48 protein-coding genes and 1 pseudogene (1 of these 49 only partly in view) are annotated in these 57,392 nt (G+C 71.3%); 22 read left to right on the forward strand and 27 right to left on the reverse strand.

Features of this window, described 5'->3' with window-relative positions; all coding sequences use genetic code 11:
• The 4 genes from pta to ACJMNC_RS05945 form a co-directional block, all read right to left on the reverse strand.
• Positions 1-1,929 (reverse strand): phosphate acetyltransferase (pta, locus tag ACJMNC_RS05930; protein WP_408947024.1); only part of this gene is annotated, 1,929 nt, incomplete at its 3' end.
• A complete protein-coding gene (locus ACJMNC_RS05935) occupies positions 1,926-2,507 on the reverse strand; it encodes a TetR/AcrR family transcriptional regulator (protein WP_408947025.1) in 582 nt (193 codons plus the stop codon). The genes ACJMNC_RS05935 and pta, both read right to left, overlap by 4 nt.
• Positions 2,508-2,513: 6 nt before the next feature.
• Positions 2,514-2,891 (reverse strand): DUF5709 domain-containing protein, encoded by a 378-nt coding sequence (locus tag ACJMNC_RS05940; protein ID WP_408947202.1) that lies wholly within the window; start codon positions 2,889-2,891, stop codon positions 2,514-2,516.
• A gap of 9 nt (positions 2,892-2,900) precedes the next feature.
• A complete protein-coding gene (locus ACJMNC_RS05945) occupies positions 2,901-3,809 on the reverse strand; it encodes a cation diffusion facilitator family transporter (protein WP_408947026.1) in 909 nt (302 codons plus the stop codon).
• 125 nt (positions 3,810-3,934) lie between these two features.
• On the opposite strand from ACJMNC_RS05945, the gene ACJMNC_RS05950 reads away from it, so the two are divergent.
• Positions 3,935-4,492, forward strand: coding sequence for a hypothetical protein (locus ACJMNC_RS05950; protein ID WP_408947027.1), 558 nt, complete (start codon positions 3,935-3,937; stop codon positions 4,490-4,492).
• 47 nt (positions 4,493-4,539) lie between these two features.
• Here the strand turns inward: ACJMNC_RS05950 and ACJMNC_RS05955 are convergent, their stop codons facing one another.
• Entirely contained in the window at positions 4,540-5,103 is a 564-nt protein-coding gene (locus tag ACJMNC_RS05955) for an HdeD family acid-resistance protein (RefSeq protein WP_408947028.1), read from the reverse strand.
• A 23-nt stretch (positions 5,104-5,126) separates the two neighbouring features.
• Between ACJMNC_RS05955 and ACJMNC_RS05960 the strand changes: the two genes are divergently transcribed.
• Positions 5,127-5,702, forward strand: coding sequence for an acyl-CoA thioesterase domain-containing protein (locus tag ACJMNC_RS05960; protein WP_408947029.1), 576 nt, complete (start codon positions 5,127-5,129; stop codon positions 5,700-5,702).
• Entirely contained in the window at positions 5,702-5,956 is a 255-nt protein-coding gene (locus ACJMNC_RS05965; protein ID WP_408947030.1) for a hypothetical protein, read from the forward strand. Before ACJMNC_RS05960 ends, ACJMNC_RS05965 begins: the two co-directional genes overlap by 1 nt.
• Before the next feature lie 3 nt (positions 5,957-5,959).
• Here ACJMNC_RS05965 and ACJMNC_RS05970 read toward each other — a convergent pair whose 3' ends face one another.
• Together ACJMNC_RS05970 and ACJMNC_RS05975 are read right to left on the reverse strand one after the other, a co-directional pair.
• Positions 5,960-6,580, reverse strand: a complete 621-nt coding sequence (locus tag ACJMNC_RS05970; protein ID WP_408947031.1) for a DUF305 domain-containing protein — start codon at positions 6,578-6,580, stop codon at positions 5,960-5,962.
• Positions 6,577-7,839: a phosphatase PAP2 family protein gene (locus tag ACJMNC_RS05975; protein WP_408947032.1), complete on the reverse strand. Its 1,263-nt coding sequence runs from the start codon at positions 7,837-7,839 to the stop codon at positions 6,577-6,579. The genes ACJMNC_RS05970 and ACJMNC_RS05975 overlap by 4 nt, the downstream gene beginning before the upstream one ends.
• Before the next feature lie 155 nt (positions 7,840-7,994).
• Here ACJMNC_RS05975 and ACJMNC_RS05980 point away from each other — a divergent pair, with 155 nt between their 5' ends.
• Both ACJMNC_RS05980 and ACJMNC_RS05985 read left to right on the forward strand, forming a co-directional pair.
• A complete protein-coding gene (locus ACJMNC_RS05980) occupies positions 7,995-8,762 on the forward strand; it encodes a deoxyribonuclease IV (protein ID WP_408947033.1) in 768 nt (255 codons plus the stop codon).
• 183 nt (positions 8,763-8,945) lie between these two features.
• Complete coding sequence (locus ACJMNC_RS05985; RefSeq protein WP_408947034.1) at positions 8,946-10,775, forward strand: acyl-CoA dehydrogenase; 1,830 nt, start codon at positions 8,946-8,948, stop codon at positions 10,773-10,775.
• A 280-nt stretch (positions 10,776-11,055) separates the two neighbouring features.
• Here the strand turns inward: ACJMNC_RS05985 and ACJMNC_RS05990 are convergent, their stop codons facing one another.
• Together ACJMNC_RS05990 and ACJMNC_RS05995 are read right to left on the reverse strand one after the other, a co-directional pair.
• Positions 11,056-12,015 (reverse strand): hypothetical protein, encoded by a 960-nt coding sequence (locus tag ACJMNC_RS05990; RefSeq protein ID WP_408947035.1) that lies wholly within the window; start codon positions 12,013-12,015, stop codon positions 11,056-11,058.
• Positions 12,016-12,167: 152 nt separating this feature from the next.
• Positions 12,168-12,683, reverse strand: a complete 516-nt coding sequence (locus ACJMNC_RS05995; protein ID WP_408947036.1) for a glycine cleavage system protein R — start codon at positions 12,681-12,683, stop codon at positions 12,168-12,170.
• 121 nt (positions 12,684-12,804) lie between these two features.
• On the opposite strand from ACJMNC_RS05995, the gene ACJMNC_RS06000 reads away from it, so the two are divergent.
• Positions 12,805-14,049 carry an MFS transporter gene (locus ACJMNC_RS06000; RefSeq protein WP_408947037.1) on the forward strand — a complete coding sequence of 415 codons (1,245 nt, stop codon included), beginning with the start codon at positions 12,805-12,807 and terminating at the stop codon, positions 14,047-14,049.
• 61 nt (positions 14,050-14,110) lie between these two features.
• Here the strand turns inward: ACJMNC_RS06000 and ACJMNC_RS06005 are convergent, their stop codons facing one another.
• The 4 genes from ACJMNC_RS06005 to ACJMNC_RS06020 form a co-directional block, all read right to left on the reverse strand.
• A complete protein-coding gene (locus ACJMNC_RS06005) occupies positions 14,111-15,319 on the reverse strand; it encodes a serine hydrolase domain-containing protein (protein ID WP_408947038.1) in 1,209 nt (402 codons plus the stop codon).
• Between the two features lie 229 nt (positions 15,320-15,548).
• Positions 15,549-16,325, reverse strand: a complete 777-nt coding sequence (locus ACJMNC_RS06010) for an SDR family NAD(P)-dependent oxidoreductase (protein ID WP_408947039.1) — start codon at positions 16,323-16,325, stop codon at positions 15,549-15,551.
• A gap of 80 nt (positions 16,326-16,405) precedes the next feature.
• Positions 16,406-18,136 carry a VanW family protein gene (locus ACJMNC_RS06015; RefSeq protein ID WP_408947040.1) on the reverse strand — a complete coding sequence of 577 codons (1,731 nt, stop codon included), beginning with the start codon at positions 18,134-18,136 and terminating at the stop codon, positions 16,406-16,408.
• Positions 18,137-18,443: 307 nt separating this feature from the next.
• Entirely contained in the window at positions 18,444-19,751 is a 1,308-nt protein-coding gene (locus tag ACJMNC_RS06020; protein ID WP_408947041.1) for an acetyl-CoA C-acetyltransferase, read from the reverse strand.
• A gap of 186 nt (positions 19,752-19,937) precedes the next feature.
• Here ACJMNC_RS06020 and ACJMNC_RS06025 point away from each other — a divergent pair, with 186 nt between their 5' ends.
• Positions 19,938-21,299, forward strand: a complete 1,362-nt coding sequence (locus ACJMNC_RS06025) for a 3-oxoacyl-ACP reductase (protein WP_408947042.1) — start codon at positions 19,938-19,940, stop codon at positions 21,297-21,299.
• Positions 21,299-22,183: a MaoC/PaaZ C-terminal domain-containing protein gene (locus ACJMNC_RS06030; RefSeq protein ID WP_408947043.1), complete on the forward strand. Its 885-nt coding sequence runs from the start codon at positions 21,299-21,301 to the stop codon at positions 22,181-22,183. Before ACJMNC_RS06025 ends, ACJMNC_RS06030 begins: the two co-directional genes overlap by 1 nt.
• Positions 22,184-22,419: 236 nt before the next feature.
• Here ACJMNC_RS06030 and ACJMNC_RS06035 read toward each other — a convergent pair.
• The 3 genes and pseudogenes from ACJMNC_RS06035 to ACJMNC_RS06045 form a co-directional block, all read right to left on the reverse strand.
• Positions 22,420-22,551 (reverse strand): annotated as a pseudogene (locus tag ACJMNC_RS06035) (ADP-ribosylglycohydrolase family protein); the annotation flags it as partial.
• A gap of 86 nt (positions 22,552-22,637) precedes the next feature.
• Positions 22,638-23,240 (reverse strand): TetR/AcrR family transcriptional regulator, encoded by a 603-nt coding sequence (locus ACJMNC_RS06040; RefSeq protein ID WP_408947044.1) that lies wholly within the window; start codon positions 23,238-23,240, stop codon positions 22,638-22,640.
• Positions 23,241-23,289: 49 nt separating this feature from the next.
• Complete coding sequence (locus ACJMNC_RS06045) at positions 23,290-24,501, reverse strand: glycoside hydrolase family 3 N-terminal domain-containing protein (protein ID WP_408947203.1); 1,212 nt, start codon at positions 24,499-24,501, stop codon at positions 23,290-23,292.
• A 63-nt stretch (positions 24,502-24,564) separates the two neighbouring features.
• Between ACJMNC_RS06045 and ACJMNC_RS06050 the strand changes: the two genes are divergently transcribed.
• From ACJMNC_RS06050 to ACJMNC_RS06060, 3 genes are read left to right on the forward strand one after another with little or no spacing between them, the layout of a single operon-like run.
• Positions 24,565-24,762 carry a DUF2613 domain-containing protein gene (locus tag ACJMNC_RS06050; protein WP_408947045.1) on the forward strand — a complete coding sequence of 66 codons (198 nt, stop codon included), beginning with the start codon at positions 24,565-24,567 and terminating at the stop codon, positions 24,760-24,762.
• A complete protein-coding gene (locus ACJMNC_RS06055; RefSeq protein WP_408947046.1) occupies positions 24,704-29,041 on the forward strand; it encodes an alpha-(1->3)-arabinofuranosyltransferase family protein in 4,338 nt (1,445 codons plus the stop codon). Before ACJMNC_RS06050 ends, ACJMNC_RS06055 begins: the two co-directional genes overlap by 59 nt.
• Before the next feature lie 14 nt (positions 29,042-29,055).
• Entirely contained in the window at positions 29,056-29,463 is a 408-nt protein-coding gene (locus tag ACJMNC_RS06060; protein ID WP_408947047.1) for a hypothetical protein, read from the forward strand.
• On the opposite strand, the gene ACJMNC_RS06065 is transcribed toward ACJMNC_RS06060, so the two are convergent.
• Positions 29,427-30,746, reverse strand: a complete 1,320-nt coding sequence (locus ACJMNC_RS06065; RefSeq protein WP_408947048.1) for an acyltransferase family protein — start codon at positions 30,744-30,746, stop codon at positions 29,427-29,429. The genes ACJMNC_RS06060 and ACJMNC_RS06065 overlap by 37 nt on opposite strands.
• 74 nt (positions 30,747-30,820) lie before the next feature.
• On the opposite strand from ACJMNC_RS06065, the gene ACJMNC_RS06070 reads away from it, so the two are divergent.
• A complete protein-coding gene (locus ACJMNC_RS06070; RefSeq protein ID WP_408947049.1) occupies positions 30,821-31,930 on the forward strand; it encodes a DUF3068 domain-containing protein in 1,110 nt (369 codons plus the stop codon).
• A 59-nt stretch (positions 31,931-31,989) separates the two neighbouring features.
• Here ACJMNC_RS06070 and ACJMNC_RS06075 read toward each other — a convergent pair whose 3' ends face one another.
• On the reverse strand, positions 31,990-33,240 hold the full coding sequence (locus ACJMNC_RS06075; RefSeq protein ID WP_408947050.1) for a polysaccharide biosynthesis protein: 1,251 nt from the start codon (positions 33,238-33,240) through the stop codon (positions 31,990-31,992).
• Positions 33,241-33,405: 165 nt separating this feature from the next.
• Between ACJMNC_RS06075 and ACJMNC_RS06080 the strand changes: the two genes are divergently transcribed.
• Together ACJMNC_RS06080 and ACJMNC_RS06085 are read left to right on the forward strand one after the other, a co-directional pair.
• A complete protein-coding gene (locus ACJMNC_RS06080; RefSeq protein ID WP_408947051.1) occupies positions 33,406-34,320 on the forward strand; it encodes an HpcH/HpaI aldolase/citrate lyase family protein in 915 nt (304 codons plus the stop codon).
• 47 nt (positions 34,321-34,367) lie between these two features.
• Positions 34,368-36,059, forward strand: coding sequence for a hypothetical protein (locus ACJMNC_RS06085; RefSeq protein WP_408947052.1), 1,692 nt, complete (start codon positions 34,368-34,370; stop codon positions 36,057-36,059).
• Here ACJMNC_RS06085 and ACJMNC_RS06090 read toward each other — a convergent pair.
• Positions 36,002-37,138: a glycosyltransferase family 4 protein gene (locus tag ACJMNC_RS06090; protein ID WP_408947053.1), complete on the reverse strand. Its 1,137-nt coding sequence runs from the start codon at positions 37,136-37,138 to the stop codon at positions 36,002-36,004. The genes ACJMNC_RS06085 and ACJMNC_RS06090 overlap by 58 nt on opposite strands.
• A 29-nt stretch (positions 37,139-37,167) precedes the next feature.
• Here ACJMNC_RS06090 and ACJMNC_RS06095 point away from each other — a divergent pair, with 29 nt between their 5' ends.
• Positions 37,168-37,929 carry a class I SAM-dependent methyltransferase gene (locus ACJMNC_RS06095; protein WP_408947054.1) on the forward strand — a complete coding sequence of 254 codons (762 nt, stop codon included), beginning with the start codon at positions 37,168-37,170 and terminating at the stop codon, positions 37,927-37,929.
• A gap of 52 nt (positions 37,930-37,981) precedes the next feature.
• Here ACJMNC_RS06095 and ACJMNC_RS06100 read toward each other — a convergent pair whose 3' ends face one another.
• The 7 genes from ACJMNC_RS06100 to ACJMNC_RS06130 form a co-directional block, all read right to left on the reverse strand.
• Positions 37,982-38,773 (reverse strand): hypothetical protein, encoded by a 792-nt coding sequence (locus ACJMNC_RS06100; protein WP_408947055.1) that lies wholly within the window; start codon positions 38,771-38,773, stop codon positions 37,982-37,984.
• 16 nt (positions 38,774-38,789) lie between these two features.
• Entirely contained in the window at positions 38,790-41,336 is a 2,547-nt protein-coding gene (locus ACJMNC_RS06105; RefSeq protein ID WP_408947056.1) for an ABC transporter permease, read from the reverse strand.
• A 24-nt stretch (positions 41,337-41,360) separates the two neighbouring features.
• On the reverse strand, positions 41,361-42,134 hold the full coding sequence (locus ACJMNC_RS06110) for an ABC transporter ATP-binding protein (RefSeq protein WP_408947057.1): 774 nt from the start codon (positions 42,132-42,134) through the stop codon (positions 41,361-41,363).
• A gap of 164 nt (positions 42,135-42,298) precedes the next feature.
• Positions 42,299-44,125 (reverse strand): phosphoenolpyruvate carboxykinase (GTP), encoded by a 1,827-nt coding sequence (locus tag ACJMNC_RS06115; protein ID WP_408947058.1) that lies wholly within the window; start codon positions 44,123-44,125, stop codon positions 42,299-42,301.
• Positions 44,126-44,240: 115 nt separating this feature from the next.
• Complete coding sequence (locus ACJMNC_RS06120; RefSeq protein WP_408947059.1) at positions 44,241-44,600, reverse strand: DUF6802 family protein; 360 nt, start codon at positions 44,598-44,600, stop codon at positions 44,241-44,243.
• Positions 44,600-45,943 carry a hypothetical protein gene (locus ACJMNC_RS06125; protein ID WP_408947060.1) on the reverse strand — a complete coding sequence of 448 codons (1,344 nt, stop codon included), beginning with the start codon at positions 45,941-45,943 and terminating at the stop codon, positions 44,600-44,602. Before ACJMNC_RS06125 ends, ACJMNC_RS06120 begins: the two co-directional genes overlap by 1 nt.
• On the reverse strand, positions 45,936-46,724 hold the full coding sequence (locus ACJMNC_RS06130; RefSeq protein ID WP_408947061.1) for a hypothetical protein: 789 nt from the start codon (positions 46,722-46,724) through the stop codon (positions 45,936-45,938). The genes ACJMNC_RS06125 and ACJMNC_RS06130 overlap by 8 nt, the downstream gene beginning before the upstream one ends.
• Before the next feature lie 155 nt (positions 46,725-46,879).
• On the opposite strand from ACJMNC_RS06130, the gene trmB reads away from it, so the two are divergent.
• From trmB to ACJMNC_RS06155, 5 genes are all read left to right on the forward strand, one after another.
• Positions 46,880-47,767: a tRNA (guanosine(46)-N7)-methyltransferase TrmB gene (trmB, locus tag ACJMNC_RS06135; RefSeq protein WP_408947062.1), complete on the forward strand. Its 888-nt coding sequence runs from the start codon at positions 46,880-46,882 to the stop codon at positions 47,765-47,767.
• Positions 47,764-48,420 carry an NYN domain-containing protein gene (locus tag ACJMNC_RS06140; RefSeq protein ID WP_408947063.1) on the forward strand — a complete coding sequence of 219 codons (657 nt, stop codon included), beginning with the start codon at positions 47,764-47,766 and terminating at the stop codon, positions 48,418-48,420. Before trmB ends, ACJMNC_RS06140 begins: the two co-directional genes overlap by 4 nt.
• Positions 48,421-48,595: 175 nt before the next feature.
• Positions 48,596-51,736: an MMPL family transporter gene (locus ACJMNC_RS06145; RefSeq protein WP_408947064.1), complete on the forward strand. Its 3,141-nt coding sequence runs from the start codon at positions 48,596-48,598 to the stop codon at positions 51,734-51,736.
• A 35-nt stretch (positions 51,737-51,771) separates the two neighbouring features.
• Entirely contained in the window at positions 51,772-52,956 is a 1,185-nt protein-coding gene (locus ACJMNC_RS06150; protein ID WP_408947065.1) for a YbhN family protein, read from the forward strand.
• A 29-nt stretch (positions 52,957-52,985) separates the two neighbouring features.
• Positions 52,986-53,420, forward strand: a complete 435-nt coding sequence (locus ACJMNC_RS06155; protein WP_408947066.1) for a DUF3054 domain-containing protein — start codon at positions 52,986-52,988, stop codon at positions 53,418-53,420.
• Positions 53,421-53,430: 10 nt separating this feature from the next.
• On the opposite strand, the gene ACJMNC_RS06160 is transcribed toward ACJMNC_RS06155, so the two are convergent.
• Positions 53,431-55,074, reverse strand: a complete 1,644-nt coding sequence (locus ACJMNC_RS06160) for an NTF2-like N-terminal transpeptidase domain-containing protein (RefSeq protein ID WP_408947067.1) — start codon at positions 55,072-55,074, stop codon at positions 53,431-53,433.
• A gap of 131 nt (positions 55,075-55,205) precedes the next feature.
• On the opposite strand from ACJMNC_RS06160, the gene ACJMNC_RS06165 reads away from it, so the two are divergent.
• Positions 55,206-55,937 carry a pirin family protein gene (locus ACJMNC_RS06165; RefSeq protein WP_408947068.1) on the forward strand — a complete coding sequence of 244 codons (732 nt, stop codon included), beginning with the start codon at positions 55,206-55,208 and terminating at the stop codon, positions 55,935-55,937.
• Between the two features lie 38 nt (positions 55,938-55,975).
• Positions 55,976-57,392 carry the 5' portion of a M13 family metallopeptidase gene (locus tag ACJMNC_RS06170; RefSeq protein WP_408947069.1) on the forward strand. Its footprint extends 566 nt past the window's final position, so 1,417 of the gene's 1,983 nt are visible here — the first part of the coding sequence; the start codon lies at positions 55,976-55,978; its stop codon lies beyond the right edge, outside the window.

Raw genomic sequence — 57,392 nt, forward strand, 5'->3', positions numbered from 1 at the left:
GTTGTTGCCGGTGTTCAGGTCCGGGAAGATCAGCACGGTGGCCTGTCCGGCCACCGGCGAGTCCGGCATCTTGGTCGCAGCCACCGACGGGTCGATCGCGGCGTCGTACTGGATCGGACCCTCCACCAGCAGTTCCGGGGCCCGGGTACGGACCAGTTCGGTTGCACTGCGGACCTTTTCGACGTCTGCGCCGCTGCCGGAGCCGCCGGTGGAGTAGCTGAGCATGGCCACCCGCGGCTCGATGCCGAAGGTCCCGGCGGTGGCCGCCGAGGAGATCGCGATGTCGGCCAGCTCCTCGGCCGTCGGATCGGGCACCACGGCGCAGTCGCCGTAGGTGAGCACCTTGTCGGCCAGACACATGAAGAAGACGCTCGAGACGGTGTCCACACCGGGCTGGGTCTTGATGATCTCGAAGGCCGGTCGGATGGTCTGCGCAGTGGTGTGCACCGCGCCGGAGACCATGCCGTCGACCATGCCGGTGTAGAGCATCATGGTGCCGAAGTACGACTCGTCACGGACCACCTCGAGCGCCCGCTCGACGGTCATGCCCTTGTGCTTGCGCAGCTCGGTGTAGATGCCGGCGAACTCGTCGACCAGTTCGCTGGTGCGCGGATCGATCACGTCCACTGCGGCCAGATCGATGCCGAGTTCCTCGGCGCGGCGGCGGATCGCATCCTCGTTGCCCAGCAGGGTCAGCCGTGCCCCGCCGCGCCGCCGCAACCGGCCGGCGGCCCGCAGGATGCGGTCCTCCTCCCCTTCCGGAAGGACGATGTGCTGCGGGTCGGCCTTGGCCTGGGCCAGCAGCTGGTACTCGAACATCTGCGGGGTGACCGCCTGCGGCACCTGCAGATTCAGCTGCGCGAACAGCTCGTCGGAGGCCATGTGGCGTTCCATCAGCGAGAGCGCCGCCTCGATCTTGCGGACCGATCCGGCGGCCATCGCACCCCGAGTGTGCGAGGCGATCCGGGCGGTCTCGTAGGTGCCGTGTTCGCACTGCAGGATCGGCAGGGTGGGCCGGAGCCCCTTGACCAGTGCGTCGATCATCGGGTGCGGATGGATGCCGCCGTTGAGGATGATGCCGGCCAGTCGCGGGAAACCCTGCGCCGCATTGGCGTTCACCAGTGCCAGCAGAACGTCGGAGCGGTCCGCCGGGGCGATCACCACCATCGACTCGCTGAGCCGCTCGAGGATGTGCTCGACGGTCATGCCGCCGACCATCACCTCGAGGGTCTCCCGGTCGAGCAGGTCCACATCGCCGCTGTAGAGCGTCGCGTTCAGCGCCGTCGCCAGTTCGCCCATCGTCGGCGCCACCAGCAGCGGGTCCTCGGGCAGCGCCCAGCCGTGCACACCCGTCGAGCCGATGGCCGCGGCGATCGCACCGAGCCGGTGCTCGTCGCAGCGGTTGGCCACCACCCCGGCGATCATGGCGTGCGCGGACCGCACGTCACCGATCAGCAGCTCCGCCAGTGCCGTGACCTCGGCCGGGGACCGGCCCAGGCCGTTCACCACCAGAACCACCGGTGCCGACAGATTGGCGGCGATGCGGGCGTTGTAGCTCAGCTCCGACGGCGAGGCCACATCGGTGTAGTCCGAGCCGAGGATCAACACGTTGTCGCAGTGCTGGGCCACCGTGTGATAGCGGTCGACGATCTCGGCGATCGCACCGTCGGGGTCGGCGTGCACATCGTCGTAGGTGACGCCGATGCAGTCCGCCGCCGGCAGATCCACCGAGGCCTGCTGCAGGAACAGGTCCAGGATGTAGTCGTCCTCACCTGCGCGGGCCCGCGAGATGGGGCGGAAGACGCCCACCCGGCCGCCGGTGGCGGTCAGATGGGTGAGCACCCCCAGCGCCACAGTCGATTTACCGGTCTCCGGTTCGGCGGAGGCGATGTAGACGCCGCGCGCCGGCGTCGGGGAGCTGCTCGTCATGAGCTCAGCGTAGTCTCCGGCGGCGCGCTGTCCGGGAGGACGGCGCGGACGATGATGTCGGCGATCTGCTGGTCGGTCATCACGCTGCGCGGCACCAGCAGCTCCGAGTAGACCAGCCGGGCGATCAGTTCCAGGGCTGCCTTCGGATTGGGTTGCAGGACAGCGGTTTCGTCGTCCTTGAGGTCGGCGACCACCACGTCCACTGCACGTTCGAGGATCGTCGGCCCGTCCGGATCCTCCGCCGCCACCAGCGTGTTCACCAGTTCTTCCGGCTCATGTCGCAGCACATACTGCAGTGCCTGATGTTCGCGCAGATAGGCCAGCGTGTTCACCACCCGGGCATGGACGCGGGCCGGCACGTCCGGCTCGGCCTCGCTCCACTCGACGATCTTCTCGCGCATGAGGCCGATCTCGTAGTCGACGATCGCGCCGACCAGCGCATCCCGGCCGCCGAACATCCGATAGGCGGTGGCCCGGGCGACACCGGCGTGGCGGGCCACCGAGGTGAGGCTGAGCGCGCGCGCACCGAACCGGGACACCATCGCCACCCCGACCTGGACCAGTCGGTCGTTGTCCACCGCCGGCTACTCCGGATCGATGATGTGCACGGCGGCTTCCTCCGCCGAGGCGCCCGCTCCGTCGACGCCGGCGTCGGTGCCCAGCAGCTGGGCGTCGACGTCCTCGGCGGTCCCCTCGTCGGGGGCGATCAGCCGGCCGGCGCGGCGGTCGCCCACCTCGGTGTCACCGGTCGGATAGTCCGGGTCGTCCGGGTCCTCGGCGACGTCCGGCTCCTCCTCGGAGAGCCGCTGATCGAGGCTCTCGTGCTCCCGGTCGCCCGGGTCGCGGTCCGGGGGGGAGTAGCCGCGGTCGAGGACGTCCTCCAACTCGTGGTCGGACAGCGTCTCCTCCGGTTGCAACTGCCCGATTTCGTAATCGTCTTCCTCGTCCTTCACGCCTTCCAGTGTATCGGCTCACCGGCGTCGCCACGGCTCGTAAGAGCGCGGATCATCCACCGGTTCCACATGCACCACCACCCGCAGATCCGGCAGCGCCGCGGTCAGCGCATCCTGCACCTGTTCGGCCAGGTCGTGTCCGCGCCGGACCGTCCAGTCGCCAGGCACCAGCGCGTGCAGGGTAACGAAGCGCAGCCACCCGGACTGCCGGGTGCGCACATCGTGGAAGTCCACCTCCGGCGACCGGAAGCCGTCGAGCACCCGCTCGATCTCACACTGATCGGCGGCGTCGAGCGCCGCATCCATCAGACCGCCCACCGAACGGCGGATGAGCCCGTAGCCCACGTACAGGATGTTCACCGCCACCGCGATCGCGATCAGCGCATCCAGCGGCAGCCAGCCGGTCAGGGCGACGAGTGCCACGCCGATCACCACGCCCACGGTGGTCCAGACGTCCGTGAGCAGATGCCGGCCGTCGGCCTGCAGTGCGATGGACCGGTGGCGGCGCCCGGCCCGGACCAGCGCCCAGCCGGCGAGCCCGTTGAGTGCACCGGCCAGGGTGGAGACCGCCAGGCCCACACCCACCGTCTCCAGCTCGCGGGGGTGCAGCAGCCGTTCCACCGCGCTGGCGATGATGATCGCGGCGGCGATCAGGATCATCAGGCCCTCGATGATCGCCGAGAAGTACTCGGCCTTCGCATGGCCGAACTGGTGGCTGTCGTCGGGCGGGCGGGCGGCCACCCACAGGGCCACGAAGGCGACGACCGCCGCGGTCAGGTTCACCAGCGACTCGGCCGCGTCGGAGAGCAGCCCCACCGAGCCGGTGATCTGCCAGGCGATCACCTTGAGGGCCATGGTGACCAGAGCGGCCGCAATGGACAGCAGCGCCCACCGGCTCAGCTGGGCGCGATCGGTCGTGTTCTGCACCGATCCATCATCCCCCGGCGGCGGCGCCGATGCGGCGCGACCGGCCGCGATGGACGGGAGCGGCGGGATCGTCTCAAAGTGCCCGAGCCGCCCCGTTCACGCGCCGGGCCGGGCATGGTGGGGTCATGCTCGACGAGTTGGAAGTCCAGGCCCGGTCGATGTACGACGCCGGCGAGTACGAGCACGCGCTGGCCGAATTCTCCGTGCTGCGCGAGATCCGGTCCCGGCGCGAGGGACCGTACTCGGTGAAATACCTCGCAGCCATGCACGAATGCGTGCGCTGCATGCGGCATCTGCAGCTGTGGCAGGACTCCGATCTGCTGTGCAGCGAACTGCACGGCAAGTATCTGCGCACGCACGGACGCGCCGAGGCCGACACCGTCGACGTGGCCAAGCACTGGGCGTGGGCGATGGTCCATCTCGATGCGATCGCCGAGGCCGTCGCCCTGTATCTGGTGACCGCGGACGCCCTCTGGGAGGTCGATCGCGACGGTGCCGGCCGCCTGCTCGGCGCGGCCGCGGCACATCGCGGACCGGGCGCCGGCGACGACGACCCGCTGGCCGGACTCTCGCTGACGCACACCACGGAACTGGCGCAGGCGCTGCGCGAGGTGGCCGACCTGGCCGACGGCGACCGTCCGGCGGTGGGCTTCGACGGGGTCGAGGCCCTGCAGACCGGCTGACCGGTGCGCCGCCGGTCAGCCGACGGTGATCAGGCCGCAGACGGTGATCAGGCCGCAGATTTGGGCGGCAGCAGGAACAGCTGAGTCACGCTGACCACGATCAGCAGCAGCCCGACCACCCAGGCGATGGTGGTGAGGGTGTCCGCCGGCGAGAAGATCAGCATGACGATGCCGGCGAGGATCGAGATGATGCCGCCGACCATCACCAGCCAGCGCGGCGCCAGATAGGTCTGCACGCTCGCCCCGAAGAGGTCCTGGAATCCGCTGAAGATCCAGCCGACACCGATGAAGACGGCGATCATCCACCAGGCGTCCTCCGGACTGATGATCGCCAGCACGCCGAGCGCCACCATGAGAACGCCCAGGACCACGGCCAGCAGCCGCAGCCCGGCCGACAGGCCGATCATCGCGAAACCGGCGAAGAGCCGGAACAGTCCGGCCACCACCATGGCGATACCGAAGAAGAGGCCGGCCAGCAGCACGGTCACTCCCGGCCAGACCATCATCAGGATGCCGGCGACGATGCCGACGATCGACGTGAACAGGATGCTCGAGCGGACTGCGTTCACCGCATCGTCGGGCAGTCGGGCGGGTGCCGGTTGGTTGATCATGGTCAAAGCGTAGCGTCGCAGCCATGCCGCAGCGACCCGCATTCTTCACCCGGGAGGGCGATCACTACCTGCCCACCGAAGCCGCGCACAGCCATTGGAGCGACGACTCGCTCAACGGCCCGGCCGTCTGCGGCCTGGCGGCCGCCGTGGTGGAGGCCGGGCACGGCCGCCCCGGATGGCGGCCCGCCCGGTTCACGCTGGATCTGTTCAAGAACGCCCGCCGTCTGCCGACCGCGGTGTCCACACAGGTCCTGCGTGCGGGCGGACGGATCCTCGCGGTGCAGGTACAGCTCAGGCAGTGCGCCGACGACGGTACCGAATCGCTTGTGGCCCAGGGCGTGACCGTCTTCCTCAAGGAGGGCACCGATCCGCCGGGCGAACGCTGGCAGCGGCCGCCGAGTGCCCGCACCTTCACGCCGCCGGAGAGCTCCGGCGAGGCGGCCTACTTCGGCGACGACGTGCAGGGCTGGACCACCGACATGGCCGCGCACCAGCACGGCCGACGGCACCGGCTGTGGACCGTCGCGAACCGGATCACCGAGGAGTCCGAACCCACCCCGTTCGTGCGGGCCGTGGTCAACGGCGAGCGGCGAGTCTGATGACCAACTGGGGCTCCGACGGGATCGGCTTCATCAACTGCGATCTGACCGTCAGTCTGGTCCGGTTGCCGCGCGGCGAGCGGATCGGGGTGGAGGCCGACGACCACCTCGAGGCCGACGGGATCTCGACCGGCACCGCCACCCTGCACGACGCCGACGGCCCGTTCGGCGTCGCCGTGGTCACCGCGGTGGACAACAGCCGCGCCCTGATCGACTTCACCGAGCAGGAGCCGGTCACCTTCCGCGAGGCGTGACCGCTACGAGCCGAGCTGGGCCTTCATCTCGTCGATCTCGCCCTGCTGGGCGCTGACGATGGACTGCGCCAGCTCGCGCATCTCGGCGTTCTCGCCGTCGGCCAGTTCGGTTTTCGCCATGTCGACCGCACCCTCGTGATGCTCGATCATCATGGTGATCCATTCCCGGTCGAAGGCCTGTCCGGAGAGCTTCTCCAGATTCGCCATCTGCTCGGCCGTCATCATGCCGTCCATGTGGTGGTGACCGCCGCCGGCCGGCACCTCCTGACCCCAGGACTTGAGCGCATCGGTGAGCTGATCGATCTCCGGCTGCTGGGCGTTCTTCACCTGCTCGGCGAAGGTCAGCAGCCACGGATTCTGGGTCCGGCTCGGCACCAGCTCGGCCATCTCCACGGCCTGCTGGTGGTGCGGAATCATCATCTGCGCGAACGAGACGTCGGCACTGTTGACGCCCGGCGCCACCGAGGCCGCCGTCGTCGATGCGCCGTGCGAGTGCTGGTGACCGTCGTGTGCCTGACTGTCGTCGTCGGAGCCGCAGGCGGTCATCAGGCCGACGGCGGCGAGTGCGGCGCCGGCGGCGAGCAGGCGGCGCAGGACGGAAGTGCGAAGAACGGGTCGGCTCATGCCTCCACTTCTACCCCGTCGCCGGTGGCCTCGGCCACTGCGGCGAGTCGCTCGCGTTCGCGCTCCGCGTCGCGCCGCGCGTTGCGCGGCTGAATGTAGCGTTTGTCGATCAGCTGATACACCGCGATCACCGCAGCGGCCAGACCCCAGCCGAGCAGGATGTCGAAGACGTAGTGCTCGGCGGTGTACACGAGGGTGAAGGCCATCACCCACGCGTAACCCATGAACAGGAATTTGCCGAGCGCCTTGACCCGCGGCCACATGAACAGAGCCAGCAGCATGGTCAGCGCGGCGTGCAGCGACGGGACGGCCGCCACCAGATTCGAGCGGCCCTGCCCCTTCTTCAGCAGATGATCGGCCTGTTCGATGCCCACCACGGCCCAGCCGCGGCCGGAGATCCGTTCCACGTAGGGATTGCCGTCGTTCTTCGGGTCCACCGGTCCGAGCAGGTTGCCCTCGACCACGCCCTCGGGCTCGTACATGCAGTCCGGATCATGCGGATAGTCGGCCACCTCGGCCGAGGTGCATTTGGCCGCGGCCCACGGCGGCGCGGCCGGAACCAGCGTGTAGCCGATCAGACCGATGAAGCTCACCGCCACGAAGCAGGCCGCGAAGCGGCGCCACACCGCCCGGTCTTTGACCCACATGTACGCCGCGGTGGCGTACGGGACGATGAAGTACGACATGTAGACGATGCTCGTGATGATCTCCCACCACGGCGGATCGGCGAACTTGATCTCGGACTGCAGCCAGGCGGTCGGCGAGACGCCGAACATCGCGTGGTCGACGTCGGCCGCGAGATGCCAGTGCGTCGGCATGCCCATCCACACGGCGATGCTGCGCGTCCAGTCGTAGAGCATCAGGATCAGCACGAACGGCAGCCAGTCGATCAGCACGGTGATCGCGCGGCGCCGGCCGATGGTGGCGATGACCATGCCGATGGCCAGGAAGACGATCAGGCTGGTGCGGTCGAAGGAGATGCCGAACCGGGACATCCACAGGATCACGGCGGCGGCCCAGACCAGCATCAGTCCGCGCCGCACCCAGGTCAGATCGCGGGTCTTCTCCTCGGTGACCTCGATCGACTCGTCCGCACCGCCGCCGGAGACATCGGTGACTGCCGGTGCGGCTTCGGTCTCAGCGGTGCTCGCCCCCACCTCGTCGGCGACACCCTCGCCGGCGACTGCCGGCGGCCGCTCCTCCGGCACGGACGGCGTCGCCGGTCCAGTGCCGCCGGGCGGCGGGCTGTCCACGCTCATCTGTCCGCTCCTGCATCCGCCCCGCTCTACGAAGAGGAGCTTGCCGTCCCCCGACCGTCCACAATAGTGGCGATCGGCATTCGTCGACGCAACCGGCCCCGGAGCGGCCCGGCGAACCCGGCGGGCCGTGCGGGTGCCTCGCCTACCATGGCCTCATGCGTGTCGGAGCCCATCTTCGCCAGGACGGCGACCCCCTGGCCACTGCCGCCGAACTCGGCATCGACCTCTTCCAGATGTTCGTCACCGACCCACAGAAGTGGGCCAAGCCGCAACCGCATCCGCAGGCCGAGGCGATCCGGCAGGCGCCGGTCGACGTCGTCGTTCATTCGAGCTATCAGATCAATGTGGCGAGCCTGAACAACCGGCTGCGGATGCCCTCGCGCAAGGCGGTGCAGGAGCAGGCCGCGGCGGCCGGGGAACTCGGGGCGATCGGTCTGGTGGTGCACGGCGGGCATCTGCGCGAGGGCGAGGATGCCGCCGAGGGCTTCGCCAATTGGCGCAAACTCTTCGAGCGGCAGCAGGACAAGGGCGGTTTCGCGGTCCCGATCCTGATCGAGAACACCGCGGGCGGCGACCACGCGATGACCCGCACCCTCGAGTCGATCGAGCGACTCTGGGACGCCGTCGGCGACTTCGAGCAGGCCGGTTTCTGCCTCGACACCTGCCACGCCTGGGCCGGCGGCGAGGACCTGGTCGGGCTCGTCGAGCGGATCCGGGCGATCACCGGGCGCATCGACCTGGTGCATCTGAACAACTCGCGCGACGAGTTCGACTCCGGCAGAGACCGGCACGCCAACCTGGAGTCCGGGCACATCGATCCGGCCGTTCTCGCCGAAGTCATGCGTCAGGCGCAGGCGCCGGGCATCCTGGAGACACCCGCCGAAGGAATCGCCGAAGACCTGGCCTTTCTCCGGTCGCAGTGACCGGTTCGGTGGGCACCGCCGAGATGTAAGACGTGCCATAGAACTTCGAGTTGTCCGGCCGGATCCTTGCCGGTATTGTGTCAATAGTTACCGGCAAGTAACTTATCTGGTCAGCCCGGTCCTCGCGCCCGAACGCCGGCGACGCTGAGGCCAGAACACCATGAACTGAGAAGGAACACTCCCATGGGCCATTACAAGTCCAACGTGCGCGACCTGCACTTCAACCTCTTCGAGCTCTTCGACCTCGACAAGGTTCTTGCGACCGGAGCGTTCGGCGACCTCGACCACGAGACCGCCGTCGACATGATCCGCGAGGTCAACACCCTCGCGGAGGGCCCGATCGCCGAGTCCTTCGCCGACGCCGACCGCAACCCGCCGGTCTTCGACCCGGAGACCCACTCGGTCACCATCCCCGAGTCCTTCAAGAAGTCGTACCAGGCCTTCGTCGACGGCGGCTGGGACCGTGTGGGCGTCGACGAGGAACTCGGCGGCATGCCGGCCCCGCGGTCGCTGTACTGGGCCCTGGGCGAGATGATCCTCGGCGCTAACCCGCCGGTGTTCATGTACGCCGCCGGTGTGGGCTTCGCCAACATCTTCTTCGACAACGCCACCGACGAGCAGAAGAAGTGGGCCATCATCTGCGCCGAGCGCGGCTGGGGCGCCACCATGGTGCTCACCGAGCCGGACGCCGGCTCGGACGTGGGCGCCGGCCGCACCAAGGCCACCCTCCAGGAGGACGGCTCCTGGCACATCGACGGCGTGAAGCGCTTCATCACCTCCGCCGACCAGGACATGACCGAGAACATCTTCCACCTGGTGCTGGCCCGCCCCGAGGGCGCCGGCCCGGGCACCAAGGGGCTGTCGCTGTTCTTCGTCCCCAAGTTCCACTTCGACCACGAGACCGGCGAGCTGGGCGAGCGCAATGGCGCCTTCGTCACCAACGTCGAGCACAAGATGGGCATCAAGGCCTCGGCCACCTGTGAGGTGACCTTCGGTCAGCACGGCATCCCCGCCAAGGGCTGGCTGGTCGGCGAGGTGCACAAGGGCATCGCCCAGATGTTCGACGTCATCGAGCACGCTCGCATGATGGTCGGCACCAAGGCCATCTCCACCCTCTCGACCGGGTACCTGAACGCTCTGGACTACGCCAAGGAGCGCGTCCAGGGTGCGGACATGACTCAGATGACCGACAAGACCGCGCCGCGCGTGACCATCACCCACCACCCGGACGTGCGCCGGGCGCTGCTGACCCAGAAGGCCTACGCCGAGGGTCTGCGCGCGGTGTACCTCTACACCGCCTCGCACCAGGATGCGGCGGCCGCCGAGATCGTCTCCGGCGCCGACGCCGAGCTGGCCCACCGGGTGAACGACCTGCTGCTGCCGATCGTCAAGGGCGTCGGCTCCGAGCGGGCCTACGAGAAGCTCACCGAGTCGCTGCAGACCCTGGGCGGCTCCGGCTTCCTGCAGGACTACCCGCTCGAGCAGTACATCCGCGACTCGAAGATCGACTCGCTGTACGAGGGCACCACCGCCATCCAGGCGCAGGACTTCTTCTTCCGGAAGATCGTCCGCGATCAGGGCAAGACCCTCATGCACGTCGCCGCGCAGATCAGCAAGACCATCGACGAGGCCGCCGAGCCGAAGCTGGCCGACGAGTACGCGCTGCTCAAGACCGCGCTCGACGACGTCCAGTCGATCATCGGCACCCTCACCGGCTGGCTGATGGGCGCCCAGGAGGACCCGAAGCAGCTGTACAAGATCGGCACCGCTTCGGTCCGCTTCCTGATGGCCTTCGGCGACCTCATGATCGGCTGGCTGCTGATCCGTCAGGCCGAGGTGGCGCACAAGGCTCTCGAGGCCGGCGCCTCGGGCAACGACAAACCGTTCTACGAGGGCAAGGTGGCCACCGCGACCTTCTTCGCCAAGAACATGCTGCCGCTGCTCACCGGCGTCCGCGGCGTCATCGAGACCGTCGACAATGACATCATGGAGCTCGACGAAGCGGCCCTCTGACCGAACCGACTTTCAGACTCACCATCTGATCGCAAACGACCCCGCCGGCGATCCCGGCGGGGTCGTTCGTCTCTGCCCCGCACCTGCGGCCCGGTCATACAGACTTCGCGATGCTGTCTCGTCTGGCCCTGCATACTGCGATACCCAGGTGGTGCCGGTTGTCGGCGTCCTGCCCGGCACTCACATCCCGGCCGGCGTCAGCTACCCGACGCGCTAGCGGACCACCCCGTGTTTACGCGGGCGATCGTGACCACATACTGGTCACGATCGCCCGCGTAACTCATTCTGGGCAGTTCGGACAGCGGCGGAAGGGGCCGGGCCATCCGGCTTTGGTCAGTGCCCGGGCGATCTTCGCTCCGGTCGGGCACGACCGGTCGAAGACCTGGTTGTACCCGATCCGCAGGGTGAGCCGATCGTCCTCGATCGCCGCGTCGAGGTCGCGTTCCATATCCCGGTCCCGTGCCCGCGCGTCGTCGTGCCAGCGGCGTCCGTCGAGTTCGACGACGACGCGCCACCTCTTGTAGTCGACATCGCGAAAGCCGGGCCGGCCGTGCAGAATGCGCGCCTGCCTGTTCGCGCCGGGCAGCCCGTGCGGACGCTCGACCAGGGTGAGGTACCCGTGTTCGAGGACCGAGCAGGTCCCCTCTGCGATGTCCCGGAGCACCCCGATGATGAATCGGCGTCTGCTGATCCGGGTCCGGCGACCGAGTGCCTCGAGCAGCCGCCGGGCGGTCGTCAGCCGGCCGCCCACCGCATCGGTGAGAATCGCCACCGCCGTCGCCGGCGTCGGCGCTGCTGCCGCAAGGTCGAGCAGAGCCTCCTCGGTCCGCTGCCGCGGGGGCCGCGTTCCCGCCAGGATCCGCTCGGCGAAGTGCACATCCCGGTGGACGACGACACCGGGCCGCCGCACCGGAGTCCGGCTACCGTCGACGAGCAGGTGGACCGGTTCATCCTCCGCCACTGTCCGCCGTGCGATTACCCGCACCGCCGAAGCACCCGACAATGCGGCCGGCGCTGCATCGAGTACGGCCGCCCACTCCCGCTGATTCCTGGTGAGCGGACCGGTGTGCTCCACGTACACCCCCGGATAGACCGCGACCAGCTGCCGACGACGCAACCAACGGCGCAGCTGTGCGGCATCGGCGCCGCACTCGAATGCCTGCTGCCGGGTGATGACACCGTCCTGGAAGGCGAGCTGCGCCTGGAAGCGCCCCTCGTCGAACCCCGACCGTTCCCCCATCGCTCCAGCATCGCGGCCCGTCGATCACCGGAGAACCCCTCGCAAGCGATCTGTGGACAACGCCGTCCCTGTGCATAACGCGTTAGGCGGGCGTCCGTGACCGGTATATGGTCACGATCGCCCACGTAGCGGCGACTCAGCAGTCGATGTCCTCAGCCGTCGATGTCGAGGTCGACGAGGAGTTCGCCGGCGATCCGTTCGAGGTCGGCGCGGATGGTCGCGCCCTCGGTCCCCGGCGGGACCAGCACATCCAGCCGTGCCTCGAAGAGCGTGCCGCCGGCCATCGGGGCCTGCCGCGTGCCGGTGGTCAGCTTCTCGATCGAGGCACCGCTGCGGCTCAGCGCCGCCGACAGCTCGTGCACGATGCCCGGGCGGTCGTTGCCGAGCACCTCGATGGTCAGGGCTCGCCACGCCTCGGTGGGCACCGCCGCACCGCCGCCGGGATGCACCTGCACCTCGAGCAGTCCCGCCAGCCCGGTGACGGCCGCGATCAGATCGTCGGCGCGTTCCTGCGGCACCGCCACCACCACGATGCCGGCGAACTTGCCCGCCAGCCGCGCCAGCTGGCTGCTCTCCCAGTTCCCGCCCTGCCCGGCGACCGCATCGGCGAGCGCCGAGACCAGGCCGGGACGGTCGTCGCCGATCACCGAGAGCACCAGATTCCGCATGGCCGAAGCCTAAGCCGAACCGGTCCCGGCCCGCACCGGTACGCCGCGATCGAGCCGGCCCGTCCACTCCCCGACCGGCCGGTGAGCGACCGCTTACTCGGGTGGACTACCGTACCGATGCATGGCCGGGAAAGACGACACCGCACAACCCCGGCACTGCCACCCGCAGCGCTGGTCCTTCGTCCTGCTGCTCGCGCTCCTGGGCCTGGCCCTGGGCGTCTCGGCGCTGCCCTCCCCGCTGTATCCGATCTATCAGCAGGAGTGGGACCTCAGCCCGCTCACCGTCACCGGAATCTTCGCCGTGTACGCGATCGGCGCCCTCACCTCGGCGCTGAGCGCCGGCCCCATCTCCGACGCCATCGGCCGCAAACCGGTGCTGATCACCGGACTGATCCTGATCCTGATCGGCCTGGGCATCTTCCTCATCGCCACCCAGACGTGGCAGCTGCTGCTCGCGCGGCTGGTGCACGGCACCGCGATCGGCGCCATCATCGTGGTCGCCGGCGCCGCACTGCTCGACGTGCGCCCACACGACGGCGCCCGCAACGGTCAGGTCAGCGGCGCGGCCCTGAACCTGGGTATCGCGCTGACCGTGCTCGGCTCGGCCAGCGCCGCCCAATGGGCGTCGGCACCGCTGCGCATGCCCTTCGCCGTCGCCGCCGTGATCGCGTGTGTCCTGCTGGCCGGCGCGATCGCGCTTGCCGAGCCGCACACCGAACGCACCGGCGGCCGCATCCGCATCCAGCGGCCGTCGGTGCCGGCCGCCATCCGCACCGACTTCTGGTTCTCGGGCATCGGCATCCTCACCTCCTGGTCGGTGCTCGGCGTCTTCCTGAGCCTGTACCCGGCGCTCACCCAGCGCGCCACCGGCCACCACTCGGCGATCTTCGTCGGCATCGTGGTCGCCGCCATGGCCGCCGCCGCCGCGGGCGCCCAGTGGTTCGGCGGCGCCCTCGAGCCCCGGACCGCCGCGATCGTCGGCGACCTGGGCATCATCGTCTCGCTCGGCTGTGCGGTGTGGGCCCTGCACACCGGCTGGACCGCCTTGGTGATCACCGACTCGGTGCTCCTGGGCATCACCTTCGGCCTGGCCTTCGGCGGCTCGCTGCGCCATCTCACCTCGGTGACCCCGGCCGACTCCCGCGGCCGGGTGATGAGCGCCTACTATCTGCTCGGCTATCTCGCGATGGGCATTCCGACGGTGGTCGCCGGCGCCCTCGCCTCCCGATTCGGCACCTGGGAGATCTTCCCGTGGTTCGTGATCGCCGTCAGCGTCGGCTGCCTGTGCGCCGCGATTCTGGGCATGCGCACCGCCGACGACCGCTGCGGCGAGACCGGCGAGGAGACGCCGGTCGCCCTGGACTGAGCCGCCGGCCCGGCGCACGCACCCCGCCGGACCGACTGTGAGGGGTTCACCCCTCCCGGGTTCAGCCGCCCAGAGCCTGATAGACGGCGCTCTCGAAATCGAGATAGCCGGTCACCGCGGCGGCGTCGGCGAACGGCAGGATCTGACTGGCCCAGTAGCCGCCGATCCGGTTCTCCCGGTCGATCCAGTAGAAGAGATTGGCCAGCCCCGCCCAGGCCAGTGCCCCGGCCGGACGCCCGGTGGGGGCGGGCTCGTCGTTGACCATGAAGCTGTACGCCCACGACTTGGGCATGCCCGGGAAGAACTCGGCGTCGTTCGACAGGGCCGGGATGACGCCGCGCAGCGCGGTGATCTTCAGGTCGCCGAGCTGATTCTGCGCGGCCATCGCCACCGTCGCCGGATCGAGAACCTGCTCACCCGAGTCGGCCGCGCCGTCGGCCAGCCACATGCGGATGAACTTCAGGTAGTCGCCGACGGTGGAGACCAGCCCGTGCCCGCCCATGTGCACCTCCGGGTCGGCCGGGGGCGTGACGTGCGGGGCCGCCGACAGCGGGGCGTCGGGCCGTCGTCGCTGGTGCATGGTGGCCAGCCGCGCCCGGCGGGCCGCGTCCGGATCGAAGGAGGTGTCGGTCATGCCCAGCGGCGCGAAGATCCGCTCGGCCATCACCTCCCCGAGCCGCCGGCCGGTGACCGCCTCGACCACCAGTCCGGCCCAGTCCATATTGGAGCCGTACTGCCAGCGGCTGCCCGGATCGAACAGCAGCGGGGTGGTCAGCGACGCCATCGTGGCGCTGACCACCGACGGGACCCCGTGCTCGGCGGTGAGCCGGGCGTAGGTCTCGTCGAAGAAGTCGTAGCCGAAGCCGGCGGTGTGGGTGAGCAACTGGTGCACGGTCACATCGGAGGCGGGTCGACGCAGGATCGGCTGCCCGCCGTCGTCGAAGCCCGTGATCACCTGGAGCTCGCCGATCGCCGGCAGATACTCCTTGGCCGGCGCCTGCAGATCCAGCACCCCGTCCTGGTACAGCTGCAGCAGGCAGGTGGCGGTGATCGCCTTGGTAGTGGAGAAGATCGCGAAGGTGGCGTCGGCCGGCATCGGCTCGTCGCCGTCGATCGACCGGACGCCGGCCGCCTCGACGCAGACGGTCTCCCGGTCGGTGGTCACCCCCGCCACCGCGCCGGGCACCCCCGGCTCGGCGGTCACCGCCCGGTCGAGGGAGGCGCGGACGGCTGCGGCGATCGTGGCGTCGCCGGTGACGGGTGCGGTCATGGGTGCAGTCCTTCCATCGGGGAGTCCTCCCGGTCTCGGTCACGGACCGAAGGCCCGGAGGACCGGGCACCGGCACGGCGGCCGGCATGCGGAGTGTCGCAGACCACAGTCTAGGACGGCCGGCGGCACAGCCGTACTGTCTGATCGGACAGGCCGCCGCATCGCAGCGGCGCCCGCACTCGTCGAGTGCGGGCGCCGCGGACGGTCGTGCTGTTCGGCTGGTCCCGACTTACTTCGGAGGCATCCGGATGCCGCCGTCGACGCGGATGACCTCGGCGTTCATGTACGAGTTGGTGATCAGCTCCTCCACCATCGAGGCGAGCTCGTCGGGCAGGCCCAGACGCTTCGGGAAGAGCACCGACTCGCCGAGCTTGGCCTTGAACGCCTCGGCGTCCGGGCCCTCGCCGTAGATCGGGGTGTTGATCAGGCCGGGGGCCACGGTGTTCAGCCGCACGCCCACCGCCGACAGGTCGCGCGCCACCGGCAGGGTCATGCCCACGACGCCGCCCTTGGACGACGAGTAGGCGGCCTGGCCGATCTGGCCGTCGAAGGCGGCGACGGAGGCCATGTTCACGATGGCGCCGCGCTCGTTGTTCTCCAGCGGCTCGTTCTGGCTCATCGCGGTGGCGGCCAGGCGGGTCATGTCGAAGGTGCCGATCAGGTTGATCTCGATGACCTTCTTGTACAGGTTCAGGTCGTGCGCCGACGAGTACTCGCCGTCGCGGCCGATGGTGCGCTGGGCCCAGCCGATACCGGCCGAGTTGACCACCGCGCGCAGCGGGCCGAGCTTCTTCGCGGCCTCGATGGCGGCGATGATGTCGTCGGTGCTGGTCACGTCGACCTTGACGAACTGGCCGCCGATCTCGGTGGCCAGGGCCTCCCCGTCCTCGGCCTTCAGATCGGCGATGACCACTTTGGCACCGCGAGCCGCGAGCCGGCGGGCCGAGGCGGCGCCGATACCCGAAGCTCCGCCGGTGACGATTGCACTTGCTCCATTGATATCCATGTGGGGCAGCTTAACCCGAGCGCCCACCGCCAGTCAGCAGGGGACCGAACAAACGCTCCGTCATGGGCGCAACGGCCCGGTCAGCGGCACTGGACGATGGGCTCGGGCGCATACCGGACGGTCCGGGTGTGCCGGGAGACCTCGGCGCCGGTCGCCGCATTGCGCACGACCCGGGTGTTGGATGCGGTGAAGCCCGGCGCACCGCTGCTGGGCAGGCAGTCGTCGCCGGCCGGCAGGGTGATCTGCTCGGGGCTGGTCGGTGCGGTGCGCTCCCCGGTGATCGACTCGACGTCGAAGGTCTTGGTTCCCCACATCCGCACGGTGACCGACGACGGCGACCACGCGGTCTCGATCAGGATGCCGTGCTTGGTGTTGTTGCGGAACTGCAGATCGATCAGGCCTTCGAAGACCGTCGCCTCGCGCGCCTCCGGGTAGCGGGAGATGTAGTAGGCGTGCTCGGTGTGCGCCACATCCTCCAGTCCGGCGAAGTAGGCCGCGTTGTACAGGGTGGTGGCGAACTGCGAGATGCCGCCGCCGACGGCTTTCGCGGCATGCCCGTGGTCGATGATCGTGGACGTCACATAGCCCTGCGCGGTGCCGCGCGGACCGGTGTAGCCGTTCAGCGAGAAGGTCTCCCCGGGCAGCACCAGCGCACCGTCGACCTGCTGGGCGACCAGCCGGATGTTCTCCCCCGACGGGCCGCTGAAGTCGCCGGTGGTGAACTCGGCGACCACTTCCTTGACGCCGAGCTTCTTGGCGGCCGCAGTGCTGAGTTTCGGTTCGAGGACCTTGAAGTCGATCTCGGCCGTCCGTTTCCCGGTCACCGACGCCGCCGCGAGCGCCTGCCCGGTGGGCACGTACTGCACCCGGGCGCCGTCGGTCGAGGGCCGGACCCGGGGGCTGCCGCCGGAGAGCACCACGGTGGCGTCGACGGCCTTGCTCTCGGTACCGGCGAGTTCGTCGCCGAGGGTCGCCTTGAGGGCCTTGCGGGTGATGTGCGGCTTCAGCCCGCCCTTCCCGTCGGGCACGAAGGTGACCATGGCCCCGAGACTGCGCGGGGACACCGTGATCGGCTCGTCACCGCCGGTGAGCGTCACCGGCGCACCGGTGACCTCACGGGCCGGACCGTCCAGGGTGGCCTGCACGGTCTGCGCCGACACCGTCGGGTCGAAGGGCTCCATCGCCAGTTCGATGGGGTGCCCGCGCAACCATTCGCGGCTGATGGTCTCGACCGCGGCATCGCGGTCGATCCGCAGACCGGCCGAGGGCATGTCGGCCACCGGGGTGGTGCCCTCGAAGTGCACACCGCCCTCGACGGCCGCCTTCTCCAGGGTGGCGCGGTGCTCGTCGAGCTCCTCGTCGAAAGCGGCGCGGTCGACGTGGACGACCGGGGCCACGTCGTGGTGTCCGCCGAAGACGCCGCCGACCCGGGCGACCGGGTTGGCGGGCTGCTCCATCAACCGGTCCAGGGTGGCGCCGACGTCGAAGGTCAGACCCAGCGCGCGCGGGTCGACGTCCGCCCGGCCGGAGTCGGTGACCAGGGTGACCGGCCCCTGCGCGGCGGTGACGAGTTTGGTCAGTTCGGTGCGCGCGTCCTCGCGGCTCAGTCCGCCGAGATCGAATTCGGCGATCCGCGCGCCGCGGGCGGTCTCACCGTGCGCCAGCGCCACGTCCAGGCCCACCAGCAGTCCGGCGACGAGGACGACCGCGGCCGCCGCGCGCGCCACCGGGCGCGCGCCGGGTCGCCGGCGGGAATGCTGAGTAGTCACGATGGTCCCGATCTTAAGCAAACACTGAGGAGACTCGCTCATCGCCAGGCCTGCGGCACCGGGATCCCGGGTGGCCCGCAGGACGTGTGGCGGGTCCCCGGCAGAGAAAACTCCGGCCGTACTGCCGGGTCGGGGGTCAGGCAGTACGGCCGGAGCTATCCCGTATATAGGCCGGGCCCCTCAGGGCGTTACACACCCGTCCAAAGTTTTTTCAGATTCATGGATATCCGCAGGTGGTAGCGGAGAAATCACGCTCGTCACCGATGCGCCACGGGCCGCCGGACATCACTGTCCGACGGCCCGTGGCCGGTTCCGCGGCCGCCCCCGAGAAGTCCGGTCGCGTGGGCGGTCAGCCCTCGACGATGGCGGTCACACCCTGGCCGCCGGCCGCACAGATCGAGACCAGCGCGCGTCCGCCGCCGTTCTCCTTGATCTGCTTGGCGGCCTGGGCGATGATCCGGCCGCCGGTGGCGGCGAACGGGTGCCCGGCGGCCAGCGAGGAGCCGTTCACGTTGAGCTTGCTGCGGTCGATCGCGCCGAGCGGCTTGTCCAGCCCGAGGCGCTCGCTGCAGTACTCGGGCGACTCCCAGGCCTGCAGGGTGCACAGGACCACGGAGGCGAAGGCCTCGTGGATCTCGTAGAAGTCGAAGTCCTGCAGGGTCAGGCCGTTGCGCTCGAGCAGCCGCGGGACGGCGTAGGTCGGGGCCATCAGCAGACCGTCGGGACCGTTGACGTAGTCGACGGCGGCGGTCTCGGTGTCGCGCAGGTAGGCCTGCACCGGCAGACCCTTCTCGTCGGCCCACTCGTCGCTCGCGAGCAGCACGGCCGAGGCGCCGTCGGTGAGCGGGGTGGAGTTGCCGGCGGTCATGGTCGCGTCGCCGAGCGAGACGCCGAAGACCGGCTTGAGCTTGGCCAGCTTCTCCACGGAGCTGTCGCCGCGCAGGTTCTCGTCGCGGGTCAGGCCGTGGAAGGGGGTGACCAGGTCGTCGAAGAAGCCGGCGTCGTAGGCCCTGGCCATCTTCTGGTGGCTGGCGGCGGCCAGCGCGTCCTGGTCGGCCCGGCTGATGCCGAACTCCTTGGCGGTGATCGCGGCGTGCTCGCCCATCGACAGCCCGGTACGCGGCTCGCCGTTCTGCGGGATCTCGATGCCCAGCTTGGCCAGCAGCGGCAGCAGCGCCTTGATCTGGTCGGCGGTGCTGCGGGCGCGGTTGACCTCGAGGAGCTGGCGGCGCATGGCGTCGGAGACGGCGATCGGCGCATCGGAGGTGGTGTCGACGCCGCCGCCGATGGCCACGTCGTAGCGGCCGGCGGCGATGCCGTCGGAGACCGCGGTGATGGCCTGCAGACCGGTGCCGCAGGCCTGCTGCAGGTCGAAGGCCGGGGTGTACGGCGAGAGGGAGGTGCCCAGCACGGACTCGCGGATCAGGTTGAAGTCACGCGAGTGCTTGAGCACGGCGCCGCCGGCCACCATGCCGAGCCGCTCGCCCTGGAGGTTGAACCGGCTGATCAGACCCTGCAGCGCCGCGGTGAACATCTCCTGGTTGCTGACCTTGGCGTAGGCACGGTCCTGGCGGGCGAACGGGATGCGGTTGCCGCCGAGAATGGCGACCGGACGCAGCTGACGGGCTTCCGGCTTGCGAGGGGTGTACGAGGCCACTGGGCATCTCCTGTGCGTTGGCGGTATCGACGGGGTCGACCTTGTTGAGTATTCTTACTCAAGAGTAAGTTCATTGTCGACTCCGGCGCCGGCAGGTGGCGATCGGGACCGCACCGCGGTCGCGGTCTCCCCACCGCCGCGGAGACCGTGCTGAACGACCACCGAAGATCTATAAGGAGAGCCGCCGTGGCAGACAACACCGACTTCTATTCGTCCCTGGTCAATTCCGGTCCGGGCGCGTTCATCGCCGGCAAGGTGGGTCTGCCTCAGCCGCCCAAGCTGCGCCGCTACAACCCCTCGCAGCCGCCCCTCGGCGGCCCGGTGCTGCTCGGCGGCGCCGGCCGGCTGGTCGAACCGGTCCGCGAGATCCTGGCCGGCAGCGGCGACTACGAACTGGTCACCAACAACACCACCGGCCGCAGCGCCGACAAGCTCGGCGGTGCCGTCTTCGACGCGACCGGCATCACCGGCCCGGCCGAGCTCGAGCAGCTGTTCGAGTTCTACACCCCGGTCATGCGCTCGCTGGGCAACTCGGCGCGCGTCGTGGTGCTCGGCACCACCCCGGAACTGGTGACCAAGGCCGACGAGCAGATCGCTCAGCGCGCCCTGGAGGGCTTCACCCGCTCGGTGGCCAAGGAACTGCGCGACGGCGCCACCGCCCAGCTGGTGTATGTGCACCCGAAGGCCTCCGCCGGCGCCACCGGCCTCGAGTCCACCCTGCGCTTCCTGCTCTCGGGCAAGTCCGCCTACGTCGACGCCCAGGTGATCCGGATCGGCACCGCCGACGCGGTGACGGTGGACGACTGGAGCAAGCCGCTGGCCGGCAAGGTGGCCCTGGTCACCGGTGCCGCCCGCGGTATCGGCGCCACCATCGCCGAGGTCCTCGCCCGGGACGGCGCCCACGTCATCGCCGCCGACGTCCCGGCCGCCGGCGAGGCGCTGAGCGAGACCGCCAACAAGGTCTCCGGCACGGCTCTGCCGCTGGACGTGACCGCCGACGACGCCGGCGAGAAGATCGCCGAGCACGTCCTCGAGCGCCACGGCGGCCTGGACATCATCGTCAACAACGCCGGGATCACCCGTGACAAGCTGCTCGCCAACATGGACGAGGGCCGCTGGGCGTCGGTGATCGCGGTGAATCTGATCGCCCCGCAGAAGCTGGTCGAGGCGCTGCTGAAGAAGAAGGCCCTGCGCGAGGGCGGCGCCGTGGTGGACGTCTCCTCGATGGCCGGTATCGCCGGCAACCGCGGCCAGACCAACTACGCCGCTTCCAAGGCCGGCGTCATCGGCCTGGTCAACGCCACCGCCCCCACGCTCGCCGAGTCGGGCATCACCATCAACGCCGTCGCCCCCGGCTTCATCGAGACCAAGATGACCGCGGCCATCCCGCTGGCCACCCGTGAGGCCGGCCGCCGAATGAACGCCATGATGCAGGGCGGTCAGACCATCGACGTGGCCGAGACCATCGCCTACTTCGCCAACCCGGCGTCGAATGCGGTGACCGGCAACACCGTGCGCGTGTGCGGCCAGAGCCTGCTGGGTGCGTGATGACCAAGACCGTCACTCTCTCCCGGTTGCCCTCGGCGCTGGCCACCTACCCGAAGGCCGCCGGCGACATGCTTCCGGTGATCGGCAAGCCTGCCCGGATCGCCGCCGATGCGCAGCTTCCGGACACCGCCTACACGGTCTCGGACGTGCGTGTGGATCTGGGCGAGCTGCAGGAGTACTGCCGGGCCACGGGCCTGCCGTACGGCAGCACTCTGCCGCTGACCTACCTGTTCGTACTGCACTTCCCCATGGCGATGGCGACGATGACCGCGCGCGACTTCCCGTTCGGGCCGGTCGGCGGGGTGCACGCGGAGAACGTCATCGAGCGTTTCCGGGAGATCGGGAGCACCGAGCCGCTGACGATCACCACCCGCGCGCAGAATCTGCGTGAGCACCGCAAGGGCATGCTGGTCGACGTGGTCTCCGAGTTCAGCGTCGGCCGCGAACCGGTGGCCCGGCAGACCAGCACCTTCCTCAAGCAGCAGCGCACCAGCCTGTCCGGTGAGCAGCGCGGACCGGCGCCCCGGGCCGCCACCCCGCCGCCGCCGGACCGGGTGCTCTCGGTGGACCTGCCGCAGATCCGCCGGTACGCCGCAGCCAGCGGCGACCGCAACCCGATCCACATGACCAATCTGACGGCCAAGGCCTTCGGATTCGACCGGGCCATCGCGCACGGCATGTGGAGTGCGGCGGCGGCGCTGGCCAACCTCGACGGCTCGCTGCCCGGCGCGGTCACCTACCGGGTCCGGTTCGGCAAGCCGATCCTGCTGCCGGCCAAGGTGAACCTGTACACCCGGCCGCTCGCCGACGGCGGCTACGAGGTGTCGATCCTCAACCGGAAGAAGGGCTACCCGCATCTGACCGGCACCGTCGTCCCGGACTGAGGCGACCATGATCGACGGCGAAGGCCCGGCACCGCGAGGTGCCGGGCCTTCCTCGGTTGAGCAGTCGACACCCGCGCCTGGGGATCGCTCACCACCAACTCGCGGCCGTATTTCGAGTTCGCGGCCTGAGCTGAGGCAGCGAACTCGAAATCACGACGCGAAACTGACGCGAAGCTCCGCAGACCGCGGCGGTCGCCTCGTCGAGGCCGACGCCCAGGCTGAGCGCCCGCCAGGTCCGGGTAGCCGTGCAGGATCCGGCGCCAGCGCGCCGGCACGGCGGAGGCTCCCCAGCGAGCCCCGAGCAGCGCTCCCGCGATCGCTGCCACCGTGTCGGTGTCGTCACCGATGCGGATCGCGCGATCCAGCGCCCGCGTCGACGACGAGGCCGGCGATCCGGTGCGCGTCACACAGCACCGCGGCCGGCCCGCGACGCTGTACCGCAAGGCACGCTGACTCAGGTGTCCTCCGAGCCGACGCCGCGCAGACCGCGCCAGGTGATGCCCAGCAGCAGGTCGGTGGCGCGATCGAGGGAGACGTCGCCCTCGGTGATCCGGTCGGCCACCGCCTCGGCGGCGCCGACCAGCGCCACCGCGGTGAGCTCGAAGTCGATGTCCGAGGCGCTGTCGACGGTGGTGCCGCGCCGGATCAGATCGGTGATCATCGCGGTGACGTCGGTGCGCGCCTTGGTGACGATGCCGGAGAAGCCGGCGGTGCCGATGGCCACCCGGTAGAGCACCCGCCACGACTGGGCGTTCTCGTGCACGTAGCGCAGGAACTCGCGGACCAGGATGCGGGCCTGTTCGCGCTGCCGGATCGACGGATCGAATCCGGCGCTCATCGAGTCGAGGAAGCGTCCGGACTCACGGGTGATGCAGGCGGCGAAGAGCTCGTCCTTGGAGCCGTAGTAGAGATAGAGCATCGGCTTGGAGATCTGCGCCCGGGAAGCGATCGCATCCATCGAGGTCTCGGCGAAACCGTTCATCGAGAACTCGGTGACCGCGGCGTCGAGCATCTGCTGTTCGCGCACCGCGCGGGGCAGTCGTTTCGTTCCCGGCATGCGACCAACTTACCACTCGGTAAGTTACCGGCGCCGGGGGCTCAGCGGTTCAGCAGGTCAGCGCGCCCTTGGCCCGCAGCACCCGCACCACCGACCGATCGACCCGCTTCTCGGTCAGCTTCCCGGACTTCACCGCGTCGACGAGGGTGTCGAGCACCTTCGGAACCTGATCGGTGCTGAGCCACAGCGCCACGTCGATACCGGCCCGGATCGACTTGAGCACGGCCTGATCGATCGGATAGCGGGCGGAGATCGCCTTCATCCCGGACAGGTCGTCGGAGAAGATCACCCCGCGGAAACGCGGGCCGTCGTACTTCTTGCCGTTGCGCAGCATGCCGATCGCCGCGGGGCTGATCGACGCCGGCGTCTCCGCGCCGGTCAGCCCCGGCACGATCAGGTGTCCCATCATCACCCCGGCGTTCCCGGGATCGCGCAGCAGAGTCTGATACGGAACCAGATCGGACTGCCGCAGCTGCGAGAGCGGCGGCGTCCGCACCACCCCCAGGTGCGAATCGCCGGAGCCGTGGCCGTGGCCGGGGAAGTGCTTGAAGACGGGCATCACCCCGGCATCCTGCAGCCCGCGGGAGAAGGCCTGCGCGTACTCGGTGACCACCGCCGGGTCGTTGGAGAACGAACGATCACCGATCACCTCGTCGTCGTCCTCGTCGGAGACGTCCACCACCGGCGCGAAGTCGACCGTGATGCCCAGCTTCGCGAGTTTGCGGCCGGTGCTCTCGGCCAGTTCCCGCACCTGTGCGGCGGTCATCCCCTGCGCCACCATCTGCCGGGCGGACGGCAGATCGATGCCCAGTGAGGACAGCCGCGAGACCCGGCCGCCCTCCTGATCCACCGTCACCATCAGCGGGGTCCGGGACTCCGAGGCGATGGCCTTCACCGAGCCGTCGGAGAGCATCGACAGATCCGACCAGCTCCCGATGAAGATCCCGCCGATCTGCTCCTGCTCGACGATGCTGCGCGCATCCTGCGCGCCGGTCACCCCGACGACCAGCATCTGCGCCAGCTTCTGCCGCAGGGTCAGTTCGCGGAGTTCGGCGGCACCGCAGGCCGGCGCCGCCGGCGACGAGGACGCCGGGGACGCGTCCACGGACGACGTCGAGGCGGAGCTGACGGCGCTCGACGACGGGGCGGCGGCCGGCTGGTCGTCGCCGCAGCCGGCGACCAGGGCGGCGGTCACGGCCAGCGCGACCAGCGATGCCGGCCGGGAGGCCCGACGGCGAGCGGGCCGGAGCACGGGGCGCAGAGTACGAGCCATACCGGCCAGTCTTCCACGGGCCGGCGCCGGACTCGCTGGTAGCCTGGTCCCATGATGCGCGACCGGTTGATCTACGGCGCGGTGGCCGCGGTCGCCGGAATCCTCGTCGGCGTCGGTGCCATCCTGGTGAGCGGCGCGGTGGCCGGCGAGAACAAACCCGCCACCGAGGTGAACAGCTTCGATGCCTCCAATGGCTTCGTCCAGGGTTCGGTCGAGTACGGCACCCGCGACGGATCCGACCGCGGCTGAGCCGCGGACGCTGTCGCATCGCGGCAGCGTCGTCGTCGCCCTCCTCGCTGTCCTGCTCTGCTTTCTGCAGGCTCCCGGACAGATCGCGCCGGACACCAAACTCGATCTGACCGCCGACCCGGTGGGCTTTCTGCGCCGGGCCGCGCACCTGTGGAGCCCGGATGCCCCGATGGGGCAGGTGCAGAACCAGGCGTACGGCTACTTCTTCCCGCACGGGACCTTCTTCGCGCTCGGCGATCTGCTCGGCCTGCCCGGGTGGACCGTCCAGCGGCTGTGGTGGGCGCTGCTGCTGACCGTCGGCTTCCTGGGCGTGGTGCGCCTGGCCGAGGCGCTGCGCATCGGCTCCCCCGCATCCCGGCTGCTCGCCGCGGCCGCCTTCGTCTTCGCACCCCGCGTGCTCACCACCGTCGGCAGCATCTCCTCGGAGACGCTGCCGATGATGCTCGCCCCCTGGGTGCTGGTGCCGATGGTCCGCGCCCTCGACGGACCCGGCCGGGCGCCGCATCCGCTGTGGCAGTCGGCCCTGCGCTCGGCGGTGCCGGTCGCGCTGATGGGGGCGGTGAACGCGGTGGCGACGCTCGCGGCGACCGGGGTGGCGGCGGTGTGGCTGGCAGCGGGCATGTTCGCCGCCGACCGGGCGGGCCTGCGGCGGCGACTCCGGTTCGCCGGGTGGTGGCTGGCCGGACTCGCCGCGGCCTGCCTGTGGTGGCTGGTGCCGCTGCTGATGCTCTCCACCGTCTCGCCGCCGTTCCTGGACTTCATCGAGTCCTCGCGGGTGACCACGCAGTGGACGTCGCTGACCGAGGTGCTGCGCGGCACCGACGCCTGGACCCCGTTCGTCTCCGATGAACGGGCCGCGGGCGCGGTGCTGGTCACCGAGCCGGCGGCGGTGGTGGCCACCGGGCTGCTGGCCGCGGCCGGGCTGGCCGGGCTGACCATGTCCCGCCTGCCGTTCCGGGGCCGGCTGATCACCATCCTGATCGTCGGCCTGCTGGCGATCTGCGTGGGCTACACCGGCGCCCTCGGATCACCGATCGCCGAACAGGTGCAGGTCTTCCTCGACGGGGCCGGCGCCCCGCTGCGCAACGTCCACAAGTTCGATCCGCTGCTGCGGCTGCCGCTGGCGCTGGGGCTGGCGCATCTGCTGGCACGGGTGCCGGTACCGGTGACGGCGGCCGGCTGGCGGGCGGTGAACGCCTCGGCCGCCGCGCAGCGCCGGGTGGCCGCCGCCCTGCTGCTCACCGCCGCCACTCTCGCCGCGGGCACGCTGGCCTGGACCGGCGGTATCGCCCCGCCCGGCAGCTATCGCGCGATCCCCGACTACTGGCGGCAGAGCGCCGACTGGATCGCCGCCGACCAGCACGGCCGGACCGCACCGGCGCGCACCCTGGTGGTGCCGGGCGCCCCGTTCGCCGACCAGCTGTGGGGAATGACCCGCGACGAGCCGATGCAGGCGCTGGCGCAGACGCCGTGGGCGGTGCGCGATGCCATTCCGCTCACCCCGCCGGGGGCCATCCGGGCCCTCGACGCCGTGCAGCGCGAACTGGCGGCCGGCCGGGGTTCGCCCGGGCTGGCGGCGACGCTGGCCGGACAGGGCGTGGGCTATCTGGTGCTGCGCGCCGACCTGGATCCGGACTCCTCCCGGTCGGCCCGCCCGCTGCTGGTGGCGCAGGCCCTGCGCGAGTCACCGGGCATCACGGTGGCCCGCAGCTTCGGGCCGCCGACCTCACCGTCGTCGCCGCCCGGCTTCGTGACCGACAACGGACTGCGGCCGCCGCTGCCGGCGATCACCGTCTACCGGGTGTCCGGCGCCGAGGGCGGCACCGGACCGCGGCTGACCGACCTGAACACCATGCCGCGGGTGGCCGGCGGACCGGAGGCGATCGCCGCGATCAACGACGCACGGACGCGCGCCGGCCGGCCGGCGCTGGGCCCCTCCCTGCTGCGGGCCGACGCGCAGCGGGCCGGCCTCGGGGACGGCAGCGGGGTGATTCTCACCGATACCCCGGTGGCCCGGGAGACCGACTTCGGCCGGGTGGACGATCATTCGTCGGCGATCCGCGCCGCCGACGATCCGCGGCTGACCAAGAACGCCGCCGCCGACTATCCGGTGGACGGCCAGCCCGCGGTCACCGCGCAGTGGCTGCTCGACGATCAGCCGGACCGGGTGCGGGTGCGCACCAGCGGCTCGGCCGCCGACGCCACCGCCCCGGGCCAGACCTCGCCGGCGGCCGCCGCGGCCGCCGCCTTCGACGGCGACCCGGACACCGCCTGGGTCAGCCGCGGCCTTCAATCGGCGGTGGGACAGCGACTGACGGTGGAGTTCGCGCAGCCGCAGCGGAATCTGGCCCTGAACCTGACCACCGCCCGCACCGTCGGCCCGGAGGTCACCTCGATCCTGGTGAGCACCGACGCCGGCAGCGTGGTGGTGCGCGATGTGGAGGCCGGTGAGCCGGTGCGGGTGGTCCTCCCGTCCGGTGCCACCGAGCGCGTGGAGATCCGGGCGATCGCCGTCACCGGCGGCGGCCCCGGCAACCAGTTCGCGCTGGCCGACGTGGGCCTCGAACAGCTGCCGGCCGGAGGCGGTGCGCCGGCGCCGCTGCGCATCCGGCAGGCCGTGGTGCTGCCCGAGGCCGGTACCGGCCCGGTGTCCGGATGGGTCCTCGGTTCGGGGCTGCCCGGCCGTCCGCAGTGCATGGGCGACGACGACGGCCGGGTGCGCTGTGCGCCGGGTCTGGGCCTGACCGCCGAGACACCGGGCCTGTTCGGGCGGACGCTGTGGGTCCCGCAACCCGAGACGGTGACCCCGTCGGTGGTGCTGCGGCCGAAACCCGGTGCGGCACTGGGCGAGCTGCTGGCGGTGTTCGGCCGGATCGCGGTGACCGGTCCGGCGGCGGTGTCCGATCCGCGGGGGAACGCCGGCGCCATGGTCGACGGCGACCCGGGCACCGCCTGGATCGCCCCGGAACCCACCGACCGCGAATCCGCCCGGCCCGAACTGACCGTGAGCCTGCCGCAACCGTCCCGGGTGACCGGGCTCAGGCTCACGGCCCCCGACGGCTACCCGGCGGCCCCCACCCGGGTGGAGGTGGATCTGGGCACCGGGGTGCAGAAGCGCACGGTGGGCGCCGACGGCGTCGTCGATCTGGACCCTGCGGTCACCGATTCGCTGACCCTCACCGTCACCGGCACCGCGGATCTGCTCGACCGCAACGATCTCGGCTTCACCACCCGCGCACCGGCCGGGATCAGCGAACTGACCGTGTTCGGCGCCGGACAGTCGGCCGCCCCGGACGCGGACCGGCCGGTGCACATCGGTTGCGACACCGACGCCGACGGGCCGCTGGGTCTGGGCCTGTCGGTGTCCGGGCGGCTGGTGCGGCTGCAGCTGAACACCACCGCCGGAGCCCTGCGCAACGGTGAGCCGGTGGTCGCCACCGCCTGCCCCGGAGCCCCCGTGGAGCTGGCGGCCGGCGCCCAGGAACTGGTGGTCAACCCCGGCTCGGCGTTCTCGGTGGACAGCGTGGAGCTGCCGACCGCCGGCGGTGCCGAGCCGCAGCCGGTGACCGGCGGGGCCGGACCGGAGGTGCACGCCTGGTCGGCCACCGAGCGGCGGGTCGAGGTGCCGGCGGCGGCCGGCGAGCGGGTGCTGTCGATTCCCGAGAGCACCAACTCCGGCTGGCGGGCCCGGCTCGGCGGCACCGAACTGGAGCCGGTGGTGGTCGACGGCTGGCAGCAGGGCTGGGTGATTCCGGCCGGGGCGGCCGGCACCGTGGTTCTGGACTATCCGCTCGACGGCCCCTACCGCTGGTCGCTGCTGATCGGCCTGGTCCTGGTGGCCGCCCTGCTGGTGGGGGCCCGATGGCCCACGCGCCGTCGCGGCCCGGATCCGCTGCCGCCGGCCCGGCCGGGTCCGCGACGGCTGCTGATCGCCGCGGCCGGCGCCTTGGCCGCGGGCTGGCTGCTCACCGGCTGGTGGGGTCTGCCGATCGCCCTCGCCGGCGCCGGTGCGGTCGGCGTGCTGCACCGCCGGCACCGGGTGGTGGCGGCCTTCGGTCTGATGACCGCGGCGACGCTGCTGCTGGCCACCGGACCGTGGGATTCCGGGTATCCTTACGCCGGCGACGATGCCGCCCCGCAACTGCTGGCCTATCTGTCCGTGGTCACCGTGGTCGCCGCCGCCCCGGTGCCGGGCCGGTGGAGAAAACGGCGCATTGCGGCGCCGCCGGACGGCCCCGCAGGGCACGATGGGACCGTACCGCCGTCGAGATCGCCGTGAGGCGAGGAGTCATCATGCCGCGCATCACCCGCACCCGGCTGACCGGGACAGTCCTGGCCGCCGTCGCCGCCGCCCTCACCGCCACCGGGCTCGCCGCGCCCGCGCAGGCCGCCCCGCAGGGCAAGGTCGACCCCGGTCACGGCTTCTTCTCCATCCACCACGGCACCGGCTGCTCGTACAGCATGACGGTCAAGGTGAACGCCTCGGGAATGGTGCGCTTCTACGACGCGGGCCGCGGTCACCGGACCCGGCTGATCGGCCGCGACCAGGCTCGGGGGGCGATGGCGGCGGTCACCTGGACCCCGCGCTGGCAGGGGCTGCACAAGCTCTACGCGGAGCAGAACGGCGTGAAGTCGGCACCGGTCTGGGTGCGGGTGACCCAGGGCTACGGCTCCGGTGGCGCCTGCATCGCCTTCCCCTGACCAGCCTTCCCGTAACTCGGCTTCCCGTAACTCGGCTTCCCGTAACTCGGCTTCCCGTAACTCGGCTTCCCCTGACTCGGCGTCCCCGGAACGACGCTCTCGTGCCCCGGCGCGGGCAGCGGCACCGGCTCGGCGCGGCGGCGTTCCCGGTTGAGCAGCGCGCGGCGGCAGGGATCCTCGATGAAGGCGTAGCTGGCCGCCGAGACGGCCACGGTGATCAGCACCGTGATCAGCCAGACCTCGACGAAATGCCCGTTGAACGCCGGTATGCCGAACACCCCGAAGACGCTGGTGAGCACGGCGAGATGCCAGATGAAGATGCCGTACGACCAGCGACCCAGAGCGGTCATCAGCGGTGAGTCGAGGAACCGGAACGGGCCGGCCGCGCAGACCAGCGGCGCCAGCAGCGCATAGGCGGCGATCGCCCCGAGGACGATCTTGCCCAGGTAGGCGCCGTCGCTGAGCGTTCCGAGACCGGTGGGCCCGGCCAGCGGCGTGCAGGCCAGACCGTAGGCGATGACGAAGACCGCGAGCATCAGCGGCCGGTTGGCCGAGAGCGCCGCCCAGCGACGCAGCCGGCGGGAGGGGTGCCGGGTCAGTTCCACGGCGGCGGTCAGCTCGGCCAGCAACAGGCCGGCCAGGAACCAGGGCAGGTGGCCGACGACCCAGTTCTTGGGTTCCACCCCGTCGGCCAGCGGCAGCGCCGAGGCCACCCACGCCCAGCCGAGGCTGAGCAGCCCCAGTCCGGTCAGCACCGGGATCCGCAGGTGCGCCCGCGGCCCGCGCAGACCCAGCAGCGCCCCGCCGAGCACCGGCAGTAGCAGATAGAAGGCCACCTCGACCGACAGGCTCCACATCTGCGTCAGTCCGGGAGCCAGGGTCAGCGGCACGAACACCTGGGTGAGGGTCAGATTGGCCAGCCACACCTGCGCACTCGCCCCGCGCGCCTGCGGCAGCAGCGTCAGCACCACCACGACCACCAGCGCATAGGCCGGCCAGATCCGCACGAAGCGGTGCCGCAGATAGCGGCGCACTCCCGGCCGGCCCAGGCCGGGGCGGCGGGCGGCGGCCGCATGCGGGCGCCAGAGCAGGAAGCCGCTGAGCGCGAAGAACAGCGCGACCGCCAGGTCCAGCCGGCCCAGCACCGGGCCGAGTACCGGCCACTGCACGGCGCGGGTCTGGAAGGCCACGTGGGTGGTGAGCACGCCGAGCGCGGCCACCGCCCGCATCCCCTCCAGCTGGGGGAAGAAGCGGCGGTACGTCGGTGCGGTCGGGGTGCTCATGCCACGGCCCACAGTAGTGGCCCACCGGCCCGGCGGGGCGTCGCCGCCCGGCGCCGTCGGTAAGGTCGACGATCATGGCCGATCCACGTCCCCGCCTGAGCACCCGCGACCTGCTCGGCCCGCTCGTGGTCTTCCTCGGCGCGGTCCTGCTGGCCGGGGCGCTCGCCGTGGGGCCGCTGCTCGGCGACGGGCTGCGCGCCGTGCCGATGGACACCGATCAGACCGCGGTGGCCGACGGCTCGGACGGCACCGAACTGCTCGACCCGTGTTCGCTGACCGCGGCGCATCCGCGAGTGGTCACCGGGACCGTCCAGCAGCGCCGGCGGGTGGTCGCCGTGCGCCCGGCCGACGATCGGGTGCTCACCCTGCAGGCGGGAACCGCGCTGGGGGTGGATTCGTATCTGGTCGACGGAAAGCGCGTGAGCCCGGAGACCGCGTGCGGGAAGCCCACGCTGGCCGCCACCGTCGACCGGGTGACCGTGGACCGGAGCACCGCGGCGCCGACCGGAGAGTCCGAGATCCAGTACGCCGACGACCAGGCGGCGACCGTGGTCGACGACCGGCACGGCTACACGTACCTGTTCCCGTGGGAGTTCGACCGCTCGCATCTGCAGTACTTCGATCCGGTGACCCGCCGGTCCCTGCCCATGCGCGCCGAGGGCACCGAGACGATGGGCGGGCGGACGGTGGTGCGGCTGGTGGTCGAGGTGCCCGAGACCGATCTGTCGACGGTGCAGCCGGATCCGCGCACCGTGCTCACTGCACCGGCGGAGTGGTTCGGCGGGCTGCGCGGAGTGCCGTCCGGCGAGGAGCTCACCGCCACCCTGCACCACCGCGCCCACCGGGAGCTGTTCGTGGACGAGACCACCGGAGTCATCGTGTCCGAGACCGCGCGGATCGAGGAGACCTACCGGTTCCCCGAGGCCGCCGCGGCCCGGGACGGTTCGCTGCGCGACTACCGGCTCACCGCGCTGAAGACCACCCTCGAGTCCGACCGGCAGACCGTGCGCGAGGCCGCCGAGCTGGCCTCCTCGCGGTCCTGGCCGGTCACGGTGGTGACGCTGGTCGTGCCGATCGTGGCCGGAGTGCTGGGCGGTCTGCTGCTGGTGGCCGGGGTCTGGATGCTGCGGCGACGGCCCGATGACCGCAGCGGTGAGAACTTGGGCGACCGAACCGACCCCTGAGGTCGGTCCGGTCGCCCGAATTCTGCGGGAACGCCCGTGCGGGCGGTGACTCGGGCGTCTCAGCCCGAGGCGAGCCGGATCCACAGCCCGGTCAGCAGCACCGACAGGGTGGCCGAGACGGCGGCGATGATCGCCAGCGAGAGCACCGAGTGGGCCAGCAGCGCGATCAGCACCACCTCCACGACGAGCACCGCGCCGGCGGGCAGTCCACCGCGGGCCCGATCCCGGGCGATGGCCGAGAGCAGCAGCAGCTGCAGCACCGCGAGCATCGCCCCGGTGCCGGCGAACAGCCACATCAGGGATGCCACCGGCCGGTAGTCCGCGGAGACCAGCACCGGCACCAGCGGTCCGGCGACCGCGGCCGCCAGGGTCACCAGCAGCCCGATGATCGCGAGCACCCGCACCGCCGCGCCGAGCACCCCCGCCGAACGCACCGGGTCGGCCAGCCGCGGATACACCACCACCCCGATCGCCTGCGGCAGCCAGAACGCCGCCTTGGTGGCCACCGCACCGAGCGCGTACACCCCGGCGTCGTCGGCCGAGAGCACCGCCCGGGAGAGCAGCAGATCCAGCGAGACGGCCACGATGACCACCAGCTGCACCCCGGACGCCCAGAGCACCGCCCGCGCATCGACGGTTCCGGCCGCACCGGACCCGGCCGCCCCAGACCCGGCAGATCCAGAGCCTGGTGACCCGGACCGGTGCGCCGCCGCCCCCACGATCACCGCGGCCACCACGCTGCCGGCCGTCCCGGACCAGAGTGCGGCCACCGGTCCCCCACCGGCCAGCACGGCCACGATGATCGGCACCGTCCGCGCCACCCCGACCAGGGCCAGCAGCAGGCCGAGCACGCCGAACCGGCCGGCCCCCTGGATCAGGCCCTGCCCCCCGGCGATGACGGCGAGCGGCGCGGCCCCGGCCAGCGCGGCGGCCGCTGACGGCAGCCCCACGTCGGCGAGCGGCATCATCACCGCGGCCACCAGGACCCCGGCCACCGCGAGAGCGAGAGTCACCACGGCGATCAGCCGCCACAGCTGCGCCCGGCCGGCGCCGCGCACCACCTCCCGCGCGACCACCGCCTGCAGCGCCAGCGCCGGCACCGACAGCACCAGCATGGCGGCCTGCAGCACCGAGAACTCGCCGTAGCCGGCCGGTCCCAGCAGCCGCCCGGCCGGCAGCTGCACCAGATAGGCCAGCAGGTTGGCCACCAGGGTGCCGGCGGTGACCACGCCGAGCGACCGGACCGTGCCCGAACGGCTCAGTCCGGAGCGTTCCCTGTCCACCACCGATCCGGCGGCCTCGTCGGCCATGCGAACCAGTGTGCCGCAATGACAGGCGGCCCTGGTCGAGGTACTAGACTCTCTCCCGACGACGTGAACCCGACCGCGTCCCGCCAGGCCGCCACCGCGGTGGGCACACCCGCTTTCCGACAGACCCACTGAGCGCACGCTCGAGTAGACAGCAGGCATGAGTCGATGTACGACACCGAACCCCTCTCTGAGCCCGACCCCACCGACATCGGATCCCGCATCGATCCGGTCCTCGCGCGGAGCTGGCTACTGGTGACCGGATCCCAGGCCGAGCGCTTCGAGCCGGCCTCCCGGTCCCGCGCCGACATCGTGATCCTCGACATCGAGGATGCGGTGGCCCCCAAGGACAAGCTGACCGCCCGCCAGAACGTGGTGGACTGGATGAACGCAGGCCACTCGGACTGGGTGCGCATCAACGGCTTCGGGACGCCGTGGTGGGCCGACGACATCGCAGCCCTGTCGCAGACCGGTGTCGGCGGCATCATGCTGGCGATGGTCGAGTCGGTCGACCACGTGACCGAGACCGCCCGCCGGCTGCCGAACGTGCCGATCGTCGCACTGGTGGAGACCGCCCGCGGCCTCGAGCGCATCACCGAGATCGCCTCGGCGAAGGGCTGTTTCCGGCTCGCCTTCGGCATCGGCGACTTCCGGCGCGACACCGGCTTCGGCGACAACCCGACCACCCTGGCGTACGCCCGGTCGCGGTTCACCATCGCCGCCAAGGCCGCCAACCTGCCGTCGGCGATCGACGGCCCGACCATCGGCTCCAATGCCCTCAAGCTCAGCGAGGCCACCGCGGTCAGCGCCGAGTTCGGGATGACCGGCAAGATCTGCCTGACGCCGGATCAGTGCGCGGCGGTCAACGACGGGCTCTCCCCCTCGCATGACGACATCAAGTGGGCGCGTGAGTTCTTCGCCGAGTTCGAGGCCGAGGGCGGGGAGATCCGCAACGGCTCGGATCTGCCGCGCATCGCCCGGGCCACCAAGATCCTGAATCTGGCCCGCGCCTACAACATCGTGCCGAGCGACTACGAGTCCGCCGAGCATCAGTCGGCCCCGACGGACACCTACCACTTCTGAAGGACCCGGATCTGAGGGACCGGGGCGGCGGACCGGTGCTGTATGCGGTGAGCGCAGTGCTCACCGCGGTGATCTGCGGGCCGTTCTTCGGCGGCTATCTGCTCCACCGGGATGCGGTGGCCACCCCGCGGCTGCCGCTGTCGGCCGCGGCCTTCGGCATCGACGGTGCGCCGCCGCGCGCCGTCCCGCAGGACGCCGTTCTCGGCGTGCTCTCGCGGGTGGTCGACGGCGGACTGCTCGTCGCGCTGATCACCGCCGGCGCCCTGCTGGCCGCCGGAATCGGTTACGGCCGGCTGGCGCAGGCCCTGGTGCCCGGCTGCGGCGGCGCGGGTGCGGCGGCCGCCGCGATGGTCGCGATCTGGAATCCGTATGTGGCCGAACGGCTGCTGCAGGGGCACTGGAGTCTGCTCACCGGGTACGCGGCCCTGGGCTGGCTGATTCTGGCGGTGCGCCGGCTGGCGGCGCACCCGTCGTGGCGGGATGCGCTGATCACCGCCGGGCTGCTCGCCGCGGCCGGCCTGACGCCCACCGGATCGCTGCTCGGGCTGGTGGTCGCGGTGCTCACCGCCGCCGTGACGACCGGCGCCCGGCGCACCGCTCTCGCGGTGGTGCTCGGCGGCTGGCTGGTCACGGCGCTGCCCTGGCTGGTGGCGGCGGCGGTCGCCGACGACAGTACCGGGGCGGTCGGCGGCGGCGCGCTGTTCGCCGCCCGCGCCGAACCGTGGCTGGGCACCCTCGGCTCGGTCGCCGGGCTCGGCGGCATCTGGAACGCCGACGCGGTGCCGGCCGGCCGGCGCACCGGCTGGGCGCTGGCCGCCACGGCCGCCCTGCTCCTGCTGGTCGCGCTGGGCTGCCGCGAACTGTGGCGCCGCCGGGCGCGCACCGGGGCGATGGTGCCGGCGTTGGCCGGGCTGGCGGCCGTGACCGTCCTGCTCATCGGACTCGCTGCCGCCGGACCCGGTCTGGCCGTGATGGACGCGCTGCTCACCAGCGTGCCCGGTGCCGGGCTGTTGCGCGACACCCAGAAGTTCGCCGCCCTGGCCGTCCCGTTCTTCGCGCTCGCCGCGGCGGCCGCGGCGAGCGCACTGCGCCGCTGGGTGCCCAGCGGTTTCGCCGTGGCCGCCGTCGCCCTGCTGGTGGTGGCCCCGCTACCGGAGCTGGCCTGGGGTGTCGGCGGCGGCGTGCGTCCGGTGTCCTATCCCGACGACTACGCCCGGGTGACGGAGCTGATCGGCCGCACCGGCACCGGGGTGGCGGTGTGGCCGGACGACACCGTGCGCCGTTTCCCGTGGAACCACGGGCCGTCGCTGTCGCCGCTGCCGCGGATGATCGATGCTCCGGTGCTCACCGGCGGCGCCCTGGTGGTGGACGGGCAGGCGGTGGATGCCCCCACCGAGCGGGGCGCGGCCGTCGGGCGGGTGCTGGCCGACGGCGGAGATCCGCAGGCCCTGGCCCGGCTGAACGTGGGCTGGGTGATCGTCGAGAACGCCGCACCACCGCCGCTGCTCGCCGCACACGGCTCACCGGTGTATTCGGGCCGCTGGCTGACGGTGTTCGCCGTCGACGGTGCCGGGAGCCGGCCGGCGGCCGGGGCAGGCGCCTGGGCGGCGGCGATCGCCGCCCTGAGCCTGTGGTTCGCCGCCCTGATCGGCGGACTGGGTGCGGCGGTGGGCCGGGCCGTTCAGAGCAGGTCGGCCAGCACCCGCTGCACACCGTCGGCGGTCGACTCCCAGGAGTAGCCGGCCGCGCGCGCCTGCGCCTGCCGGCCGAGCTCGCTGCGCCGGTCCGGATCGTCGAGCAGGGCGGCCGTGGCCGCAGCGAGCTGCCCGGGATCGTCCACCAGCACCCCGGTGACGCCGTCGACGATCGAGTCGGTGAGTCCGGCCGAGCTGCGGTAGCCGAGGGTCGGCACCGCATGCTGTGCCGCTTCGATCACCACCAGACCCCAGCCTTCCTTGGCCGAGGGCATCAGATGCACGTCGGCACGGGCCAGGAGTGCGTGTTTGGTGCGCTCGTCCACGTGGCCGTGAAAGCTCACCTGCCCGGCGACCCCGGCGCGGACGGCCGCGGCCCGCAGTTCCGGCGCCCACCAGCCGTCGCCGACCACGTCGAGGACCACCTCGCGCCCCTGCTCGCGAAGCCGGGCCAGCACCTGCAGGGCGTGCTCGACCTGCTTGTGCGGAACCAGCCGGGAGACCACGATCAGCCGCTGCGGCCCGGCGGCGCCGCGTTCGGGACGGCCGCCCGGAACGGCGGGCACCGGATCCACTCCGCCGCGCACCACGGTGATCCGTTCCCGGTCCACGCCCAGGTCCACCAGTTCCGCGGCCGACGGCGCCGAGACGGTCAGGTACCGGCTGCCGCGGTGGATCCGCGGGGACAGCCGCGACTCGATCAGCCAGCCGAGCCGGGCCAGCAGCGGGCCGGCCACCGGCCACTGCTCACGGTGACAGTGGTGCACCAGCACCACCACCGGCGCCCGGGTGACGAGCCGGGCGAAGAAGGGCACCCCGTTCTGGGTGTCGATCACCACCGACGGCCGGTAGCCGGCCAGTCGCCCGCGGCCGGCGCGGGCGGCGATCAGGGTCAGCAGTGCCCGCGGGTAGACCGTGAGCCGGCCCCCGGCGCGCAGCACCCGGACCCCGTCGCGCCACTCCGAACGGGCCGAGCCGGGATAACGGGCGGTGAGCAGGGTGACCCGCAGGCCGCGCGCGGCCAGCTCGGCGCCGACCCGCTCGAGGTAGCGTTCACTGCCGCCCCCTTGCGGATGGTCGGTGTCACGCCAGCACAGCAGCAGCAACTCGGTCGGCTCGTTCACTGCCGTCCAGGTTATGCCAGAGTGGCAGCATGCCCGCCCCGCCTCCCCCGCCGGCCGTCTTCGCCCGCCGCGCCACGCTCGCGCGCGCCTGGCGGCTGCTGCGCGAGTTCGGTTATGAACAGTCCGATCCGGACCGCTTCTATTCGGCGCTCGCCGAGGACACCGCGGTGATGGTCGCCGACCTGTACGGCGAGCCGCTGAGCGGGGCCACGGTCCTCGACGTGGGCGGCGGCCCCGGATTCTTCGCCGACGCCTTCACCGGCCGCGGCGCGCAGTACCTGTCGGTGGAGCCGGACGCCGGCGAGATGCACGCCGCCGGAATCGACCACCGCACCTGTGTCCGCGCGCAGGGCCAGCATCTGCCGCTGCGCACCGGGTCGGTGGACGTCTGCTATTCGTCGAACGTCGCCGAGCACACCGCGGCGCCGTGGGCGATGGCCGACGAGATGGTGCGGGTGACCCGGCCCGGCGGACTGATCGTGCTCAGCTACACCCTGTGGTGGGGTCCGTTCGGCGGGCACGAGACGGGGCTGATGCACTACCTGGGCGGTCACCGGGCCGCACGCCGGTACACCCGCCGGCACGGCCGGCTGCCGAAGAACCTGTACGGGGTGTCGTTGTTCCCGATCACCGCACAGGCCGGCCTGGACTGGGCGCGCCGCAGCCGCGGCGCCGAGCTGTGCACCGCCTTCCCGCGCTATCTGCCGCGCTGGGCGTGGCCGGTGGTCGCGGTGCCGGGGCTGCGCGAGGTGGCCGCCACCAATCTGGTGCTGGTGCTGCGGCGCCGCTGACGCCCGGCCGTCCGCTCGACCCGGCCGGACCCCGGCCGTTCGGCCGGTACGGCTACTCGTCGAGCACGGCGGCGCAGGAGATGGGTCCGCCGCTGCTGGTGGAACTCGCGAGCAGATCCTCCCCGTGCAGGATGGTGCAGGTCACGGTGCCGCCGACGACGATCCCGCCGACCGCCGCGCGACCGCCCGGGCCCACGTTGGCGCGCACCGACCAGGGGGCGCCGGTGGCGGCGACCAGCTTCTCGCCGGCGGTGGTCGCATAGGTCACGCCCACCAGGTTGCCGCTGCCGGTGAACTGGTAGGTCACCGCGCCGGGCGCCGCCGTGGGCCGGGACCCGCCGCTGGGCTCACTGCTGCTGGTGGCCGTGCTGCTGGTGGTGGTGCTCGGCGTTGTGGTCGACGAGGCTGAGTCGGTGGTCGAGGTGCTCGCCGACGGGCCGGACGCGGCCGGCCCGTCACCGCCGTCGTCGTCGAGGTTCCGGAAGACCAGGAGTCCGGCCAGCACCAGCACCGCCAGCGCCAGGATCACCAGCAGGCTCAGCAGCACCGTCCGGCTCCGGTTGCGGCGCGGGGGCGTCTCGTCCGGGGCCTGGTACGGCGCCTGTCCGTAATATCCCGGCGGGCTCTGGGAGTACGCGGCGGCCGACTCATAGCCCTGTCCCGCACCGGTGCCCGGCTCGATCGGCGCGGTAGCGCCCGGCTGCCCCGTGGGACCGAGCGGTGCCGTGGGATCGAGCGGCGCAGGGTGATCCACCGGGTCGATCGGCTCGAAGCGCCGGGTGGGCGGCCGGTCCCCATCTCCCGGCCGCCCGTCTCCCGGTTTCCCGTCTTCTGGGTGGGTCATCCCTCTAACGTACCGATCATTCCTCGGCGATCGCCTCGAGCGGTTTGGTGCGTGCGGCCGAGATCGCCGGCCACAGTGCGGCGATCACGCCGACCACACCGGCACCGACCAGCGTGATGACGATCAGCGACCACGGGACGGCGACCACGTCCAGTCCCCAGTGCCCCAGGGCGTAGACCAGCGGCAGCCCGATGGCCAGTCCGGCGACCACGCCGAGCAGCGCACCGAAGATCGAGATGTACACCGACTCCAGGTAGATGGTGCCCTGCACCTGGCGCCGGGTGAGCCCGATGGCGCGGAGCATGCCGATCTCCCGGCGCCGCTCCACCACCGACAGCGCGAGGGTGTTGATGATGCCGAGCACCGCCACCACCAGCGCCAGCCCGAGCAGCGCATACAGGATCACCAGCATCTGGTCGATCAGACTGGAGAACTGGTTCTTGTACTGCTGACGGTCCTGCACCTGCGCGGTGAGGAAGGGTTCGACGGCCTGCTCGAGCTGATCGCGCAAGGACTGCTCGGACACCCCCGGCTTTCCGGTGACCAGCGCGGCGGCCATCATCCGGGTGGCCTGGGAGGGCACCAGCTCGTCGAAGGCCGCATTGCCGATCACCCAGTTGCCCAGGGCGGCGCTCTCCTCGTAGATGCCGTCCAGGGTCACCGTGACATCGGTGCCGGTGGTGGAGGTGAAGGTCACCTGCTGCCCCACCTTCCAGCCCTCGTCCTCGGCGGACTTCTCACTGGCGAGCATGCCGTGCTCGGGAACCTCCAGGACGCCCTGCTTCATGGTCACGTTGATGACATCGCTGAGCGGGCCGCCGACCGGCGTGAACGCGGCCACGTCGTCACCGTCGTAGGTGGCATAGGCCATGTCCAGCGCCACCACGGTCTGCGCATCGGGGACCTTGGTCAGGGCGGGGCCGACGGCCGACGAGAGGGGTGCGCCTGCATTGCCGCTCACCACGAAGTCCGCGGCCAGCTCCTTGTCGATGCCCTCGTTGATGGCCGCCTTGAAGGAGGCGCCGATGGTGCCGATCACCACCACCAGGATCAGGCCGATGGTCAGGGCGAAGGCCGTGGCCGCCGAGCGCCGCGGATTGCGCACCGCATTGGTGCGGGCCAGCTTGCCGACCGCGCCGAACGGCTTCTGCAGCAGCCGGCCGATCCCGCCGACCAGCGGCCGGGACAGCGCCGGTGCGGCCAGCACCACCGCCAGGATCAGGGCCACCGCGCCCCCGGCGACCAGCCACAGCGCACCGGTTCCCTCGGCGGCCGCCGAGGCGCCGAGCAGGACCGCGGCAGCCGCCGTCAGGCCGATGCCCACACCGGTGCGCACCCGCAGCGAACGCCCGCCCGGCTCGGCCGAGGACTGCCGCATGGCCTCGACCGGCGGGATCCGGGAGGCGCGCCGCGCCGGGATCCAGGCCGAGAGCAGCGTGACCACGATGCCCACGACGATGGCCGCGATCACCGCGGCGGGGCGGATCGTGAGGCTGTCGGTGGGCAGGCCCGACGACGCGGTGACCGCGCGCAGGATGGCCGCCATCCCGATGCCCAGCCCCAGTCCGAGGCCGCCGCCGATCACGCCGACGACCAGCGCCTCGGTGCGCACCGACCGGGCCACGTTGGTGCGGCTCGCACCGATCGCCCGCAGCAGCGCCAGTTCCTTGTTCCGCTGCGCCACGATCATCGAGAAGGTGTTGAAGATGATGAAGGTGCCCACGATCAGGCCGATCGCCGCGAAGGCCAGCAGCACATACTGGATGACGTTGAGGAAGTCGCCGACGGCGGCCTTCTCGTCCTCCCGGACCTGCTCGCCGGTGCGCACCTCGTACCGTCCGTCGCCATCCGGATCGAGCAGCGCGGCCACCGCGTCGCGCGCCTTCTCGTCGCTCACCCCGGCCGCCGCGCTCATGTCCACGGTGGACACGTACCGGCCGTCGGAGAACAGCTTCTTCGCCTGCTCGGCGGAGAACTGGATGTTGGTGAAGCCGCCGGTGGAACCGGGCATGTCGAGCAGCCCCACCACCGTGACCTGCATGGGTTCGGTGGTGCCCGCGCCGAACGCGACCCGGGTGGTCTGCCCCACCGTCAGGTCGGCCTTCTCAGCGGCCTCACGGTTGATCACCACCTCGCCCGGTGCCGCCGGAGCGTGACCGGACACGAGCTTCAGACCGGCGGTGTCGATGGATTCGCCGGGCGGGGTGTAGGCCGAGCCGATGCTGGGGGCGCCGCCGGTCTGCAGCGCCTTGCCGTCGGCCTTGGCGATGGTCACCGGACCGGAGTAGTCCACCTGGACCCGGTCGATGCCCAGCTCGCCGCGGTGCTCGCGCAGCTGGTCCACCACCTGGACGGGCACACCCGGCGAGTTGTCGTCGGCCGGGGTCACCTCGACGGCCACCCCGCGGGCCACATTGTCGAAGATCGAGTCGAAGGCCGTCTGCACGGTGGCGGTGAAGATCAGCGCGGCGGCGACGAAGCTGGTGCCGAGGACCACCGAGAAGACCGTGAGGACGAGCCGGAGTTTGTGTGCGGCAAGGCTTCTGAGCGAAACCTTCCGCATCGCTGAGGACCTGGAGGGCATCGGTCAGTTCCCCTCGGCGTCGTTCTTCGGCAGGTCCAGGGTCCGCATCACTTCGAAGACGTCGTCGGCGGTCGGATGGGCCAGTTCGGCGGAGAACCGACCGTCGGCCAGGAACACCACCCGGTCGGCGTACGACGCGGCATGCGGATCGTGCGTCACGATCACCACGGTCTGACCGAACTCGTCGACGGCGGCACGCAGGATCGACAGCACCTCCCCGGACGAGCGGGAGTCCAGATTGCCGGTGGGTTCGTCGCCGAAGATGATGTCCGGCCGGCCCACCAGGGCGCGGGCGCAGGCCACCCGCTGCTGCTGGCCGCCGGAGAGTTCGCTGGGCCGGTGCTCGAGCCGGTCCTGCAGGCCGAGCCGCTGCACCACCGAGTCGTACCACTGACGGTCCACATCGCGGCCGGCGATGTCGAGCGGCAGGGTGATGTTCTCGGCTGCGGTGAGCGTGGGTACCAGGTTGAAGGCCTGGAAGACGAAGCCGATCCGGTCGCGGCGCAGACGGGTCATCTCGTTGTCGCCGAGCCCGTCGAGGGCCACGTCGCCGATGTGGACGGTACCGGAGGTGGCGGTGTCCAGCCCGGCGAGGCAGTGCATGAGGGTGGACTTGCCCGAGCCGGACGGGCCCATGATGGCCGTCACCTGCCCGGCCTCGAAACCGATGGACACGCCGCGCAGAGCATGCACGGTGGTGTCCCCGGATCCGTAGGTCTTCACCAGATCGTCGGCGCGTGCGGCGATGCCGCGTGAGGTCGGTGCTGTCGCTGTCATGGACTACAGGCTTCCAGAGCGGACCTGTCAGCGCTATGGGGGACAGCCCGGAGATGCACCCGGGGTTTGCCGGAGGACCTCCCCGGATGCGGCCGGCCACGACGACGGCGACGGCGCCCCGGAATCCGGGGCGCCGTCGCCGTGATGGTCTGTGAGCCGGGCGATCAGCCGAGCCGCTGGCGCAGCCCGTCGAGCTCGTCGCGCAGCCCGCTGGGCAGCCGGTCGCCGACGAAGGAGAACCACTCGTCGATGCTCGGCAGCTCGTTGCGCCATTCGTCCACGTTCACCGCGAGCGCCTCGGCCACGTCGGCCGGATCCACGTCCAGGCCCGTGGTGTCGAGCTCGGCCGGATCGGCGACGATGCCGATCGGCGTCTGCACACCGGTCACGGTGCCCTCGATGCGGTCGACGATCCACTTGAGCACGCGGCTGTTCTCACCGAAGCCCGGCCACAGGAAGCGGCCGTCCTCGCCGCGGCGGAACCAGTTCACGTAGAAGACGTGCGGCAGCTTGTCGGCGTCGGCGTTCTTGCCGGTGTCGATCCAGTGCTGGAAGTAGTCGCCGACGTTGTAGCCGAGGAACGGCAGCATGGCCATCGGGTCGCGGCGGACGGTGCCCACCGTGCCCTCGGCGGCGGCGGTCTGCTCGGAGCCGACGGTGGCGCCCATGAAGACGCCGTGCTGCCAGTCCCGGGCCTCGGTGACCAGCGGGACGGTGGTCTTGCGGCGGCCGCCGAAGAGGATCGCCGAGATCGGCACACCGGCCGGATCGTCCCACTCGGGGGCCAGGCTCGGGCACTGGCTGAGCGGGGTGCAGTAGCGGGAGTTGGGGTGTGCGGCCTTCTCGCCCGACTCGGGGGTCCAGTCCTGGCCCTTCCAGTCGATCAGGTGCGCCGGCACCGGGCCGTCGATGTCCTCCCACCAGACGTCGCCGTCGTCGGTGCGGGCCACATTGGTGTACAGGGTGTTGCCGTCGGCGATGGTCTTCATCGCGTTGGGGTTGGAGGAGTAGCTGGTGCCGGGGGCCACGCCGAAGAAACCGAACTCCGGGTTCACCGCGTACAGGCGGCCGTCCTCACCGAACCGCATCCAGGCGATGTCGTCGCCGACGGTCTCGGCGCGCCAGCCCGGCAGGGTGGGCTGGATCATCGCCAGGTTGGTCTTGCCGCAGGCAGACGGGAAGGCGGCGGCCACGTAGTAGACCTTGTCCTCCGGGCTGATCAGCTTGAGGATCAGCATGTGCTCGGCCAGCCAGCCCTCGTCGTGGGACATCGCCGAGGCGATGCGCAGCGCGTAGCACTTCTTGCCCAGCAGCGCGTTGCCGCCGTAACCGGAGCCGTACGACCAGATCACCCGGTCCTCGGGGAACTGGACGATGTACTTGTCCGGGTTGCACGGCCAGGCCACGTCCTCCTGGCCGGGCTCGAGCGGGGCCCCGACCGAGTGCAGGGCCTGCACGAAGAAGCCGTCGTCGCCGAGCGCCTCGAGGATCTGCGGGCCCACGCGGGTCATGATCCGCATGGACAGGACCACGTACTCCGAGTCGGTGATCTCCACGCCGAGTTTGGGATCGTCCGAGCCGAGCGGGCCCATGCAGAACGGGATGACGTACATGGTGCGGCCGCGCATGCTGCCGCGGAACTTCTCGGTGAGGGTCGCCCGCATCTCGTCCGGGTCGACCCAGTTGTTGGTGGGACCGGCATCCTCTTCGGTCTTGGAACAGATGAAGGTGCGCGACTCCACCCGGGCCACGTCGGCGGGATCGGAGAGCGCCAGGAACGAATTCGGCCGCTTCTCCTCGTTGAGCTTCACCATGGTCCCGGCGTCCACCAGCTGCGTGGTGAGGCGGTCCCATTCTTCGTCGCTGCCGTCGGACCAGACGACCCGATCCGGCTGGCACAACTCGGCGACCTCAGCGACCCAGGCCAGCAGCCCGGCATGTTCGGTGGGGGCGTTCCCGGGCTCGAGTCCGGGAATGGTCGCAGCGGTCATAAAGCTGTCTCCTCGACGATCTGGCAGTCTTCCGCGCGCGGCATCACGAGCGCAGTCGCCCCACATGATACGCGGATTCCACGCCCTCCAGACAGGGGCTTAGGTACTAGCGCTCTCAGTCCAGCCGGCCGAGCCCGGTCGGCGACCAGAGCCCGGTCTGCGGGTCCAGATCGCTGACCCGGCACTCGCCTGACGCGTCGAGCTCGGTGATGCGATCGACGCGACCGTCCAGGTCGCGATCGGAGTACACGGTCACCGAGTCGGCGGCCGTCCTGGTCAGCGACTCGGGGATGCCGTCCGCGTCGGCGTCGTCGGCGGCCGGGCCCAGGTCCCACAGCGAGCCGCCGTCGAACATCCACAGGTGGCCGGCCAGGTCGCCGCCGGGAGGTTCGCCGGATTCGCCCGGGCAGCCGGTGAGACATTCCTCACCGTCGCCCGGTTCGGCGTCTCCCGTCACGGAATCCCATTCGGTCATCACGCCCCCTCACCGGTGCCGGCGTGCGCCGCCGGCCGGGCACGCTCGCTAGAAGGTTGGACGCAGCGGGGCGCTGTTCGGTTCCATATCTCTGCGGTCAGGCGCGCCTCTGCGGCGCTGATCCGGGCGGCCAGCGACTGTTCGAGTCCGGCCCGGGCGGCGGCGAGGGTCTCCGTGGTCCACCGGAGAGTGGCCGCCCGGCGCGCACTCTGCCGCCGGACGATCACGATCCCCGCCGCCAGCGCGAGCCCGACGACGGTGGTCAGCAGAGTGCCGAGCACCCCGAAGCCGGCCCAGGACACCAGCGGGGTGAGCACCGTCCGGCCCAGACCGAGTCCGGCCGAGGCCCCCAGCGCCAGCACCACGGCGTCCTCGGCGCCGGGCCGCAGCGCCGGCTCGGGCCCGGTGTCCGCCGCGGCGAGCGGCGGGAACGGCTCCCCCGGGTCTGCGCCGCCGGGCAGCCCGAGCAGGGCGGCCGCCCGGATCTGGTCCAGTTCCCCGGCGGACCGGCGATCGAGAGTGCACTGCCAGCTCTGCAGCCGGCCGGTGAGCCAGGTCCGGTAGCCGGGCGGGTCCAGGCGGCGCAGGCCCCGGCAGTGTTCGGCCGCGGTCCGGTGCAGATCCCGCAGTCCGGTGCGGACGTCGGCGCCCAGCTCGGCGCGGGCGGCGGTGAACCCCGCCCGGGCACCGGCGATGCGTTCGGCCCGGTGGCGCCCCGGGTCCGGCGCGGGGGCCGGGTCCGGACCGGCAGGCTCCGCGCGCCGGGATTCGGTGGACGGCGGCGCACCCGGGGACCGGACTGCTGCAGTGGTCCCGGACGGGGCCGCGCACCAGCGGACCAGATCGGCGAGCGCCTCCCGGGCCGCGGGCTCTCCGGCCGCGGCCAGAGCCGCCGACACCGCGAACACCGGCAGCCGCCGGCCCGGGTCGAGCCGGGCCCGCGCCTGCTCGAGCCGGTGCGGCCAGGCCGGCTCGGCTTCGGCCCGGCAGAGCACCAGCGCCACCGGCGCACCGGCCGCGGTCAGCGCCGCGAGCATCGCAGTCTCGTCGGATCCGGCCGCGCAGGTCGGGTCGAGGGCCAGCAGCGCCGCCCCGACCCGGCCGTCCCCGGCCGGCGGACCGCTTTCGGCCCGCCCGGCAGCAGTCGACCGTGCGGCGGCGGACAGAGCCGGGTCCGACGGGGCTGCGTCCGACAGGGCTGCGTCCGACAGGGCTGTGTCCGACAGGGCTGTGTCCGACAGGGCTGCGGCGAGCTGCGCCGGTTCGGCGCCCACCGGACCGGACACCAGCACCGGCACCCCGCCGACGTCCACCGGCCGCCCGGCCGGTCCCGGCTCACTCACGGCCGGCCCGCTGGGCGAGCAGTTCGATCCGGTCCCGGCCGGGACCGGCCGCGGCCAGCGCGGACAGCTCTGCGGCGAAGCGCGCATCGCGCCGGCGGCGCACGGCCGGTCCGAGTGCGTGTAACGGGGCCACCAGCTGCTCCAGACCGCCGGCGGCCCGCAGCAGCCCGGTGGCCGCCGCCGCGTCGAGCTCCGCCCCGCCCGGTCCGGCCAGCGCGGCCAGCAGCCGGCTCAGTCCGTCCGGACCGTAGCGGTGCAGCATCCCCGCCCGACGCCGGCGCTCGGCGCCGGCCGCGACGTCGACGAAGCCGGCGGGCAGGGCGGGCACCCGCACCCCGGCACCGGCCCAGCCGCGCAGCAGTGCGAGGTCGTCGCCGTCGACCCGGGCGCCGCCGGGCAGCGCCGCCACCGGATACACCGGCCGGCCGAGCCGGGCGGCGGCCTGCCCGGCCAGCGCGGCGGCCCGGACCTGCCCGCCCCGCTGATCCGCCCGGCCCGCCACCACCAGCACCGGTATCCGGTATCGGGCGAGTGCCCGCAGATCACAGCCGCGGACCCCCGCACCGAGGACCTGGCAGATCAGATCATCACCGGCCGGATCCTCACCGGACTGCTCGCACCCGTCCCGGAGCGGTCCGCATCGCGCGTCCACCCGGAACCGGGTGACCAGCGCCGCCGCCAGAGTCCGAACCCCCACGCCCGGATGCCCGCACACCCGGATGCGCAGCGGCGCCCGCCGCGCCCGATGCAGTTCCCGCAGCGCCTCGTCCACGTCGCCCATGACCGTCCCTCCCCCACGTCCGGTGTGCGCACCGTAACGACCGCCGGTGCCTCGGCACGGGCTTTCCGCGGGCCCGCCCTCCCGCTGTGGACAACTCCGGCCGCGCCCGGTGGACGGCGCTCGATTCCGGCGCGGATTGGTCCCGGCCGCCGCCGATGCGCGACGATGGTGCGGTGAACACCGACGCCACTGCCGGTTCGGGCGATGCGATCGACCGCTCCCGGCTGTACCCGCGAGTCACCAGTTTCCGGTTCCGCCGCGGCGCGCTGACCGCCAATCAGGAACGCAATTGGGAACGGCTGTGGCCCGCCCTGGGCCGGGATCTGCAGATCGGCCCGGACCGGGAACCGGAACCACCGCTGGATGCCGACGCCTGGTTCGGTCGCACCGCACCGCTGATCGTCGAGGTGGGCAGCGGCACCGGGATCTCCACCGCCGCCATGGCCCACGAGGAACCGGAGGCGAACGTGGTGGCGGTGGAGGTCTACCAGCCGGGTCTGGCGCAGCTGGTGGGCCTGATCGACCGCGGCGGGCTGACCAATGTGCGGATGGTCCGCGGCGACGCCACCGTGGTGCTCACCGAACTCGTCGGCCCCGACAGCCTCACCGGCGTCCGGGTCTTCTTCCCCGACCCGTGGCCCAAGTCGCGGCACCACAAACGGCGTTTCCTGCAGCCCGGCACTCTCGAGCTGATCGCCGAGAAGCTGCGCCCGGGCGGTGTGCTGCACATCGCCACCGCCCACGCCGACTACGCCGGCTGGATCGCCGAGCTGCTGGCCACCCAGGACCCTCGGCGCCCGCACGTGGTGCCGCTGACCTTCGACTCGCCGATCCTGCTGGACCGGCCCACCACCAAGTTCGAGGGCCGCGCCGAGCGGGAGGGCCGCGAGGTCAACGAGTTCGTTTACGTCAAACCCTTTCCCCGGACCAAAGCCGCCGATCGGCCGCGCGGGGACGAGCCGTCCGCGAACATCGTCTCTGCAGACGCCTCCCCGGCAGCAGCCGGGGAGCGCCCCCTGACCGACGAAGCAGGTGAGCGATGACCCCGGCCGATTTCGCCCAGACCATCTCCGGCACCGCGACCACGCCACGCGTGCTGCTGGTGTGGGACGCCCCGAACATGGACATGGGCCTGGGCGGCATCCTCGGCGGCCGGCCCACCGCCGCGCACCGGCCCCGCTTCGATGCCCTGGGCCGGTGGCTGCTCGATCGCACCGCGGCCATCAGCGCCGGCGCCCCGGACCCGGTGGAGCCCGAGGCCACCGTCTTCACCAATATCGTCCCGGGCAGCGCCGAGGTGGTGCGCCCGTGGGTGGATGCACTGCGGAACGTGGGTTTCGCGGTCTTCGCCAAGCCCAAGCTGACCGACGACAGCGATGTGGACGCGGACATGCTCGACCACATCGAGCTGCGCCGGCACACCACCGGCCTGGCCGGCCTGGTGGTGGCCTCCGCCGACGGTCAGGCCTTCCGCGAGCCGCTGCTCGAGATCGCCGCCGACGGCGTCCCGGTCACGGTGATCGGTTTCCGCGAGCACGCCAGCTGGGCGGTCAGCACCCCGGAGATCGAGTTCGTCGACCTGGAAGACATTCCGTCGGTGTTCCGCGAGCCGCTGCCGCGCATCAGCCTCGACTCGCTGCCCGACGACGGCGCCTGGCTGACGCCGTTCCGCCCGCTCTCGGCTTTACTGAAGTAGCCCTCCGGCCTTGCCTACCTGACCGTCGGCCGCGTTAGGCTGCACCGACCGCACGATCGACCACAGCGGCCCGGCGGAGAGACGGTCGTCACCACGACCGCAGGGATGCTGCGTTCTCTCAGGGTCACCTGAGAGAATGCCGAGCGGGTTGCCCATCGGCAGGAAGGAAACCGGCGTGTTCGGACACATCGGCACATTCGTCTATCGAATGCGCTACACCGTCATCGCCGTACTCGTGGTCCTCATGGGCGGACTGGGCCTCTACGGCCTGGGTCTGGGCAACCACCTCTCGCAGAGCGGCTGGTTCGACGAGGGCTCCGAGTCGGTCAAAGGCTCGCTGATCGCCGACGAGGCCCTCGGCCGCGACCACAAATCCGACGTCCTGCTGCTGATCACCCCGCCCTCGGGCACCCGGATCGACGATCCGGCGTTCGGCGCCCGCGTCGAGCAGGTTCTCGACGATCTGGTGACCAAGTACCCCGACATCGTCAGCCGGGAGAACCCGTCCGGCCCGGACGACACCGAACACGCCGGCTTCCTCGATCCGTTCCCCGACGGCAGCGGCGCCGCCGATCAGGCCGCTCAGCAGATCAAACGCGACCGGATGTGGAACCTGGAGGAGAACACCGGTTTCGTCTCGATCGGGGTGCGCGGCAACGACGACACCACCATCCTGGCCAACTTCCAGACCATCGAGCCCTTCTTCGAGAACCTGCCGGAGAAATACAGCATGCCCGGCGCCACCTTCGAGCTGGCCGGCCTGCAACCGGTGGCCAGCGCGATGAGCCACGGCATGGACGAGGACATCAAACGCGCCGAGTTGATCGGCCTGCCGATCGTCGGTCTGATGCTGCTGTTCGTCTTCGGCGGCGTGGTGGCCGCCGCGCTGCCGGTGCTGATCGGCGGCCTGACCATCGCCGGCTCGCTGGGCATCATGACGATCCTGGCCCAGCTGACCGAGCTGAACGTCTTCGCCCAGTCCGTGGTCACCCTGATCGGTCTGGGCATCGCCATCGACTACGGCCTGTTCATCGTCAGCAGATTCCGGGAGGAACTCGCCGAAGGCTATACCGTGCCGGCGGCGGTCCGGCGCACGGTGATGACCTCCGGCCAGACGGTGGTCTTCTCGGCGACGATCATCGTCGCCGCCCTCGCCTGTCTGCTGATCTTCCCGCAGGCCTTCCTCAAATCGGTGGCCTACGGTGCGATCGCCTCGGTGGCCCTGGCCGCCATCCTGTCGATCACCGTGCTGCCGGCCATCCTGTCGATTCTGGGCCGCCGCGTCGACGCGCTGAGCGTGCCCTTCCTCAACCGCACCAAGACCCGCGAGGAGATCGAGAACGGCTTCTGGGGCCGGCTGGCCGGCTGGGTGATGCAGCACCCGATCAAGACCGCGGTCCCCACCGTTCTGCTGCTGCTGGCGCTGATCATCCCGTTCGGGAACATCGCCTTCGGCGGCATGAGCGAGAAGTACCTGCCGCCGGACAATCCCACCCGCGTGGCCCAGGAACACTTCGACGAGCGCTTCCCGGCCGAACGCACCGAGGAGATCAAGCTGGTCGTCGTCTACCCCGTCGACGACGACGAGGCCGGCGACAAGATCGAGGCGATCGCCGCCGAAGCCAACAAGATCCCCGGCTTCACCAAGCAGTTCTCCACCGATGCGGCCCAGGGCGCCCTGGACGGCGAGTATCGGGAGGCGTACGGCGTCACCCAGATGTCGGCCGGCCTGACCGATCGCGACACCGCCGGGGAGGCCATCAAGGAACTCCGGGACATCGACGATCAGGGGCTCACGGTGTTCGTCGCCGGTACTCCGGCGCTGACCCAGGACTCGATGGACTCACTGATGTCGCGCCTGCCGCTGATGGCGGTGCTGCTGGTCCTGGTCACCGGACTGCTGATGTTCCTGGCCTTCGGCTCGATCATCCTGCCGATCAAGGCGGCCTTGGTCTCGGTTCTCGGGCTGGGCGCCACTCTGGGCATCCTCACCTGGATGTTCCTCGACGGTCACGGCGCGTCGCTGCTGAACTACACACCGGGACCGCTGTTCTCGGCGGTGCTGGTGCTGATCATCGCGATCATCTACGGCTTGAGTACCGACTACGAGATATTCCTGCTCTCCCGGATGGTCGAGGCACGCCAGCAGGGCGCCTCGACCACCGAGGCCGTACGCCTGGGCACCGCGCACACCGGCCGCATCATCACCGCGGCCGCCGCGATCCTGGTGGTGGTCAGTGCGGCGTTCGGGCTCTCGGACATCGTGATGATGAAGTACATCGCCTTCGGCATGATCGCGGCGCTGATCCTGGACGCGACCATCATCCGCATGCTGCTGGTGCCGGCCGTGATGAAGCTCCTCGGCGACGACTGCTGGTGGGCGCCGCGCTGGATGCTCAAGCTGCAGCGCAAGATCGGCCTGGGCGAGACGATCCTCGAGGACGAGCCGCAGTTCAAGGAGGTGCCGGTGCTGGCCACCGGTTCGGTCAGCGCCGGCGGCGTGGTCGCCGTCGCCGAGGCCGAGACCACCGCCCTGCGGGCACAGCAGGCCCGGCCCAAGGCGGGGATGGCCGAGCCCCGGCGGACCGGCAGGTTCGGCCGCCGCGACGACGACGCCGACGCCCCGGACTCGGGGCCGCAGCCGACCGCGGAGGCCACGCTGACCGATCTGGTCGACGACGCCGACGAACCCGCCGAGCCGCAGCGCGCCGAGCCGCAGCGCATCCCGCAGCGCGGCCCCGCGCGAGCGCCGCAGCAGTCCCGCGGAGCGCAACCGGCGCGCCCGGCCGCCGACCCCGCTCCGGCGGCGCCGGCGCGCCCCGCGCCATCACAGCGCTCGGCCGCCGGGCCGCAGTCGGAGAGCCCGGACACCGGCTCCTGGCGGCTCGGCGCGGGCGGCGTCCGCCTGGGCGGTCGCGATCTGCGTCCGCGCCCGCAGGCTCCGTCGGCCCCGCCGCTGCCGCAGACCCCCGCGGCACCGGCCCGGCGGCCCGCCGCCGAGCCGGAACAGCCGCGCCGGACACCGCCGGCACAGCGGAATCCGCAGGTCCAGCCGGACCGGCAGGACTCTCCCGGCCGGCAGGGACCGCAGGCTCAGCCGAGCCGGCCCGGTCCGCGCCGGAGCGCCCAGCCGGCCACCCCGGTGCCACCGCTGACCGGCGCCTCGGCGCTGGATCCGAACGTCGACATCGACCAGGTTCGCTCCTCCCGCAGCGAGGAGACCCCGTCCCGCGAACTGCGCCGTGACCGCGACGGTCAGATCAGCGTGCAGGACCTGCTGCGGCGCAGCCGCAGCCAGCACCCCGAGGACGACTGATTCGTTCTCCGGCCGGGAGACGATAGGGTTTGGCAATGCCCACCGACTCCACCGGCCGGCCGAGCGGCCCCGAGCCGGGTGCCGCCGACGGCGCCCGGGCCGGTCGCCGTTCGTGGACCCGGTGGCTGCGCTGGTTCGCGGTCGTCGCCGTCGTCGCGATCCTGATCACAGAGCTGGTGCTGGCCTGGCCGAGCCTGGAGAAGGCCGGGCGGCGTGTCGGCGACATGCAGCTGGGCTGGGTATTGGCGGCCGCCGTCGCCGCCATGTTCTCGATGGACTCGTATGCGCAGGTGCAGCGGGTGCTGTTGCGTTCGGCCGGGGTCCGGGTGCGTCAGATGGAGTCGCTCGCGGTGATCCTGGCCTCCAACTCGATCTCCCAGACCATGCCCGGCGGACAGGTCCTCTCCCCCGCCTTCGTCTATCGCGAAACCCGAAAGTGGGGAGCGACTCCGGTGGTCGCCTCCTGGCAGCTGGTCATGTCGGGACTGCTGGCCGGCGCCGGCCTGGCGGTCCTCGGCCTGGGCGGCGGTCTGCTGGCCGGTGCGCAGACCAACCCGTTCTCGGTGATCTTCACCGTCATCGGCTTCGTGCTCTTCGTCGTCGTCATGCAGTACCTGGCCGGCCACCCGGAGTCCATCGAGGGCATCGGACGGCGACTGCTCGGCTGGGTCAACAGCCTGCGCAACAAGCCCGTCGAGCACGGCACCGAGCGGCTGACCCGGATCCTCAACCAACTCCGCGCGGTCCGGCTGACCCGCCGCGACGGCATCGAGGCCTTCGGCTGGAGCCTGTTCAACTGGGTGGCCGACGTGGCCTGTCTGGCGTTCTCGTGCTGGGCGATCGGCGCACATCCGAGTCTGTCGGGCCTGATGGTGGCCTACGCCGCCGGCAAGGCCGTGGGCAGCGCCATCCCGCTGCTGCCCGGCGGTCTGGGCGTGGTCGAGGCGGTGCTGGTCCCGGCGCTCACCTCAGCCGGCATGCCGGTGGCCGATGCGGTGACCGCCATGCTGATCTACCGCGTGGTGTCGTACCTGATGATCTCCATCGTGGGCTGGGTGGTCATCGCCGTCCGGTACCGCACGGTGTTCAGCATGCGCGACACCCTGCAGACGCAGATGGCCGAGGAGGAAGAGGGCGAAGAGGCCTACTTCCAGACCCTGGGCACCGAGACCGAGGTGGACCTCGACGACCGGCGCGACGAGGATCCGCCGCGGAATTAGCGGTGCCGCCGCCCGGCTAGGCTGAAGGCATGAGCTCGTCGACCACGTCCCCGTCACAGTCCGGCCTCTCCGCCCGCAGCGTGCTGCTGTGGCCGGCTCTCGCCGATGTGGTGGCCGTGCTGGTCTTCGTGGCGATCGGCCGCAACAGCCATGAGGAGGCGTGGTCGCTGAGCGGCTTCGCCACCACCGCCTGGCCGTTCCTGGCCGGCGCCGCCGTGGGCTGGCTGATCTCGGCCGCCGTCGACCGGCCGCTGTGGCTCCCGGCCCGGATCGTGCCGGCCGGCCTGATCATCTGGGTGTCGACCGTCGTGGTCGGCATGCTGCTGCGGGTGGTCAGCGACCAGGGCACCGCGCTGAGCTTCTGCATCGTCGCCTCGATCGCCACCGCGGTGCTGCTGCTGGGCTGGCGCGCGATCGCCGCTCTGATCCAGCGCCGCCGGACCGGCGGCCCGGCGGACGGCTGAACCGGCCCGATCAGCGCGTGCGGAAGTACTTCTGCGCCACCTGCAGGGCTGCGGTGCCCGACTTCTCGCCTTCGCAGTAGATCACCATCACCGTGTTGCCGGTGACGCCGACGAACCAGCCCGGCCCCTGCGGACCGTTGGTGCCGACCAGCGCGTACAGGCCCGGGGCGCCGGTCAGATCGCTGGCGTCGCCGGTGCGTGCGGTGGTCCGCATGGCGGCGACGATCTGCTTGGCGACCTGCGGGTCGAAGGCGCCGAGCTCGCCGCCGGAGACCTTGCTCTCCGCGCCCTTGATCACGAACGGCGCCACCGAGGAATCGGTGCCGTCCGCCGACCGGGCCAGGGAGACGCCCAGCGCCCCCATGCTCAGCATCGAGGCGCTGAAGTTCTGCGGGTGGAACGCGGCGGCGGCCACCTTGGGCCGTCCGCTGCCCGCGCGGGGCGCGGCCACACCGGGCACCGTGTAGCTCAGGCCCAGCCCGAGGGCGTGCATCTGCTGCTCGGCGGGCTGGTCACCCTGCCCGGTGTCGGTGTTCTCGTCGATCGACGAGAACACCGGGTCGAGGGTCGAGCCGGTCGGATAGGCCACGTCGGCGGTGATCTTCCGCTCGGCGGCGGCCGAGTTCTGCGCCATCGCCCGGATCGCGCCGGACCGGGCGTCGAGGGTCATCATGGTGGCCGGCTGCGCCACCTCGACGACCGTGTCGCCGAGGGTGAGCTGTTCGTTCATGTTGACGGTGCTCATCACGTCGGGCCCGGGTTTGCCCTGTTCCCCGGCCAGCCGGGAGGGTTTCGCGCCCGGCACCGCCAGCTGCACCTGCCAGCCGGCGGTGGCATCGCGGATGGCCTGCCAGTAGTTGGTCAGCCCCGCCGAGAGCGGCGAGGAGAGCCGGCGGTCGGACATCACCAGTTCGCCGGTCGTGCGCACGCTGACGCCCTTGATCCGGCTCGGATCAGAGGCCAGCACCTTCATGTCCGGATCGCGCAGGGTCACCGCGATCACCTCGCCGCCCTGCGCGGCGACCAGCTTGTCGTTGATCACACTCGCGGTGACCAGCGGGGCGATGGGTTTGATGGCGGCCGCGAGCTCGTTGACCGACTTGCGCACGTTCTTGGTGGCCGCGGGGTCGATGACGATCTGGTTGACCGGCTCCATCTGCATGAAGGTCTTGCCGGTGGCGCTGCGCACGGTGGGCGCCGGAGTCGCATCGGTGCGCACCATCTGCAGGTGGCCGTCGACGGGCATGCCCGAGTGCAGCAGCCCCGGCTCCCACTGCACCTTCCAGCCCGAGGACAGCCGGCGCACGCTGCCGGAGGTCTTCGATTCGAACGACCGGTCGTCCGACCAGTGCCAGGTGGTCTGCAGGGTGAACGAGGCGGTGCCGTCGGTGTACTCGATGGTCTTGAGCACCTTGGCGTCCACGGTCTTCGGGTGCATGCCGGCGAAGGTCTCGCCGAGCGCCTCGGAGGCCTGCGTCGGGGAGGTGGTCAGGTCGGCGGCCACCTGAGCGTCCTGCCCGGCCAGCGCGCCGGCGAAGGCGCGCGCGGCCCGGGCGGCGTCGCTGTCACCGTCACCGCCGCACGCCGTCAGGGCGAGCGTGCAGGCGGCCACGACGCCCAGCGCCGTGGCCGGACGGGTCCACCACAGATTCACATTCACAATTGTCACTCGGGTAACACCCACATACCAAGTCATGACCTTACGAGTGCGAATCAGTGTGGTCACGATACGACAACGCCGCCGGGCTTTGCGCCTGGTCGGCCGACACCGGGATAATCGTCGCCATGACCGCCGCCGTGACCGTCCTGCGCAGCGAAGAACGCCTGCTCACCACCACGGACTGGCTGCGCTCCCGGCACGGCTTCTCCTTCGGCGATCATTACGACCCGGACAACACCCACCACGGCGTCCTGCTGGTTCAGAACGACGAGATCGTGCAACCCGGCCAGGGCTTCGACACCCACCCGCATCGGGAGACCGAGATCGTCACCTGGGTGCTCGACGGCTCGCTGGTGCACCAGGACTCGCAGGGCCACAGCGGAGTGGTCTATCCGGGCCTGGCCCAGAGGATGAGCGCCGGCACCGGCATCGAGCACTCCGAGCGCAACGACCGCGTCGAGGCCCCCGCCACCCCGGTGCACTACATCCAGATGTGGGTGCTGCCCGACGAGACCGGCGCCGACCCCGGCTACGAGCAGCGTGAGATCGGCGCCGAACTGGCCGGCGGGGAACTCATCGCGCTGGCATCGGGGGATCCGGCCCACGATTCGGCCATCCGGATCCGCAACGCCGCCGCCACCCTCTGGGTGGCCCGGCCGCCGGCCGGCGCCGCGATCGCCCTGCCCCGCGCCCGCTTCACCCATCTGCTGGTCACCCGCGGGCGGGTGGCCGCGGCCGGGACCGAGCTGTCGGCCGGCGACACCCTGCGGGCCGGTGACCTCGGCGGCGAACCGGTGCGCGCCGTCACCGACGCCGAGATCCTGGTGTGGGCCATGAACAGCGCACTGGGCGAGTGAACGAGCCGGGCGGACATCGCGCGCCCGGACCGTGCACTATGGAGATCGTGACTACCGAGCAGATCTCCGGCATCGACCTGCAGTGGGTCGACGACGACGTCCGGGCCGCCGACGACCTCTACACCCACGTGAACGGCCGCTGGCTGGCCGGGCACACCATTCCCGACGATCGCAGCATCGACGGTGCCTTCCACGTGCTGCGCGACCGCGCCGAGGAGAACGTGCGGGCGATCATCGAGAGCGCGGCCGCCGCCGGCGGCGCCTCGGGTTCGGACGAGGTGAAGATCGGCGACCTGTACGGCTCGTTCATGGACACCGAGCACATCGAGGCGCTGGGCACCGGCCCGATCGCCGGCGACCTGGCGAAGATCGCCGCCGTCGCCGATACCACCGAGTTCGCCGCCGTCCTCGGCGACCTGCAGCGGCACGGGGTGGGCGGACTGTTCGGCTTCTACGTCGACACCGACGCGCGCCGCTCGGACCGCTACCTGGTCCATGTGGGCCAGTCCGGTATCGGGCTGCCCGACGAGGCCTACTACCGCGAGGACAAGCACGCCGACACCCGCCGCGCCTACCGCGAGCACATCGAGCGGATGTTCGCGCTGGCCGGGCTCGACGATCCGGCCGGTGCCGCCGCGACGGTGCTGGACCTGGAGACCGCGATCGCCGCCGAACACTGGGACGTGGTGCGCCGGCGCGACGCCGAGGCCACCTACAACCTGTTCGCGCACGCCGACTTCCTCAGTGCCGCCGATGGATTCGACACGCAGCGCTGGATCGATGCGCTGCAGACCAGCGGCGCGCAGACCTTCGACGAGGTGATCGTCCGGCAACCGTCCTTCCTCACCGCCGCGGCCGCACTGGTGGCGCAGCGGCCCCTGGACGAGTGGAAGACCTGGCTCACCTGGCGGCTGCTGCGCTCGGCGGCGCCCTACCTGCCGGCGGCCTTCGTCGACGAGAACTTCGCCTTCTACGGCACCACCCTGACCGGGGCCCCGGCGATCCGCGACCGCTGGAAGCGCGGCGTGGAGTTCGTCGAGCATTCGATGGGCTTCGCGGTGGGCAGACTGTATGTGCGCGAGCACTTCCCGCCGGCCGCCAAGGCTCGGATGGACGAGCTGATCGCCAACCTCGTGGCGGCCTACCGACGGAACATCTCGGAGCTGGAGTGGATGACGCCGGCCACCCGGGAGCGGGCGCTGGCCAAACTCGAGAAATTCACCCCCAAGATCGGCTACCCGGCGAGCTGGATCGACTACAGCTCGCTCCTGGTGGACCGCGGCGATCTGTACGGGAACGCCCGGCGCGCCGCGGCTTTCGACAACGACCGGGAGCTGCACAAGATCGGCCGGCCGGTGGACCGCGACGAGTGGTTCATGACCCCGCAGACGGTCAACGCCTACTACAACCCGGGGATGAACGAGATCGTCTTCCCTGCCGCGATCCTGCAGCCGC

Source organism: Gordonia sp. VNK21 (assembly GCF_046098115.1).
Taxonomy (GTDB): domain Bacteria; phylum Actinomycetota; class Actinomycetes; order Mycobacteriales; family Mycobacteriaceae; genus Gordonia.

Excerpts from the sequence above, each read along its gene's own strand:
- ACJMNC_RS05950 (WP_408947027.1), top strand. The coding sequence starts at position 3,935 with ATGCTCGACGAGTTGGAAGTCCAGGCCCGGTCGATGTACGACGCCGGC.
- ACJMNC_RS05955 (WP_408947028.1), bottom strand. The coding sequence starts at position 5,103 with ATGATCAACCAACCGGCACCCGCCCGACTGCCCGACGATGCGGTGAAC.
- ACJMNC_RS05960 (WP_408947029.1), top strand. The coding sequence starts at position 5,127 with ATGCCGCAGCGACCCGCATTCTTCACCCGGGAGGGCGATCACTACCTG.
- ACJMNC_RS05965 (WP_408947030.1), top strand. The coding sequence starts at position 5,702 with ATGACCAACTGGGGCTCCGACGGGATCGGCTTCATCAACTGCGATCTG.
- ACJMNC_RS05970 (WP_408947031.1), bottom strand. The coding sequence starts at position 6,580 with ATGAGCCGACCCGTTCTTCGCACTTCCGTCCTGCGCCGCCTGCTCGCC.
- ACJMNC_RS05975 (WP_408947032.1), bottom strand. The coding sequence starts at position 7,839 with ATGAGCGTGGACAGCCCGCCGCCCGGCGGCACTGGACCGGCGACGCCG.
- ACJMNC_RS05980 (WP_408947033.1), top strand. The coding sequence starts at position 7,995 with ATGCGTGTCGGAGCCCATCTTCGCCAGGACGGCGACCCCCTGGCCACT.
- ACJMNC_RS05985 (WP_408947034.1), top strand. The coding sequence starts at position 8,946 with ATGGGCCATTACAAGTCCAACGTGCGCGACCTGCACTTCAACCTCTTC.
- ACJMNC_RS05990 (WP_408947035.1), bottom strand. The coding sequence starts at position 12,015 with ATGGGGGAACGGTCGGGGTTCGACGAGGGGCGCTTCCAGGCGCAGCTC.
- ACJMNC_RS05995 (WP_408947036.1), bottom strand. The coding sequence starts at position 12,683 with ATGCGGAATCTGGTGCTCTCGGTGATCGGCGACGACCGTCCCGGCCTG.
- ACJMNC_RS06000 (WP_408947037.1), top strand. The coding sequence starts at position 12,805 with ATGGCCGGGAAAGACGACACCGCACAACCCCGGCACTGCCACCCGCAG.
- ACJMNC_RS06005 (WP_408947038.1), bottom strand. The coding sequence starts at position 15,319 with ATGACCGCACCCGTCACCGGCGACGCCACGATCGCCGCAGCCGTCCGC.
- ACJMNC_RS06010 (WP_408947039.1), bottom strand. The coding sequence starts at position 16,325 with ATGGATATCAATGGAGCAAGTGCAATCGTCACCGGCGGAGCTTCGGGT.
- ACJMNC_RS06015 (WP_408947040.1), bottom strand. The coding sequence starts at position 18,136 with ATGAGCGAGTCTCCTCAGTGTTTGCTTAAGATCGGGACCATCGTGACT.
- ACJMNC_RS06030 (WP_408947043.1), top strand. The coding sequence starts at position 21,299 with ATGACCAAGACCGTCACTCTCTCCCGGTTGCCCTCGGCGCTGGCCACC.
- ACJMNC_RS06040 (WP_408947044.1), bottom strand. The coding sequence starts at position 23,240 with ATGCCGGGAACGAAACGACTGCCCCGCGCGGTGCGCGAACAGCAGATG.
- ACJMNC_RS06050 (WP_408947045.1), top strand. The coding sequence starts at position 24,565 with ATGATGCGCGACCGGTTGATCTACGGCGCGGTGGCCGCGGTCGCCGGA.
- ACJMNC_RS06055 (WP_408947046.1), top strand. The coding sequence starts at position 24,704 with ATGGCTTCGTCCAGGGTTCGGTCGAGTACGGCACCCGCGACGGATCCG.
- ACJMNC_RS06060 (WP_408947047.1), top strand. The coding sequence starts at position 29,056 with ATGCCGCGCATCACCCGCACCCGGCTGACCGGGACAGTCCTGGCCGCC.
- ACJMNC_RS06065 (WP_408947048.1), bottom strand. The coding sequence starts at position 30,746 with ATGAGCACCCCGACCGCACCGACGTACCGCCGCTTCTTCCCCCAGCTG.
- ACJMNC_RS06070 (WP_408947049.1), top strand. The coding sequence starts at position 30,821 with ATGGCCGATCCACGTCCCCGCCTGAGCACCCGCGACCTGCTCGGCCCG.
- ACJMNC_RS06075 (WP_408947050.1), bottom strand. The coding sequence starts at position 33,240 with ATGGCCGACGAGGCCGCCGGATCGGTGGTGGACAGGGAACGCTCCGGA.
- ACJMNC_RS06080 (WP_408947051.1), top strand. The coding sequence starts at position 33,406 with ATGTACGACACCGAACCCCTCTCTGAGCCCGACCCCACCGACATCGGA.
- ACJMNC_RS06095 (WP_408947054.1), top strand. The coding sequence starts at position 37,168 with ATGCCCGCCCCGCCTCCCCCGCCGGCCGTCTTCGCCCGCCGCGCCACG.
- ACJMNC_RS06100 (WP_408947055.1), bottom strand. The coding sequence starts at position 38,773 with ATGACCCACCCAGAAGACGGGAAACCGGGAGACGGGCGGCCGGGAGAT.
- ACJMNC_RS06105 (WP_408947056.1), bottom strand. The coding sequence starts at position 41,336 with ATGCGGAAGGTTTCGCTCAGAAGCCTTGCCGCACACAAACTCCGGCTC.
- ACJMNC_RS06110 (WP_408947057.1), bottom strand. The coding sequence starts at position 42,134 with ATGACAGCGACAGCACCGACCTCACGCGGCATCGCCGCACGCGCCGAC.
- ACJMNC_RS06115 (WP_408947058.1), bottom strand. The coding sequence starts at position 44,125 with ATGACCGCTGCGACCATTCCCGGACTCGAGCCCGGGAACGCCCCCACC.
- ACJMNC_RS06120 (WP_408947059.1), bottom strand. The coding sequence starts at position 44,600 with ATGACCGAATGGGATTCCGTGACGGGAGACGCCGAACCGGGCGACGGT.
- ACJMNC_RS06130 (WP_408947061.1), bottom strand. The coding sequence starts at position 46,724 with ATGGGCGACGTGGACGAGGCGCTGCGGGAACTGCATCGGGCGCGGCGG.
- trmB (WP_408947062.1), top strand. The coding sequence starts at position 46,880 with ATGCGCGACGATGGTGCGGTGAACACCGACGCCACTGCCGGTTCGGGC.
- ACJMNC_RS06140 (WP_408947063.1), top strand. The coding sequence starts at position 47,764 with ATGACCCCGGCCGATTTCGCCCAGACCATCTCCGGCACCGCGACCACG.
- ACJMNC_RS06150 (WP_408947065.1), top strand. The coding sequence starts at position 51,772 with ATGCCCACCGACTCCACCGGCCGGCCGAGCGGCCCCGAGCCGGGTGCC.
- ACJMNC_RS06155 (WP_408947066.1), top strand. The coding sequence starts at position 52,986 with ATGAGCTCGTCGACCACGTCCCCGTCACAGTCCGGCCTCTCCGCCCGC.
- ACJMNC_RS06165 (WP_408947068.1), top strand. The coding sequence starts at position 55,206 with ATGACCGCCGCCGTGACCGTCCTGCGCAGCGAAGAACGCCTGCTCACC.